At 62.2% G+C, this 57,671-nt stretch carries 53 protein-coding genes; 13 read left to right on the top strand and 40 right to left on the bottom strand.

What is annotated here, in order from left to right:
• Window positions 1-33: 33 nt before the first annotated feature.
• Window positions 34-1,077, bottom strand: a complete 1,044-nt coding sequence (locus tag JYJ84_RS01560; RefSeq protein ID WP_175219253.1) for an alpha/beta fold hydrolase — start codon at window positions 1,075-1,077, stop codon at window positions 34-36.
• 398 nt (window positions 1,078-1,475) lie between these two features.
• Between JYJ84_RS01560 and JYJ84_RS01565 the strand changes: the two genes are divergently transcribed.
• The gene (locus JYJ84_RS01565) at window positions 1,476-1,871 is read left to right on the top strand and encodes a hypothetical protein (protein ID WP_226238285.1); all 396 of its coding nucleotides are present in this window, start codon (window positions 1,476-1,478) and stop codon (window positions 1,869-1,871) included.
• A gap of 210 nt (window positions 1,872-2,081) precedes the next feature.
• Here JYJ84_RS01565 and JYJ84_RS01570 read toward each other — a convergent pair whose 3' ends face one another.
• The 7 genes from JYJ84_RS01570 to JYJ84_RS01600 form a co-directional block, all read right to left on the bottom strand.
• Entirely contained in the window at window positions 2,082-2,336 is a 255-nt protein-coding gene (locus tag JYJ84_RS01570) for an RNA-binding protein (RefSeq protein WP_122948831.1), read from the bottom strand.
• A gap of 29 nt (window positions 2,337-2,365) precedes the next feature.
• A complete protein-coding gene (locus tag JYJ84_RS01575; protein WP_175219251.1) occupies window positions 2,366-3,544 on the bottom strand; it encodes an acetate/propionate family kinase in 1,179 nt (392 codons plus the stop codon).
• A gap of 4 nt (window positions 3,545-3,548) precedes the next feature.
• On the bottom strand, window positions 3,549-4,487 hold the full coding sequence (locus JYJ84_RS01580; RefSeq protein ID WP_174962061.1) for a phosphate acetyltransferase: 939 nt from the start codon (window positions 4,485-4,487) through the stop codon (window positions 3,549-3,551).
• Between the two features lie 19 nt (window positions 4,488-4,506).
• Entirely contained in the window at window positions 4,507-6,849 is a 2,343-nt protein-coding gene (locus JYJ84_RS01585) for a DUF3141 domain-containing protein (protein ID WP_175219249.1), read from the bottom strand.
• 60 nt (window positions 6,850-6,909) lie between these two features.
• Window positions 6,910-7,719, bottom strand: a complete 810-nt coding sequence (gene fabI, locus JYJ84_RS01590) for an enoyl-ACP reductase FabI (protein WP_374102081.1) — start codon at window positions 7,717-7,719, stop codon at window positions 6,910-6,912.
• Between the two features lie 331 nt (window positions 7,720-8,050).
• The gene (locus JYJ84_RS01595) at window positions 8,051-9,328 is read right to left on the bottom strand and encodes an epoxide hydrolase family protein (protein ID WP_175219246.1); all 1,278 of its coding nucleotides are present in this window, start codon (window positions 9,326-9,328) and stop codon (window positions 8,051-8,053) included.
• A gap of 204 nt (window positions 9,329-9,532) precedes the next feature.
• On the bottom strand, window positions 9,533-10,237 hold the full coding sequence (locus JYJ84_RS01600; RefSeq protein ID WP_175219244.1) for an SDR family oxidoreductase: 705 nt from the start codon (window positions 10,235-10,237) through the stop codon (window positions 9,533-9,535).
• 134 nt (window positions 10,238-10,371) lie between these two features.
• On the opposite strand from JYJ84_RS01600, the gene gcvA reads away from it, so the two are divergent.
• On the top strand, window positions 10,372-11,292 hold the full coding sequence (gene gcvA, locus JYJ84_RS01605) for a transcriptional regulator GcvA (protein WP_175219242.1): 921 nt from the start codon (window positions 10,372-10,374) through the stop codon (window positions 11,290-11,292).
• Here gcvA and JYJ84_RS01610 read toward each other — a convergent pair.
• From JYJ84_RS01610 to JYJ84_RS01635, 6 genes are all read right to left on the bottom strand, one after another.
• Window positions 11,265-11,852: a pyridoxamine 5'-phosphate oxidase family protein gene (locus JYJ84_RS01610; protein ID WP_175219239.1), complete on the bottom strand. Its 588-nt coding sequence runs from the start codon at window positions 11,850-11,852 to the stop codon at window positions 11,265-11,267. The genes gcvA and JYJ84_RS01610 overlap by 28 nt on opposite strands.
• A 95-nt stretch (window positions 11,853-11,947) precedes the next feature.
• Window positions 11,948-12,139: a hypothetical protein gene (locus tag JYJ84_RS01615; protein ID WP_175219237.1), complete on the bottom strand. Its 192-nt coding sequence runs from the start codon at window positions 12,137-12,139 to the stop codon at window positions 11,948-11,950.
• 12 nt (window positions 12,140-12,151) lie between these two features.
• On the bottom strand, window positions 12,152-13,351 hold the full coding sequence (locus JYJ84_RS01620) for a PLP-dependent aminotransferase family protein (protein ID WP_174962051.1): 1,200 nt from the start codon (window positions 13,349-13,351) through the stop codon (window positions 12,152-12,154).
• Between the two features lie 312 nt (window positions 13,352-13,663).
• Window positions 13,664-14,632: a hypothetical protein gene (locus JYJ84_RS01625; protein ID WP_174962049.1), complete on the bottom strand. Its 969-nt coding sequence runs from the start codon at window positions 14,630-14,632 to the stop codon at window positions 13,664-13,666.
• Window positions 14,633-14,739: 107 nt separating this feature from the next.
• The gene (locus JYJ84_RS01630; protein ID WP_122948821.1) at window positions 14,740-16,383 is read right to left on the bottom strand and encodes a DUF2334 domain-containing protein; all 1,644 of its coding nucleotides are present in this window, start codon (window positions 16,381-16,383) and stop codon (window positions 14,740-14,742) included.
• 12 nt (window positions 16,384-16,395) lie between these two features.
• On the bottom strand, window positions 16,396-16,704 hold the full coding sequence (locus JYJ84_RS01635; protein WP_226218328.1) for a hypothetical protein: 309 nt from the start codon (window positions 16,702-16,704) through the stop codon (window positions 16,396-16,398).
• A gap of 968 nt (window positions 16,705-17,672) precedes the next feature.
• Here JYJ84_RS01635 and JYJ84_RS01640 point away from each other — a divergent pair.
• A complete protein-coding gene (locus JYJ84_RS01640) occupies window positions 17,673-19,631 on the top strand; it encodes a glycosyl transferase family protein (RefSeq protein WP_226238289.1) in 1,959 nt (652 codons plus the stop codon).
• On the top strand, window positions 19,628-21,322 hold the full coding sequence (locus JYJ84_RS01645) for a bacteriophage N4 adsorption protein A (protein ID WP_122948818.1): 1,695 nt from the start codon (window positions 19,628-19,630) through the stop codon (window positions 21,320-21,322). The genes JYJ84_RS01640 and JYJ84_RS01645 overlap by 4 nt, the downstream gene beginning before the upstream one ends.
• A 40-nt stretch (window positions 21,323-21,362) precedes the next feature.
• Here the strand turns inward: JYJ84_RS01645 and JYJ84_RS01650 are convergent, their stop codons facing one another.
• Entirely contained in the window at window positions 21,363-22,265 is a 903-nt protein-coding gene (locus tag JYJ84_RS01650) for a hypothetical protein (RefSeq protein WP_226238293.1), read from the bottom strand.
• 662 nt (window positions 22,266-22,927) lie between these two features.
• Entirely contained in the window at window positions 22,928-23,308 is a 381-nt protein-coding gene (locus JYJ84_RS01655) for a hypothetical protein (protein ID WP_122948816.1), read from the bottom strand.
• 167 nt (window positions 23,309-23,475) lie between these two features.
• Between JYJ84_RS01655 and tssF the strand changes: the two genes are divergently transcribed.
• Window positions 23,476-25,365: a type VI secretion system baseplate subunit TssF gene (gene tssF / locus JYJ84_RS01660; RefSeq protein WP_236027148.1), complete on the top strand. Its 1,890-nt coding sequence runs from the start codon at window positions 23,476-23,478 to the stop codon at window positions 25,363-25,365.
• 68 nt (window positions 25,366-25,433) lie between these two features.
• On the opposite strand, the gene JYJ84_RS01665 is transcribed toward tssF, so the two are convergent.
• The 4 genes from JYJ84_RS01665 to JYJ84_RS37575 all read right to left on the bottom strand — a co-directional run bounded on the left by JYJ84_RS01665 (window position 25,434) and on the right by JYJ84_RS37575 (window position 27,959).
• Window positions 25,434-25,709 carry a PAAR domain-containing protein gene (locus tag JYJ84_RS01665; RefSeq protein ID WP_122948814.1) on the bottom strand — a complete coding sequence of 92 codons (276 nt, stop codon included), beginning with the start codon at window positions 25,707-25,709 and terminating at the stop codon, window positions 25,434-25,436.
• 57 nt (window positions 25,710-25,766) lie between these two features.
• Window positions 25,767-26,504: a putative type VI secretion system effector gene (locus tag JYJ84_RS01670; RefSeq protein WP_175219233.1), complete on the bottom strand. Its 738-nt coding sequence runs from the start codon at window positions 26,502-26,504 to the stop codon at window positions 25,767-25,769.
• Between the two features lie 108 nt (window positions 26,505-26,612).
• Entirely contained in the window at window positions 26,613-27,356 is a 744-nt protein-coding gene (locus JYJ84_RS01675; RefSeq protein WP_122948812.1) for a putative type VI secretion system effector, read from the bottom strand.
• Between the two features lie 108 nt (window positions 27,357-27,464).
• Entirely contained in the window at window positions 27,465-27,959 is a 495-nt protein-coding gene (locus JYJ84_RS37575; protein WP_275890699.1) for a putative type VI secretion system effector, read from the bottom strand.
• A gap of 675 nt (window positions 27,960-28,634) precedes the next feature.
• Between JYJ84_RS37575 and JYJ84_RS37585 the strand changes: the two genes are divergently transcribed.
• The gene (locus JYJ84_RS37585) at window positions 28,635-28,760 is read left to right on the top strand and encodes a type VI secretion system baseplate subunit TssF (protein ID WP_236027151.1); all 126 of its coding nucleotides are present in this window, start codon (window positions 28,635-28,637) and stop codon (window positions 28,758-28,760) included.
• 52 nt (window positions 28,761-28,812) lie between these two features.
• Here JYJ84_RS37585 and JYJ84_RS01690 read toward each other — a convergent pair whose 3' ends face one another.
• The 7 genes from JYJ84_RS01690 to JYJ84_RS01720 all read right to left on the bottom strand — a co-directional run bounded on the left by JYJ84_RS01690 (window position 28,813) and on the right by JYJ84_RS01720 (window position 40,210).
• Entirely contained in the window at window positions 28,813-29,064 is a 252-nt protein-coding gene (locus tag JYJ84_RS01690; protein ID WP_043178489.1) for a PAAR domain-containing protein, read from the bottom strand.
• A 34-nt stretch (window positions 29,065-29,098) separates the two neighbouring features.
• Window positions 29,099-29,833, bottom strand: a complete 735-nt coding sequence (locus JYJ84_RS01695; RefSeq protein WP_122948811.1) for a putative type VI secretion system effector — start codon at window positions 29,831-29,833, stop codon at window positions 29,099-29,101.
• 248 nt (window positions 29,834-30,081) lie between these two features.
• Window positions 30,082-30,819, bottom strand: a complete 738-nt coding sequence (locus tag JYJ84_RS01700) for a putative type VI secretion system effector (RefSeq protein ID WP_175219231.1) — start codon at window positions 30,817-30,819, stop codon at window positions 30,082-30,084.
• Complete coding sequence (locus tag JYJ84_RS01705) at window positions 30,819-33,689, bottom strand: T6SS effector BTH_I2691 family protein (RefSeq protein WP_175219229.1); 2,871 nt, start codon at window positions 33,687-33,689, stop codon at window positions 30,819-30,821. The genes JYJ84_RS01700 and JYJ84_RS01705 overlap by 1 nt, the downstream gene beginning before the upstream one ends.
• Before the next feature lie 40 nt (window positions 33,690-33,729).
• Window positions 33,730-34,695 (bottom strand): DUF4123 domain-containing protein, encoded by a 966-nt coding sequence (locus tag JYJ84_RS01710; RefSeq protein WP_175219227.1) that lies wholly within the window; start codon window positions 34,693-34,695, stop codon window positions 33,730-33,732.
• A gap of 4 nt (window positions 34,696-34,699) precedes the next feature.
• The gene (locus tag JYJ84_RS01715; RefSeq protein WP_175219225.1) at window positions 34,700-37,231 is read right to left on the bottom strand and encodes a type VI secretion system Vgr family protein; all 2,532 of its coding nucleotides are present in this window, start codon (window positions 37,229-37,231) and stop codon (window positions 34,700-34,702) included.
• 678 nt (window positions 37,232-37,909) lie between these two features.
• A complete protein-coding gene (locus JYJ84_RS01720; RefSeq protein ID WP_122948805.1) occupies window positions 37,910-40,210 on the bottom strand; it encodes an NADP-dependent malic enzyme in 2,301 nt (766 codons plus the stop codon).
• A 135-nt stretch (window positions 40,211-40,345) separates the two neighbouring features.
• Here JYJ84_RS01720 and JYJ84_RS01725 point away from each other — a divergent pair, with 135 nt between their 5' ends.
• Entirely contained in the window at window positions 40,346-41,317 is a 972-nt protein-coding gene (locus JYJ84_RS01725) for a LysR substrate-binding domain-containing protein (protein WP_174962029.1), read from the top strand.
• A gap of 87 nt (window positions 41,318-41,404) precedes the next feature.
• Here the strand turns inward: JYJ84_RS01725 and JYJ84_RS01730 are convergent, their stop codons facing one another.
• From JYJ84_RS01730 to JYJ84_RS01745, 4 genes are all read right to left on the bottom strand, one after another.
• Window positions 41,405-42,085: a hypothetical protein gene (locus tag JYJ84_RS01730; RefSeq protein ID WP_122948803.1), complete on the bottom strand. Its 681-nt coding sequence runs from the start codon at window positions 42,083-42,085 to the stop codon at window positions 41,405-41,407.
• A gap of 106 nt (window positions 42,086-42,191) precedes the next feature.
• Window positions 42,192-44,084, bottom strand: a complete 1,893-nt coding sequence (locus JYJ84_RS01735) for an SAM-dependent methyltransferase (protein ID WP_175219223.1) — start codon at window positions 44,082-44,084, stop codon at window positions 42,192-42,194.
• Window positions 44,085-44,243: 159 nt separating this feature from the next.
• Window positions 44,244-44,711, bottom strand: coding sequence for a hypothetical protein (locus JYJ84_RS01740; protein ID WP_175219221.1), 468 nt, complete (start codon window positions 44,709-44,711; stop codon window positions 44,244-44,246).
• Between the two features lie 67 nt (window positions 44,712-44,778).
• Window positions 44,779-45,273, bottom strand: coding sequence for a GNAT family N-acetyltransferase (locus JYJ84_RS01745; protein WP_175219219.1), 495 nt, complete (start codon window positions 45,271-45,273; stop codon window positions 44,779-44,781).
• A 278-nt stretch (window positions 45,274-45,551) separates the two neighbouring features.
• Here JYJ84_RS01745 and JYJ84_RS01750 point away from each other — a divergent pair, with 278 nt between their 5' ends.
• A complete protein-coding gene (locus JYJ84_RS01750) occupies window positions 45,552-45,893 on the top strand; it encodes a hypothetical protein (RefSeq protein ID WP_164462798.1) in 342 nt (113 codons plus the stop codon).
• 179 nt (window positions 45,894-46,072) lie between these two features.
• Here JYJ84_RS01750 and JYJ84_RS01755 read toward each other — a convergent pair whose 3' ends face one another.
• From JYJ84_RS01755 to JYJ84_RS01780, 6 genes are all read right to left on the bottom strand, one after another.
• The gene (locus JYJ84_RS01755; RefSeq protein WP_164462797.1) at window positions 46,073-46,627 is read right to left on the bottom strand and encodes a hypothetical protein; all 555 of its coding nucleotides are present in this window, start codon (window positions 46,625-46,627) and stop codon (window positions 46,073-46,075) included.
• Between the two features lie 170 nt (window positions 46,628-46,797).
• Window positions 46,798-47,004: a hypothetical protein gene (locus JYJ84_RS01760; protein WP_122948798.1), complete on the bottom strand. Its 207-nt coding sequence runs from the start codon at window positions 47,002-47,004 to the stop codon at window positions 46,798-46,800.
• 60 nt (window positions 47,005-47,064) lie between these two features.
• Window positions 47,065-47,454, bottom strand: coding sequence for a VOC family protein (locus JYJ84_RS01765; protein WP_122948797.1), 390 nt, complete (start codon window positions 47,452-47,454; stop codon window positions 47,065-47,067).
• Between the two features lie 292 nt (window positions 47,455-47,746).
• The gene (locus JYJ84_RS01770; protein WP_205182729.1) at window positions 47,747-48,133 is read right to left on the bottom strand and encodes a hypothetical protein; all 387 of its coding nucleotides are present in this window, start codon (window positions 48,131-48,133) and stop codon (window positions 47,747-47,749) included.
• Window positions 48,134-48,559: 426 nt separating this feature from the next.
• Window positions 48,560-49,474: an alpha/beta hydrolase gene (locus JYJ84_RS01775; RefSeq protein ID WP_175219215.1), complete on the bottom strand. Its 915-nt coding sequence runs from the start codon at window positions 49,472-49,474 to the stop codon at window positions 48,560-48,562.
• 87 nt (window positions 49,475-49,561) lie between these two features.
• Window positions 49,562-50,428, bottom strand: coding sequence for a helix-turn-helix domain-containing protein (locus JYJ84_RS01780; protein ID WP_175219213.1), 867 nt, complete (start codon window positions 50,426-50,428; stop codon window positions 49,562-49,564).
• A gap of 268 nt (window positions 50,429-50,696) precedes the next feature.
• Here JYJ84_RS01780 and JYJ84_RS01785 point away from each other — a divergent pair, with 268 nt between their 5' ends.
• The 4 genes from JYJ84_RS01785 (at window position 50,697) to JYJ84_RS01800 (ending at window position 53,060) form a co-directional block, all read left to right on the top strand.
• Entirely contained in the window at window positions 50,697-51,155 is a 459-nt protein-coding gene (locus tag JYJ84_RS01785) for a GNAT family N-acetyltransferase (protein ID WP_175219211.1), read from the top strand.
• A 141-nt stretch (window positions 51,156-51,296) separates the two neighbouring features.
• On the top strand, window positions 51,297-51,662 hold the full coding sequence (locus JYJ84_RS01790; protein WP_175219209.1) for a VOC family protein: 366 nt from the start codon (window positions 51,297-51,299) through the stop codon (window positions 51,660-51,662).
• A gap of 253 nt (window positions 51,663-51,915) precedes the next feature.
• Window positions 51,916-52,341 (top strand): hypothetical protein, encoded by a 426-nt coding sequence (locus JYJ84_RS01795; protein WP_175219207.1) that lies wholly within the window; start codon window positions 51,916-51,918, stop codon window positions 52,339-52,341.
• Window positions 52,342-52,517: 176 nt separating this feature from the next.
• Window positions 52,518-53,060, top strand: a complete 543-nt coding sequence (locus JYJ84_RS01800; protein WP_175219205.1) for a serine/threonine protein kinase — start codon at window positions 52,518-52,520, stop codon at window positions 53,058-53,060.
• Between the two features lie 24 nt (window positions 53,061-53,084).
• Here the strand turns inward: JYJ84_RS01800 and JYJ84_RS01805 are convergent, their stop codons facing one another.
• Complete coding sequence (locus JYJ84_RS01805) at window positions 53,085-53,495, bottom strand: GNAT family N-acetyltransferase (protein ID WP_122948789.1); 411 nt, start codon at window positions 53,493-53,495, stop codon at window positions 53,085-53,087.
• Between the two features lie 178 nt (window positions 53,496-53,673).
• A complete protein-coding gene (locus JYJ84_RS01810) occupies window positions 53,674-54,801 on the bottom strand; it encodes an aminotransferase class V-fold PLP-dependent enzyme (protein WP_175219203.1) in 1,128 nt (375 codons plus the stop codon).
• A 356-nt stretch (window positions 54,802-55,157) separates the two neighbouring features.
• Between JYJ84_RS01810 and JYJ84_RS01815 the strand changes: the two genes are divergently transcribed.
• Window positions 55,158-56,339 carry a serine hydrolase gene (locus JYJ84_RS01815; RefSeq protein ID WP_122948787.1) on the top strand — a complete coding sequence of 394 codons (1,182 nt, stop codon included), beginning with the start codon at window positions 55,158-55,160 and terminating at the stop codon, window positions 56,337-56,339.
• A gap of 93 nt (window positions 56,340-56,432) precedes the next feature.
• Here JYJ84_RS01815 and JYJ84_RS01820 read toward each other — a convergent pair whose 3' ends face one another.
• Complete coding sequence (locus tag JYJ84_RS01820; protein ID WP_175219201.1) at window positions 56,433-57,605, bottom strand: FAD-binding oxidoreductase; 1,173 nt, start codon at window positions 57,603-57,605, stop codon at window positions 56,433-56,435.
• Between the last annotated feature and the right edge of the window lie 66 nt (window positions 57,606-57,671).

Here is a 57,671-nt window from a genome sequence, read left to right on the forward strand (position 1 = left end):
CGCCGCGATGCACGCCGCCCACGCGAGCCCGCCTCACAGATGCTCCACTTGCAGGATCGCATCGGCGAACGCCTGCGGCGCTTCCTGCGGCAGATTGTGGCCAATCCCGCCGGTAATCGTCCGGTGCTGGTACTTGCCCGTGAACTTCTTCGCGTACGCGGCCGGTTCCGGATGCGGCGCACCGTTCGCATCGCCTTCCATCGTAATCGTCGGCACGGTGATCGCGGGCCCGGCCGCAAGACGCCGTTCGATATCGTCGTATTGCGCCTCGCCCTTCGCGAGCCCGAGGCGCCAGCGATAGTTGTGGATCACGACGGCCACGTGATCGGGGTTCTGGAACGATGCCGCCGAGCGTGCGTAGGTTTCGTCGGAGAACTGCCACTTCGGCGACGCGAGTTGCCAGATCAGCTTGTTGAACGCGTCGCGATTCGCGGTGTAGCCGAGTTCGCCGCGCTCGGTCGTGAAGTAGAACTGATACCACCACTGGAATTCGGCCTGCGGCGGCAGCGGCTTGCGGTTCGCCTCCTGGCTGCCGATCAGGTAGCCGCTCACCGATACCAGCGCCTTCACGCGCTGCGGCCACAGCGCCGCGATGATGTCGGCCGTGCGCGCGCCCCAGTCGTAGCCGCCGAACACCGCGCGGTCGATCTTCAGCGCGTCCATCAGCGCGACGATGTCGACGGCCGTCACGGCCTGCTGGCCGTTGCGCACCGTGTCGGCCGAGCGGAACGTCGTCGACCCGTAGCCGCGCAGGTACGGCACGATCACGCGATAGCCGGCCGCGACGAGCAGCGGCGCGACTTCCGCATAGCTGTAGATGTCGTATGGCCAGCCGTGCAGCAGGAACACGACGGGGCCGTTCTTCGGCCCGAGGTCCGCATACCCGACGTTGAGCACGCCCGCGTCGATCTGGTGAATCGTGCCCAGCGACGCGACGCCGGCCGAGCGCTTCGTCGCCGGCGCATCGGGCGCCGACTGCGCATGCGCGAGGGCGCTGAAGCCGAGGTCGGCGAGGCTCAGGCTTGCCAGCGTCGTACCGAGGATCAGGCGGCGGCGGGTGTTCACGGTTTCAGGCATGACTCGTTCTCCATTGTCGATCGCTACGGAAGGGGCCCGCGGCACGTGCGGGCACTCGGGAATCGGCGTTCTCGGTGGCGGTGCAGGCACTGCGCCGCCGTGTGAATCGCTTCACCGGATTTATATCCGATCCATCCAGAGGCTTTGTATCCCAACGTATCTGTGTGCGAACACGACACACGGCGATTCAAAAAAGGGGCGAAGAACGACGCTTTCGGGCTACCGCAAGGCGCCATCGGCCCCGTGGCGTCGGCGTCGGCACCGAAACAACCCGGCAATCGCGGGCCTATGTTCGCGTCATGGAAATGTGTGGTCGCCCCCGTCCGTGCCACCGATTGCCCGATTACGGCGATACTCCGGTTATCGGGGCGACAACCCATTCGACTTCAGGTGACAAATTGACTGACGCCAATGAATCAGGCGCACTCCAGCCAATGGAAGTCGCTCGGCAGCCGCCACTCTGGCTCGCGACAATCCGGACCCTACTCGGGCTTGCGGCGCTGGCGCTCGCAGGATTGTCCGGCTACTCGGCGGGGTACTGCGGGCAGCTCGGTGATGCACTGCTCTGGACCGTGTACCTCGCGGGTTCAGCGGTTCTGATCGCTTTCATCGACTATCCACACGATATATTGATCGGACTCGTTGCCTGTATCGCAGTCGCCGCGATCGCCCGGCGTCTTCAATGGTTCAGGGTGACGTGGATAGAATTCCTGGTCGCGCTGACCGTTGTCTTCTTTGCCGCATCGATCGTGATGCGGTTGATGGGTTCACATGGTGCATGCAGCGTTCTGTGAGATGCATGCCATCGCTGCTCGACTGCTGACGTGACGACTACCACTTGATTCGCAAGCGTCAGCATGTTCAAGAACGCGGACCACACAACCCATAGCTCGCGCTCACCGTTCAAACCGCGCTTGTGCGCGACACAGCGACCGACCGCGATATGGCCGGAGCATCTTGCTGCGCGTCCCGACACCGCACCGGCTCCGGCCATGCAAAGCCGTTCACTCCTTCCGATCCGGCAGGATATGCGCACGAATCGAGCGCCCCCGCCACGATATGTGGTCGATCCGCTCGCGCAGCGTGTAGATCGCGACCGACGACAACGTATTGAACCTGAGCAACGCGATGGGGTCGCCAATCCCGGCCGGCACGCGCTCGATCGAATCGAACAGCGGGAATCCATGCCGTTTCAGGAACGCGCCGACTTCGTCGTCGCGTGCGTGTTCTTCGACGTTGACCAGCAGTAGTTCGGCCATGACGGCTCCTTTCCTTGTACGTCCGTCCGTCACCGGATCAACCGGCGCGTATGCTGCGCGATCATCAGCTCTTCGTTGGTCGGGATCACCCACGCCGGTACGCGACTCGACGCCGTCGCGATCAGCGGCCCGTCCGCGCGGTTCGCTGCGACGTCGATCTCGACGCCGAGCCAGGCCGCGCGGCGCAGCACCCCTTCGCGAATCGCCGCCGCGTGCTCGCCGATCCCAGCCGTGAAAACGATGGCGTCGATGCCCTCCATCGCGGCGGCAAGCGAACCGAGTTCGCGCGCGATGCGGTAGACGTACAGCTCGATCGCGAAGCGCGCGTGCGGATCGTCGCTCGCGAGCAAGGTCCGCATGTCGCTCGACAGGCCGGACACCCCGAGCAACCCGGAGCGCCGATACAGCAGATCCTCGACGGCGCGCACGTCCATCCCGAGTTCGTCCATCAGGAACAGCACGACACCCGGATCGAGGTTGCCGCAACGCGTGCCCATCGGCAATCCGTCGACCGCCGTGAACCCCATCGTGCTCGCGACGCTCTTGCCCGCCACGAGCGCACACATGCTCGCGCCGTTGCCGAGGTGGGCGACGACCGTGCGCCCGCGCGCCGCCTGCGGCGCAACGTCGGGCAGCACGCTCGCGATGTATTCGTACGAGAGCCCGTGGAAGCCGTAGCGGCGCACGCCCCGGCTGGTGATCGACTCGGGCAGCGCAAACGCCTGGGACACCGTGGGCTGCGTGCAATGGAACGCCGTGTCGAAGCAGGCCACCTGCTCGATACCGGGCTGCACCGCTTCGAGGATGCGAATCGGCGTCAGGTTGTGCGGTTGATGCAGCGGCGCGAGCGGCGTGAGTTTTTCCAGCTCGGCGACGATCTCGGGCGTGACGCGCACCGGGCCGCTGAAGCGTTGCCCGCCGTGCACGACGCGATGGCCCACCGCGGCGAGACGGTGCCCTTCCTGGTGATCCTCCAGGAACGCGGCGATCTGCTCGAGCCCTTCGTGATGGCCGAACGTATCGCCGCCGGCCCATTGCCGCTCGTGACGCTCCGCGTGACGGTCGACGGCGCTGAAGTGCGCGGTGGCCGTATACAGGCCGTCGACCTGACCGTGCACGATCAGCCCGAGCGTGTCGCCCTGCACGTCGAATGCGGAAAACTTGATGCTCGACGAGCCGGCATTCAACACCAGAATCACGTCTGCCATGGCGTCACCCCGCGCGCCTGGCCGCTTCACGCTGCACGTTCGCGACAAGCATCGCGACCGCACAGGAAGCCAGCCGGGTGATCAACGAATCGGCACGACTCGTCAGGATGATCGGCACGCGCGCGCCGAGCACGATCCCCGCCGCGTCCGCGCCGGCCAGGAACGACAGGCTCTTGGCGAGCATGTTGCCGGCTTCGAGATCCGGCACCATCAGCACGTTCGCGTGCCCGGCCACCGGCGAATCGATCTGCTTGATGCGCGCGGCCTCGGGATCGATCGCGTTGTCGAGCGCAAGCGGGCCGTCGACGAGCGCGCCGGTAATCTGCCGCCGGTCCACCATCTTGCACAGCGCGGCGGCTTCGAGCGTCGACGGCACTTTCGGGTTGACCGTCTCCATCGCCGAGAGGATCGCCACGTAGACCTGCGGAAATTCCAGCGCATGCGCCAGATCGATCGCGTTCTGCAGGATGTCGACCTTTTCCTCGAGCGTCGGCGCGATATTGATCGCCGCGTCGGTCACGATCAGCGGATCGGCGTGCGCGGGCACGTCCATCACGAAGCAATGGCTGATGCGCCGGCCCGTGCGCAATCCGGCATCGTGCCGCACCACTTCGGCCATGAGCTCGTCGGTGTGCAGGCTGCCCTTCATCAGCGCGGACGCCCGGCCGTCGCGGACGAGTCGCACCGCTGCCGCGGCCGACGCCTCGCTGTACGGTGCATCGACGATCTCGTGAGCGCGGATCGACAGCCCGAACTCAGCGGCAGTCGCTTCGATACGTGCACGCGGGCCGACCAGGATCGGGTCGATCAGCCCCTTGCGCGCCGCCTCCAGCGCCCCTTCGAGCGAGCTTCGATCGCACGGATGCGCAACAGCGGTCGGCATCGGTGCCAGCGTCTGGCAGTGTTCGATGAGGCGCTGATATTTTTCGTGTCTGTTTTCCATCTCGGTTCCTTGCTGTCCGTCACTGCACACGATCGAGTGCCGCCGCCGGCCCCTTGGCCGGCCGCACGGCAGGCGGCGCACCCAGCACCGCGCGGATGCGTTGCAGGGCCGCCCACTGCTGCTCGCTCACCGACGCGCTTTGCACGCGCGCATCGCCCAGCAGCTTGTCCAGCAACGTCAGCAGCCGCTGGCGATCCTCCGGCCTGGCAAGCAGTGCCGGCAGCGTGGCGACGGCCTGTTGCGGCGCGTAAGTCGCGATGATCTCCTGCTCGCCATAGATGCGCCGCCACTGATCGGGCGGCAGGTCGGGCAGATACTCGGCGTAGGTTTCCGCGAGTTCGCGCTCGGTTGCAAGCTGCGCCAGCGGAAACGGTTCGCCGCTGCGCTCGAGCAGAAACGCGGCGCGCGCCACCGCTTCGGTGTAGCCGCCCCGGTCGATCGATGCGAGCGCCTCCTTCACGAACGGCAGGTCGCGGGGATCCGTCGCGACCGGCGAAGCCGCATGACGGTCGCGATACTGCTCCGCGAAATGCAGCATGAAGGGCTCGGTGTACAGCGTGAAAAACAGCGACTCGGTGCCCGCATCGCGCATCGCGCGGAAATAGTCGAGCGACGCGCTGACGATATCGGCGCCACGACGTTCGAGCTTGCGCCACGGCGCGATATCGTCGGCCGGCTGGCGGTGGGCCCGGACCGTGTCGGCGGCCGGCTTCAGCCAGCCGAGCCACGGATTCAGATCCGAAAACGCCCAGCGCTGAAAGCGCAGCGGATGAAAATCGCGCAACAGGCGTGCCGTGGTCTCGTTCGAGGCCTGCTGCACGAACGGCTGCATGAACAGTTCATAGGCGCGCTGCGTGAATTCGGACAGCTCGGCGACAGCCTCGAACGCTTGTTCGTCCTTGCGCCCGAAGCGGTTGAAGTGTTGCGCGATCTCCTCGAGACGGTGCTCGGCGAAGGTGACCTCGTAAGCGACCTGCCCGTCGGCGCCTTTCACCTCCTCGATCGACATCGCATAGAGGCCGGGCGCCAGCGTTTCGACGGCATCCAGCACGCTGACGATCTGCGCGTGCTCCTTCTTCGCGACCTTGCCCGACACGAAGATGCCGAGATGCCCCACATCCTCTTCCATCAACCCGATGATGACCTGCCCGCGCGACTTGATCTCCTCCGTGCTGCCGTAGATGTCCGCGACCCAGTTGAACGCCTGCTGCGGCGGCGTGATGTTGTCGCCCATCGACGCGAACAGGATGATCGGCGAGCGGATCTCGCGCAGGTCGAACGCCTTGCCCGCCCCGTCCCGCACCTCGCCGGACCAGAGCTTGTTGCCGATGAACAGGTTGTGCGTGATCCACTCGATCTCTTCGCGGTTCATCAGGTAGTAGCCGCCCCACCAGCGCTCGAACTCGAGGAAGCGCGGCGGCTCGGTGTCGATGTTGTCGTACACGTGGTAGTACTTGTCCCACAACGTGTTCGCGGGGTTCAGGTTCTCGAAGTTCTGCACGAGATAGGCGCCGTCGAACTTGCCGTTGCCCAGGTCCGACGAGAACGACGCGAGCCAGGTACCGCCGAGCAGGCCGCCGGCATAGCGCATCGGATTGTCGCCGGGCCCGTCGCTCCACGCACCGCTCCAGTACGACATCGGGGCACCGTTGATGACGATCGGGCCCGTATCGTCCGCCGACGAACTCGCGAGCATCATCGCGGCCCACCCGCCCTGGCAGTTGCCGACGATGGCCGGCTTGAGGCTGTCCGGATGCAGCGCCCGTACTTTCCGCACGAACGCCTGTTCCGCCGCACACACGTCGAGCAGCGTCTGGCCGGGCTCGGGCTCCTGGAAGAACACGACGAAGTACACGGGGTGCCCCGCGCGCAACGCCACGCCGACTTGCGAATCGTCCTTGAAGCCGCCGATACCGGGGCCGTGCCCCGCGCGCGGATCGATGATCAGGTAAGGCCGCTTGCCGGCGTCGACGATCACGCCGTCCGGCGGCTGGATGTGAACCAGCGCGTAATTGACAGGCCGTTCGAACTGCCGGCCGTCGAGCACGACTTCGTAGTCGAAATGAAGCACCGGCTTGAGCCCCTGGGCCGTACGCTCGACGTATTGCGTGCCGCGCTCGCGCAACGTGTCCCAGAACAGCAGCGAGCGCTGTACGGCATCGACCGCGTAATGCCACGCGCCCAGCGGCGAGAAAAGCGTGGTCAGGGGGGCGGCGCCCGGGTCGCGGCTGTCGCTGCCGTCGAGTGCTTCGCCTACTCGTTTCCCGACCTGTTCCAGCGCGTGCTGCGTGCGCTTTTGCAGGACGAGGGCAATCTCCGTGGCGATCTCATGACTGCGCGCCAGTTGCGTAACAGCATCCATAACACTGTTCTCCAGAGGGCAAGGTCCATCTCGACGCATTCCGGGAGCGGCCGCCTCGCGTCAGCCGAGCACGTGCATCCCTGCGTCGATGTAGTGAACGCCGCCGGTCATCGCCCGTGCGGCATCGCTGGCAAGAAAGGTGCACAGCCCGCCGACGTCGTCGATGTCGAGTGGCCGGCGCAACGGCGCGCGCCGTGCGGTGTCGTCAAGCAGGTGATCGAAATTCGGCAGCCCGGAGGCCGCCCGCGTGGGCAATGCGCCGGGCGAAACCGCATGCACGCGGATGCCGGCCGGCCCCAGTTCGACGGCAAGATAGCGAACGGTGGCCTCCAGCGCCGCCTTGACCGGCCCCATCACGCCGTACTCCGCAATGGCCTGGTCGGCGCCGATATAGGTCATCGCCATCAGGCTTCCGCCGGATGTCATCAACGGCTCGGCAAGCTTCGCCATCCTGATGAACGAGTGGCAGGAGGTATCCATCGCGAGTGCGAACCCGTCCGGCGAACTGTCGACCACCCGCCCGTGCAGATCGGCCTTCGGTGCGTAGGCAACGGCATGCAACAGAAAATCGAGGCCGCCCCACTTCTCGCCGATCGTGTCGAACAGCGCGTGCATCTGGTCGGCCCGGCTCACGTCGAGAGGCATCGCGATCGCCGGCTTCAGCTGTTCCAGCAGCGGCTCGACATACGGCAACGCCCGGTCGGATTGCCAGGTCACGGCCAGCTCGGCACCAGCCGCGTGAAAAGCGCGCGCACATCCCCAGGCGATGCTCTGCTCGTTCGCCATGCCGACGACGATTCCCCTTCGGCCTTCAAGCGGTCGCATGCCGTTGCACGGCACGCGTGACTCGCGCACGTCGCTATTCGTCATCGTGAAACCCCGGGTCGTATTTTTTCACGGAGCGAAACTGTGAAAGGGCCGATTGGCCTTTCCGCCGCGAATCATTGTATTAAGGGTTTCAAACCATCAGACAATTCATGCGATATATTTTTGATATTTATCAAAATCGCTTTTGAATCAAATAATTACGATGGAATGTTTCGGTCGGGCAGCGTGAATTTCATCGATATGTCATTCAATCGTGCGCGGAAGCGCGTATTGCTTCTGCAGACAGAAACAAAGTAACCGCTGTTTTCGCGATAAAGCAGAAGCGAACGCAAGCCGCATGACTGCGCCGCCCGCGTTCGCCAATCGTCCTCGCTTACCCGCGCCGCAACGGCCGGAACCCGGCACGCACTTCACGAGCAAACAGCTCCGGCTCCTCCCATGCCGCGAAATGCCCGCCCTTGTCGACTTCGTTGAAGTAGATCAGGTTGTGATAACTGCGCTCGGCCCAGCTGCGCGGCGCCTGGTAGATCTCACCTGGAAACACCGTGATCGCGGCCGGCAGCGAGATATCCACCGCATTGAAGTTGTTCGAGTGATCCTCCCAGTAGATCTGCGCGGCGGACGTCGCGGTGTTCGTCAGCCAGTACAGCGAGATGTCGTCGAGAATCTCGTCGCGCGGAATCGAGCGTTCGGGCACGCCGCCGCTGTACGTCCACTGCGAGATCTTGTCGTACATCCACGCAGCCTGCCCCGACGGCGAATCGGCGAGTGCATAGCCGACCGTCTGCGGGCGCGTGACCATCATCGCCGAGTAGCCGCAGTTGTCGCGATAGAACGTCGCGAGCTTCTCGTACGCGGCCTTCTCCTTCGGCGACAGCGACGCCGGTGCGGGCGCATCGGTCGCGAGCAGCGTCGCGATATCCGGCGGCACCGTCGCCGGCATGTTCACGTGTATCCCGGCCAGGCCCTGCACGCGCTGCATCGCCATCCGGTGCGAGATCACCGAGCCGCAGTCGCCGCCCTGCGACACGAAGCGCGTATAGCCGAGCCGCGCCATCAGCTCGCCCCACGCGCGCGCGATGTGGTCGGAACCCCAGCCGGTCTGCGTCGGCCGGCCCGAGAAGCCGAAGCCCGGCAACGACGGCACGACGACGTGAAACGCATCGTCCGCGCTCGCGCCGTGCGCGGTCGGATCGGTCAGCGGGCCGATCGCCTTCAGCAACTCGAAGATCGAACCCGGCCAGCCGTGCGTCATGATCATCGGCATCGCGTTCTCGTGCCGCGAACGCACGTGGATGAAATGAATGTCGAGCCCGTCGATTTCCGTGGTGAACATCGGGAAACCGTTCAGGCGCGCCTCGCCCTTGCGCCAGTCGTAGTCGGTGCCCCAGTAACGCAGCAACGCCTGCATGCGGGCGAGCCGCACGCCTTGCGATTCGTCGGCAACGGTCTCGCGGCCCGGCCAGCGCGTCGCGGCAATGCGGCGGCGCAGGTCGGCCACGGCTTCATCGGGAATGTGCGCGGTGAACGGGCGTATGCCGCTGTTACCGGTCGCCGCATGCAGCGCGGTGGGCAGCATCGCCGAGACCCCGGCGGCCACGGAGGTGGCCAGCAGGTGGCGACGCATCGGGGAAAACGGTGTGGAAGACATCGTTCGGCATCTCCTTTCGTGAAGTGGAAAGTGAACATGCCGCGCGCGGGAAACGCGCCCTCGCTTTCAATCCGGCGCGCCCTCGTCACGCGGCGTCGCCCATTTGAAAGGTCTGATGTATCCCGGATTTGTCTGATTTGTACGCGTTTGTAGCGGCTGCACGGCGAGCGGGCCGGCCGGTGCGGCCGCTCGCCGGTACGACGCTCAGAGCGCCTTGACGATCGCGCCGTCGACGCGAATGTTCTGCCCGGTGATGTAACCGGCACCGTCGGACAGCAGGAACGCGACCGTCTTCGCGATCTCGCCGGTCTTGCCGAAGCGGCCGGCCGGAATGCGCGCGACGATTTCCGGCGTTTCCGGCCAGCTGTCGATGAAGCCGGGCAGCACCGCGTTCATCCGGATGTTCTCGGCCGCATAGCGCTCCGCGTAAAGACGCGTCCACGCGCTCAACGCCGCGCGCAGTGCCGACGAAACGGGCATCGGCTGCTCGGGCGCGTCCGCCGCGAAGCTCGAGATGTTGACCACCGCGCCGCCGCCCTGCTTCTGGAAGATCGGCGTCACGCGGCGCATCACGCGCACCACGTTCAGCAGGATCAGGTCGAGACCCACGTGCCAGTTGTCGTCGGTGATCGCCAGCAGCTCGCCCTTCGGCGGGTGCCCGGTGTTGTTCACGACCGCATCGATGCGGCCGTAGCGCGCGACCGTTTCCTGCACGAGCCGGTCGATGTCGGCTTCTTCCGTCACCGAGCCCTGGATGCCGAACCCGCCCAGCTCCTCGCCGAGCGCCACCGCGCTGCCCGACGGCGACATCAGCGCGACGCGATAGCCCGTCGCCGCCAGTTCGCGCGCGATCGCCGCGCCCATGCCTTTGCCCGCCGCCGTGATCAACGCCACTTTTTCTACAGTCACGATTTGCTCCTCGTTCGAATCTTGCCGCCGCGCAGCCGCCGTTCGGCGCGCCATGGTGGTAATGTAGGCGCATCGATGCCGACTGTCGAACCAGTATTTCTGCCTCCAGCCGATAGTTTTTCTACAGCCTGACGATGCCGCCTCGCCCCTCCCGCCTGCCGCCGCTGAATGCGCTTCGCGCGTTCGAAGTGTCCGCGCGGCACCTCAATTTCCGCGCCGCCGCCGACGAGATCGGCGTCACGCAGGGCGCCGTCGCGCAGCAGGTGCGCCACCTCGAGGACGTGCTCGGCCTGAAGCTGTTCGAACGCCTGCCGCGCGGCCTCGCGCTGACGCACGACGGCGCCGCGTATTTCTCCGACGTGCAGCGCGCGCTGCACGCGATCGCCGACGCGACCGACAAGCTCGTGAAGCGGCGCGCCGCGCTGACGATCAGCACGACACCGTCGTTCGCGTCGAAATGGCTGATCCCGCGGCTCGCGCGATTCACTGACGCGCATCCCGACTACGACGTGCGCGTGATCGCCGACCCGCAGCTCGCGACGTTCCGCCACGACGGCGTCGATCTCGCGATCCGCTACGGCAAGCCGCCGTTCGGCAAGCATCTCGCCACGCATGCGCTGTTCCCGCTCGACGTGTGCGCGGTATGCAGCCCCGCGCTGCTGGCCGCGCCCGCGTCGTCGGGCGCGCTCGCGGGCCAGGTGCTGCTGCACGACGCGCACGACCTGTGGCCCGCATTCCTCGCCGCGATGCCGGATCCCGTCGACGTCGATCCGCACAAGGGGCTGCGCTTCAACCAGACGTCGCTCGCGATCGATGCGGCCGTCGCCGGCCAGGGGATCGCGCTCGCGACCGCCCCGCTCGTCGAGCGCGACATTGCCGCGGGCAGGCTGTGCAAGCCGTTCGATTTCGCGTTTCCGCTGTCGGTGGGGTTTTATCTCGTGTATCCGGCCGAGCGGCGCGACGACGATGCGATCGTCGTGATGCGCGAGTGGATGGTCGCGCAGGCGGTGTCCGACGAACAGCAGGGTCAGGGCGCGATCCAGCGGCCGTCGTAGCCGCCTTCACGCAAGTCGAACACTGCGCGGCGATGGCCGGTGCGCGCGAGTTCGAGCCAGTCGATACGCGTTACGGTCACGTGAAGCAGGCAGAAGTTGTCGTAGCCGTCATCCGTAGATGCGGCGCTGTCGACATGCGCGGCTTCAGGCGACTCGACCGGCGTACCCGGCGGCAATGGCGCGCGATACAGCAGCAGCGTATGCGGGCGGCTCGCTTGCCAGATCGCGCGCCGTTGCGCGTCGTCGTCGCAGATCGATGCAACACCGTCCACGCGAATCTGCACGAGCGCATCGAGATCGTTGGCGACGAGCGCGATGCGCGGATCGCGGCTTAGCTCCGCGACCTTCTCCGAACGCGCATCGGTATGAAACGACAGCACGCGATCGACGCGGCTCACCTGCCGCAAGACGATCGTACGTACTTTCGGCGCGCCGTCGATGCCGAGCGTCGCGGCCTGCAGCATCGTGAACGGCGAGCGCTGCGCGCTCACGCCGGATTCGAGGCAGGACCACAGGCGCTCGTAGGTGTGCGCGAGCGATTCGGACGTTGAGTCAGGCATGACGAAGCGGCGATCGTGCAGGTGGCGATCGCGCAAGCTTACCCGTTTGCGGCGGCAGCGGCACGCGCATCGCGCGCCGGCCGTCGCCGTGCGGCTCAGTTGTAGCCGAGCACGACCGGTGCCGCGTCGCCGATGTCGGCTGCCGGCTCCGCGCCGAAGCGGCCGAGCACGTCGGCCACATACTGCGGCCCTGCGCTGATCTGCGACGAACGGTGCGCGACCAGCCGGTGATCGCCCGCGCCCGATACTGCGCCCATCGATACGGTGTCGTTGACGGTGATATTCACGTGGATGTCTCCTCAAGCGGCCAGCGCCGCACCATACGCGCGCACGAGGCGCGCAACGCCTTCCCGGATCGCGTCGACGTCCGGCGCGGCGAACGACAGGCGCAGCGAGGCCGCGTCGACGTTGTCCGCGAAGAATGCCTTGCCCGGCACGAACACGATCTTGTTTGCGATCGCCTGTTGCAGCAGCACGTCCGACGACACCGCGCCGATCCGCGCCCACACGAACATCCCGCCTTCGGGTCGATGGAATTCGATCGCATCGCCAAGACCGTCGCGCAGCGCGTCGCACATCGCATCGCATTTGCGCTGGTACGCGGCCGTGATGCGCGGCAGATGGCGTTCGAGCGCGCCGTCGGCCAGATATTCGGCGGCGGCTGCCTGCGTCCACGGCGTGCTGCACAGATCGACCGTCTGCTTCGCGATCACGCAGCGCCGCGCGATTTCGGCGGGCGCAATGGTCCAGCCCACGCGCAGCCCAGGCGCGACGATCTTCGACAGGCTCGCGAAATGCACGAGCCAGTCGCGCGCGCCGTCCACTTCATCGGCGAGTGCCAGCATCGACGGCACGGCCTCGCCCGCGAAACGCAGGTCGCCGTACGGATCGTCCTCGACGATCAGGAAACGGTATTGCACGGCGAGACGCAACAGCTTCAGCCGGCGTTCTCGCGTGAGCGTCGCACCCGTCGGGTTCGCGAAGGTCGGCACCGTGTAGAGCAGCTTCGGCTGCGCGATCGCGCCGGACGCGAGCTGCTCGCCGAGACGATCGACGTCGAGACCGTCGCCATCGACCGGAATCGTCACGATGCGCGCCTGCTGCAGACGCATCGCCTGCAGCGTCGCCGGATAAGCCGGCTGCTCGGTCAACACGACGTCGCCGGGCGACACCATCACGCGCAGCAGCAGGTCGAGGCCCTGCTGCGAACCGGTCGTGACGAGCAGTTCGGCCGCCGTGCACGCCACCCCGCGGCGCCCCATCAGCGCGATCAGTTGCTGTTTCAGTTCGGCAAGGCCGTCGGTCGGGCCGTATTGCAGGCAGCGCACCGGCTGCGCGTACGCGCGCTCGGCGGCCGCGTTCAGGCCGTCGACGTCGAACAGGTCGCTGGCCGGATAGCCGCCCGCGAATGAAATCATGCCGGGTTCGGACAGGTACTTGAACAGTTCGCGGATCGGCGAACCAGCGGGATTCTGGAATGAGGGAGTGAACGCGTACATGTCGTCGTGAGCTGGATGGCGCGGGCGGCCGGGATAGCCGCCCGATGCCGGCCACCGCGGCGCGTCTGGCGCCACGGCGGTGAAATCGAGCCACGATTGTCGATAGTCATTAAGGCCGCGGCAAACGATATCTATGCACTAGGTCTTGCGGTTTGGTCATCAAATGGCGCGTGGGCGGAGGAAGCGAAACACCGGGTATGCCCACGTTTCGACACCGGATTCCGGGCACGTGTTGCCGGCGGAAAACCAATCTGTCCGATTGTTTCGCCACGCGTTCGCCCCGCCCGCCCGGCTTGCCGGGATCGCGCCGAATCAATGCGCCGGCCCCGCAGGCGCGACCGGCGGCGGCCCGGGCTTCCACGTCGAGAGCGCGCGCGTGAGGTCGTCCGACACGTAGTGCGGACCGTCGAACAGATAGACCGAATAGCCGCGATACGCGAGCAGTTGCTTGCTCAGCTCGTCGGCGCTGGCTGAACGGAACCCGCCGCGCTCGGCGGGCCGGAACGCCTCGGCGATGACCCGCACGCGCCGTTTGCCCAGTTTTGAAACGAGTTCGTCGAGGTAGCTGCGCGCGACAAACGGCTCGCGGGCATAGACGCCGCAGCCATCCTGGAAGAACACGCCGACGTCCGAAGGCAGCCACGCTGCGAGCCAGTCCGCGAGCGCCTTTCCGCCGATATTGGTCTGGTCGTACACGCTCACCCAGAGCGGGCGCGGCAGCCGTTGCAGGACCGCGGCGAGCTTGGGGGCATCCTGCCAGGTCGGATCGATTTCCACCGGGAAGTAGTAACCGGTGACATGCAGCGGGACGGATGCGTGCGCCACTTCCAGGGACTGGTCGGCGAGCGTCGACAGATGGGTGCGCGCACGTTTTTCGTCCTGGTAGCCGGCCAGGCCCAGGATGACGTTTCTGGCCCATGGCTCACGACCGATACGTTCCCAGTCGGGAAGGTGCGCAGCAGGCTGGATGCGGGTGTTGGGGAGGTACGCGGTATCGTCGACGACGGTCCATTGAATCAGCAGATCGCTTATGCCGAGCATCTGCCAGTTGCCGACCGGATTCGTCGTCGAGTTGTCCACTTGCCAGACGATGCCGTCCGCGTGCACGTCGTACGCGGTCCAGCTGCACGCGGCCACGACGAGCGATGCGCCGATGGCGGCCAGCGTCGCCGCCCGGGACGAACGCGGCGCGGTGGCGAGCAGGCCCGGTCGTGCTGCGAGCCGAAACCGGCCCATGCGCTGTCGAATCCTGCGCAAGGCCGGGATCGCGTACGTGGTCATCGCTGGCTCCCCGGGAAGCATGCCTGCGCGTCATCGTAGCCGATCAAACGCAAACGTGCGACCCGCGTTGCCAATGCGGGTCGCACGGGGCTGAAGCTACGCCTGCGTCACTTGGCCGTCGTGCCGTCCACCCACGTGTAGCCGAGATTCGTGATGCCGGTGACGAGACTCTGGAAGTCCTGGTATGCCGGCAATCCGAGATCGGGTTCGAGCCAGTACGGATGGAAGAAGAACGACGCGAACCCGTCCCGCACCGCCAGACCATACTGGGCATTGGTCACGATTTGCTGCCACGTGTACGTGATGCACGAGAACGGGTCGATATTGCAGATGTTGTACTGCACACTGCCCAGGTTCTCCGGAATGATTCGTTGCCCGTAGTAATCGGTGTTGATGATGTACGGGAAGAACTGCCCGGCGGAAAAGTCCTGGTTGGCCGCACCCGTTCCCAGTTGCGGATTGGTCGCGGTGTAATACACGGCCCGCTGGAACGTGGTCGGGAACGTGAGGGCGGTTGCCGACGATGCGGCCGGCGACATCTGGTACTGCGGCGCGGCCCAGCCGACGACCTTGTAGCCGTTGGTCGTGAACTCGAGCAGTCCATCGGCCATTCTGCCTTCCGCCCATTGCACGGAGTCCTCATCGACCGGGCGGTTCTGCACGGCGAACCAGAACTCGTAATCGCTGCCGCTCACGGCGTTCTGCAGGTTCGGCGTCGAATCGTACTGGTGCGTATAGCCGTGCATCACGATCGAGCCGCCGTGCGCGACCGCATAGTTCAGCGCACTCTTGAGGCCGGTTGCCTGTGCCAGATGAATCGTCTCCGGCACGCCGCCGTTGTAATAGCCGTTCGGGTCCGTATACAACGGGATGGTTGCCATCGTGAACGGGATCTTCTTCGAGTACAGGAAATTCGTCAGCTTCTGCATCGAGCTCGTCGTCGTGTACGCGTCGAGATCCTCCAGGCGGACGAGCGCACGATGATTCACCGGTGCATTGGTCTTCAGGATGTCGTGCAGGATGTCGCAAATCACCAGGTAGCGATCCGTCGGGCCGATGTAGGAAAACGGCATGTCCGCGAAGTACCAGAGATTGCCGGAGCGCATGACGTACGGCGCAGTTGCACCGCTCTGGCTGTTCTTGATGGTGACGAGCGCCTGCGCCTTGGTGGCATCGACGATCTGGGTCAGGCCGACATCCGGATCCGCACTGATGACGCCGGTCGACGCGTTATACGCGTAGTACTTGACCATCGACAGGTTCTTGTACGAGACCGTGTCGTAGAAGCCGGGATTCGGATTGCTCGCCGAAGGCGTCGCGTTCATCCCCGCAAGGCCCTGGAAGCTGAACCCGTAGGTCTGGTTGAACGTGTAGGCCGTGTTCCATGCCAGTTCCCACAGGTTGTACTTGAACCAGACCACCGTCTTCTGGGCGGTCATCACGTCGCTCAGGAACGCCGTCGGAATCGGGTTGTTGTAGTAGTCGCCGATATAGAACGTCGCGTCGTGGCTTCCGATCATGCCGGACGTGTAGTTCTGGATCGGAACCAGATCGACCGTCGTATTGAAATGGCCAAGCAGGTTCCTCAGCATGATGCTGTACATCAGGCCCAGCTTCGAATAAGGATCGTTCGCCGGATTGTCGTACAGTACGAGCGTATGGGCGGTGGTGGCCTGCGCATGCGCGGTGCCCGGCAATGTCATTTGCGCGAGTCCCGCAAGCAGGGCGATGACGAGCAAGATCTTTTTCATGGCCGTTTCTCCCTAGTCACGTTCCACATTGCCATTGGATTTCTTGACGGACTTCCTGTCGAACTTCGGGCGGCCCGTTTCCTTGTACGCCTTGTCCCAATCCTCGTCGGACATGCCTGCTTTCACTTGGATCTGAGACGAGCCGTTCGGCAGCGGAGGCGGTTTGACCTTACTCTGGACAGAAGAATTGCCGTTCTGCTGCGCACTCGCATCCTGAACGCCGACGGCGAATGCAAGCGTGGCGATTATTGCGACGAGCGATCCGGCGGTGCTCAACCCGTTCCGAAAAGATTGCTTGCGATGCGAAGGCATGATTTTCATCCTTTGATATGCAAAATAAGTCCATCTCGTTAACGAAACGAGCACGGCGAAGCGCCATCCGGATTCGGGGCGTTATGTCGTGAATTTCTGCTGCGCGATTGAAACCAGACGAATAAATCCGGCAGGAGATGTTTTGACTGTCAAGCTAGAACCGTACCATCGGTCCCAAAAGGGCATAGCGACAAGGCGCCGAAATTGACGCATCTACGCAGCTCGAAAATGCGTCGATAAAACGTTTCACGCGTGCAACGCGGCGGTGTCACGAATTTAATCGGACAAACACGCAAAACTTGTTCGTACGATTCAGGGAAAACCAGCCAATCGCCGTTCATTGCAGCGATGCAACGCGGCGATCGTCACGGGTGACATGCACACGCCATGACGACTGACGCACCGCATTTCCGGTTCAACGCCAATCCATCCTGCCGGCCACCGCTGGAATCGCGTGGCGATTTCCCGAGGGCCACGGTCGCGGCGCGTCGGAGGGTCTGAAAACGATGTGTCATCCGGTCGGTCGATCGCGCGTTTCAGCACTGAAACATTTGGCACGGATTCGGTGGGCCGATCCTGCACGACGCCCCGCGCGACGCCCGCAAGGTCAAGGGTCGCGCAGCGATGGCGCACGACTTGCTACATGAGCAGTGGGTTGCGAAGCCGGTGCGCGGGGAGCACTGCGCGTGCGCCGGGTGGAGAGCCGCTGCAAGCGCTGACGCGTGCAGGGACGGCGGCAGGCAAGCAGGGAACAGGCTGTCGAAAAGTCATCCACTGAACACGTTGCATCGTGCGCGATGCAACGGGGCCGCATCGAGGAAGGTCGCGCCCTGCGCAGCGCCTTTTTGAGCGGTAGACATGCGCGTGGCGCAAACCACGGAGTGGACGTGACGGGGGCGACGAGGACGGAGAACGTTTCGTCTTGCGTCGGTACGAGGGGAAATAATCCAATACAAGATAACAGTGCGGAAAAAATGATGGATCACATGATTTGGAGTGCATATTTATATGCACTTAACCTTGTCACCATTGTGACCGCAATCGTCATCCTGGTGAGCACACTGGATGACCTCACCCTGGACGCCTGTTACTGGTCCTTTGAAATCGGGCGGATCCTGCGCCGCGAAAAATCGCAAACGATCGATATCGGCATGCTGCGCACGCTGGAAGAGCGGCATCTGGCGCTGATGGTGCCGGCCTGGAAAGAATATGACGTAATCGCCAAGATGATCGAAAACACGTTGGCGACCCTCGAATACGAGCGCTACGTGATATTCGTCGGCACCTATCACAACGATGCCGAAACCACGGCCGAGGTCGAACGGATGGTCCGCCGGTATCCGGGCAGGGTCACGCGCGCGACGGTCATGAACGACGGGCCCACCTGCAAGGCGGACTGCCTGAACTGGATCGTCGAAGCCATCCTGCGCTACGAAGCGGTTCATCACATCCAGTTCGCGGGCGTCGTCATGCACGACTGCGAGGATGTCATTCATCCGGTCGAACTCAAGTACCTCAACCACGCGGTTGCGGAGAGCGACCTGGTCCAGCTTCCCGTGCTGTCCTTGCCGCGCAAGTGGAACGAGTTCGTCGCCGGCTGCTACCTCGACGACTTCAGCGAAACGCACCAGAAGGACGTGCCGGTGCGGGCCCGCCTGACCGGCATCGTCCCGGGCGCGGGCGTTGCGTCGTGCTACAGCAGGCGCTCGATCGAAGCGGCGATGAAGGAACGCAACGGTTGCCCGTTCAACACCAGTTCGCTGACCGAGGACTACGACTTCAGCTTTCGGCTGAGGGACCTCGGCATGAAGGAAACCTTCGCCCGCTTTCCGCTTTCGGATATCGCGCGCGACACCGGGCGCGAGCGTGCCGGCAGCAGCGTCGTCAATCGAAACCTGCTGGCCACGCGCGAGTACTTTCCCAAGACATTTCGCACCGCCTACCGTCAGCGCGCCCGCTGGATTCTCGGCATCGCCTTTCAAGGCTGGGAGCAACTCGGCTGGAAAGGCAACCTGCTCACCCGCTACATGTTCTTCCACGATCGCAAAGGCATCGTGACGTCACTGTTTTCGGTGATCGCCTATGGCGTGCTGCTCAACTTCCTGTTGCTGGCCGCCCTTCAGAAAGCCGGCCATGCCATCCCTGCCGGCGCCACCGCCCTCGCGGCGGGCTCCTGGGTCGCGCCGCTGCTGTGGGTGAACACCGCCATGCTGTTTGCGCGTGCGGGGCAACGCTATCACTTCGTCAGCAAGCTGAACGGCCCGGTCCAGGGGCTGCTCTCGATTCCGCGGATGTTCGTCAACAACCTGATCAATTTCTACGCGGTCTGCCGCGCGTGGCGCATCTATCTCGGCCATCTCGTGAGCGGCAAGCCCATCGCGTGGGACAAGACCAGTCATACCTACCTGTCGAACCAGGAACTCGGCAAAGCGCGCCTCAAGATCGGCGAGATCCTCGTCGGTTGGGGGGTGGTCACGCTGGAGCAATTGCAGGCGAGCCTGGAGAAACAGCTGATCTGCGGCAAGCGGCTCGGTGAGTTGTTGATCGAAGGTAGCGCGCTCTCGACCGAATCGCTGGCGGATGCAATCGCCGAACAAGCCGAACTGCCTCGGGTGTGCCTGGGCAACGTCGCGGTGGGCCACTTCGCGGATTCGCTGGCATTCGAGCTGCAGTACGCGTATCGGGCCGTCCCGTTTTCAACGGCGGACGACGGCACGTTGAACATCGCGGTCGGGCGGCCGCTCACGCCGGACGAACAGGATGTCGTGCGGCGCGGCGCCCGGACGAAGGTCGCCTATTTCATTGCCTGCGACCTGGAGATTTCCGCCGAACTCGCCCGGCACTCGCGCTTCGTCGAACTCGCACGCGTACGCGACGGCGATCCGGCAGCGCAGCAGGGCGCTCCCGCGAAAAAACCGTCGGGAGAACAGGCATGAAGCATTCGAGACTCCCGATCGCGGCCAGCCTCAAGCGCTGCGCACGGTTGAGCGCACTGGCGATCGCCGTGTCGCTGGCCTGGCAGGCGCCGGCATCCGCCGCCCAGCACCTGACGCCCAAAGCCTACCGGCTCGCCGACAGCGCCTACAAGGCGATCAATGCCGGCGACCTGCCCCTCGCCGAAGTGTATGCGTCGCGCGCCATCAAGATTCAGCCCGGCAGCGAACAGCTCGGGCTGCTGCTCGTCGATGTCTACAGACGGGAAGGCAAAGTCGACGAAGCGGACGCGATGACCGAATCGCTGATCGTTCGTTTTCCGAAGAGTGCGGCGGTACGCGCGCAGCATGGCTACCTGGCGCAGCGTCAGATGCGCTACGACGTTGCATGCAGCGATTTCGCCACCGCCGTCGCGACCGGGAAATGGAGCAAGGAACAGCAGCGCAACCTGCGCCTCGCCTGGGCGGACAGCGCGCTCTCCGCGAAGCGTCCGCATGAAGCCGGCATTGCACTGACGCCGCTGGCCGATGAAAAATCGGCCGTGGTCCAGTTGCGTATCGCTCAGATGAGCCTGCAGGCCGGCGACCGTGACACCGCGATCCGCATGGCGGACCTGGCGGCCAGCGATGCGACGACGGACGGCGAGCGCAACATGGCTGCGTCGATCGCGGCACAGGCGCGGCAAGACGATCAGGCCGCTCAGGCGCCGGTGGACAATACCGCGCAACAGAAATTGCAGGAAGCCTATGACCTGCTGCGCGACCACAAGGATCGCGAGGCGCTCGACGCGTTCCAGGAGGGATTTTCCGGCGGTGCCGGCAACGCGATGAACTACGCGGACGCGGGCTACGCCGCCAAGCGGATCGGGCTGAACCAGGAGTCCATCGATCTGTTCGAGCACAGCCTCGACGCCGACGAAAACGAACACACGTTCGATGCGCAGCACAAGTTCGGCTATCGGCGGGAAGTCGAGCAGCTTCAGCGCTCCTGGGGGTTCGTGCTGAGCGCGCCGTACCAGTCGGCCGCGTTCGGCCCGCAAGGCACCATCAGCGTGTTGCAGCCGGGTATCGAGGTGTATTGGCAGCCGCCGAAGATCGGCTATCAGAACGGCCGCATCTTCCAGTTCTTCGTGCGCGGATACGGCACGGCCTACGACGGGACGGGCAACGTGACCGGCATGCCGACCGTGCAGGGTTCGGTGGGCGCACGCTACAAGCCGCTGCCCGACCAGAACGTCGTGCTGACCGCCGAGCGGCTGTTCCACATCGGCAGCCTGTCGATGACCGACTGGCTGATGCGCCTCGGTTATTCGTCGGAAGCGGGGACCGACCTGAGGGTGACGGAACCGAGCTGGCGCAGCTGGCAGGCGTATGTCGAGGGCGCGTACTTCATCAGTGCGGGTCGGTACATCATTTATTCGGAGTTGCGTTACGGGCACACCTGGCGCTTGCCGATGATCAGCGATCGGCTGACCATCTACCCCCACGCCGCGGTGGCTGGCGATCACGACAATCGACAACCGGACAAGACGGCGATCGGCGCCGGGCCCGGCATCCAGTTGCGGTACTGGTTTCGCGAAGGCCGCTATAGCGCGCCGGCAAGCTATCTGGATGTCACGGTGCAATATCGGTTCGGTTTGACGTCAGCGGCACGCGCACGTGGTCTCGTGGTACGCGCGACATTGTGGTTCTAGCCATCGACGCTGACGCTTGATCTTGAACGGCGCTTGTCGCTTAGTTGGGCGACTTGAGCGGAAGGATCGTTTGACGCAACAGCTGGAAGTACGAGCTCGTCGAATACGGGAGCATTTGCTCGACGTAGTTCCACCAGAAGAATCCGCCGATGAAACGCGGATCGGTCATGCTGTTGACCATCGGGTAGTACGTCTTGATCAGGTTCTGCTGCACCGATGCCGGCGCGGAGATTTCCGAGGTACCGATTTCGCCGAAGCCGACCTTCGCGTTCGGGAAGATGCTTTCCAGCGCCGCGAAATCGTTCTTCCACGTCGGACTCAGCCCCGGGCAATCCTGGTACGGGTAGTAGCTGAACAGTGCATAGTCGGCCTGCTGGCGGACCGTCGAGGACAGGAAGGTGGTCGGCCACGTCTTCCAGTAATCCTGCGGCTTCTCCCAGCAGTTGTTGCCCTTGCTGTCGTCGTTGTAGTACAGCGTGATGGCCGTCTTGCCGCCGTTCGATTTGACGATCTGGTTGGCCGCGGCAACCATCTGGCCGATCTGCTGCTCTTGCGAGTTGACCACGCTGTTGGTGCCGCTCGGGTCGTTACGCAGCCATTCGCCGTTGATTTCGTTCGCGATCTCCCAGACGTCGACGGTGTTCTTCAACTGCGACACCAGTTCCTGCGTTCGTGCCTGATACGTGGCGAGATCTGTCGGGAAATAGTAAGAATCGTAGACTTCGCCCATCACGTACGCGACTGCGTGCAGGCGCAGCAGCGGTGCGTAGTAGTCGGCAGCCGACGTACCCGGATCGAACACGACGCGCACGGTGGGCTTGTACGGCAGGTTCTGCAGCGACGCGACGATGGCGTCCAGCTTGGTCAGGTCGTCGAGGGTCACGCCGTAGACGGGATTCTTCAGAGGTTCGACCTGGGCTTCGGCGGGCCGGGATAAGGGCATGAGCCCGGCATAAGCAACGCATGCGGCGATGGCCGTGCGCGAGAGATTTTTCGTCAGTTTTTTCAAAACGCTTTCCGTCCTAAAGTAAGAAGAAGCGCGATTTTAGACGAAAATAAAAGGCAATTATCGGATGATATCGAAAGTAGCGAGCCCCAAAAAGATCGTTAGGATCGGTATCGAAAGTGAGAACGCCGGGGCTTCGCGGCCGGGCAGTTGTTACGAGATACTGATCAATTGCACTGCAGCATCGGCGCGGAAAGCTGGCGCGGGGTGCCGGCAGGCGGGCGGGCGACGCGTGCGTCTCAGGGTAAAGCCGATGTCCGGGTGGCCGGGTGCAAACGATTGCCAACGCCCGAAGCGGGTGGCAACCCACCTCGACCGACACGTGCGACACCGCGACAGGCGCCGCCCGCGACACGGGAACTCACCAGGCGACCGGTAGCGGAAGCCGCCACGACGAAGGAGCGTGGCGCACGGATCAGCGCCCGTGCCATCCCGAATCCGGAAACCGCGCCCCGATCAGAACCGCTCCTGGCCATGCGCCTGCCAAGCGCCGCGAATTCGCGCCCGGGAAGCACACACGCCTCACCACGCTTCGCAGGTGCCATGCACGTGCCCAGCGCGGCTCCGGCACACCGATACCCGTTGAGACCGGAACCGGATCAGCCTTTGGATCGTTGCCAACGATGCATGAGCCAGAACACGCATCCCGCCACCGCACCCAGACATACGAACGCCAGGAACCCCAAAGCGGCCGACAAACCGGCTTTGAAAAGATCGTCATCCCAGATCGACGTGTAAATCAAAAAGGTGGCAATCCAAGTCAACAATCCAGTAATCCCGCCACACAGACACGATGCGATCACGGAAACGCGCCAGTATTTCACTACCAGCAGATATTGTGGAATTGCAAACACTGCCGTGCCGAAATAGGCGATTGGAATGGAATATTTCAGCGACCCGTGATCGCCGGTGAAATACGACCACAGCAGACCGGGCACGAGGGCCGAGAGCGCAAAGGCAAGAAAAGGGATCTGACGCATCGGTGCAGGCAGCCGTTCGCTGCGGAAAGTCTATTGGAATCAGGCTTGGTCGGCGGACGGCTCGGGAACTTCACGCAATCACGGCATCGCGGCCCTGCCAGTCGGTCGAGAACACTTCAACGAGCGTCGTCGATTAAGCGGTTATCATAGCGACAGCCGACCTTAGTATGCCTGACACCATTCAGCGCAACCGCCAAACGGCGAACAGACAGTTTTGTCGTCGTGCCGGCTCCTCACTTTACGCGATGGATTACCTGCTTCCGCATTACGAACGAGAACTTGCACTACTACGCCGATCGGTTGCCGCCTTCGCATCGCGCTATCCCAAGATTGCCATTCGGCTCGGGATCAGCGGCGACCGTTCCGAAGATCCCCATCTCGAGCGAATGCTGCAGTCGTTCGCGCTCCTCGCGGCGGATATAGACAGTCGGCTCGATGACAGCTATCCGGAGTTTGCCGACGCCCTCCTCGGCATGCTTTACCCCCGGTATCTACGCGCGTTTCCGGCATGCGCGGTCGCCCAGTTCGATGTCTCGGACATGTTCGACAAAATCACCGAGCCGTCCATCGCTCCCCGCGCAACAGAGCTGGTCAGCAAGACCGAAGACTACCGTTTCCGAACCGTCTATGACGTAACGCTGGCACCCGTCCGTATTTCGGATGCACGCTACACGTCGGCGTCGGCCGCCCCGTCCAATGTGGCGCTGCCTCCGAACACGGCTGGCCTGCTCTCCATCACCTTCGAAGTTGCCCGGCCGGACTTCCGCATCGACGCCATGCCCCACCCGTTGCGCATCCACATCAGTGGCGCCAGCGAAGTCGTCAGCGCCACAATGGATGCGATGACGATATACACGGCCGCAGCCTTCGTCGAGGACACCGAACATCGCTGGGAGGCACTGAACGCGCCGCCCCTTGCCGCAGCCGGCTACGGTGATTCCGAGAGGTTGATTGACGAAGATGACGGCCCGGCAGCCTTGAGGTTGCTGAGCGAATACTTTGCGTATCCGAAGAAATTCGAATTTGTCGACGTCGATCTCGCGTCGCTCGCGCGCGCGGCAGGCTCCGGGCCACGTCTGACACTCCACCTCGCCATTTCCAGTATTCACCCGGATTCGCCGGCCGCCCAGAGGTTAAAGAACCTGTCGGCCGACCATCTCAGGCTCTTTTGCACGCCAATCGTCAACCTGTTCCAACTCACATCACTGTCGCTCAAGCGAGACCCGATCAGCGGCACGTATCCCGTCCGATCCCAGAATACCGATGTCGCCGACGTCGAAATCTGCTCGGTCGACGCAGTCCGCGCCACGACAAACGCATCCCGGGCGAACGTCATTCATCCGTTCACATCGCTCATGCATGGCAGTTCTACGAAGCCGGCCGGTCCCTACTGGGTGCCCAAGCAACGCAACGCAGCTGCTCCATCGGACAAGAAGGAGACCGCACTCGATTTGGTCGGACTGGACGGACGACCCGCTGCCGAGACCGGGATTGAGCAAATAGTGGTAGATGTCACCTGCTCGAATGGCGATCTCCCTCGCACGATGCGATTCGGTGCCGACGATGGCGATCTGGTCAATGAGCAGGGTGCGCTAGTGTCACGCATCGTGATGTTGAGCACTCCGACGGAGGTCGAACGTTTGCCGCGCGATGGAAATGCGGTATGGCGGTTTATCGCGCTGCTCGCCCCACACTCGATCGAACTGACTCGAGCGGGGCTCGTGGATCTGAAACGCGTATTCCGCGAATTCTCGAATCATGCTGCGAGACACGCGAACCTGCTGGATGGACTGACGAACCTGAGCCATCGCGTCAAGCAGCTCTGGTTGTCGGGAGAACCGATGCCGAGCTTCGTGCGGGGCCTGGAAGTGACGCTGACAGTCGATGAACAGGCATTCGCCGCTGCCAGCCTCAGCACGTTCATTGTCGTCATGGACCACTTTTTCGCCATGCACGCGCCCGCGACAAGCTTCGTTCAACTCGTCGTGACGTCTGCCAACAATGGTAGAGAAATTCGACGGTGCACTCCGAGGCCCGGCACGATCCCGCTGGCCTGACGGGATGGGGCACGACCCATCATTACGGGGGGAATTGATGCCCCAACGACATGAGGCCTATCTCTGCTTCATACCGTCGAACAACCTGATCCATTGCCTGCTTTAACGTGGTTCGTTCCACACGGGCACAGCACCAGATCGCCATCCAACACACAGGACCGACCGTCCTCTTGCATGTCGGTACCGCTAGCTTGGATCGGGTACTCGCCCGGGCATCGGGTGCAGGTTGCCATTTCATGATCCAAGGCGATACGTCTGTCACCGTCGTGCATGCTCGACGCAGTCGCGATGACGCGCCCGCCGGTCGTGGTCGAATCGCCATCGCATACCAATGCTTTACTCATCGTGCTCTCCCGCTGGCTGCCCCGTGAAAAACATGTTCGCCGCTTATCGACGGCAGCTCAGGAATCGCTGTAACGAAAAATAAGCTTGCCCATCTGCCATGGATCTTCCGGTTGCCTCAGCTTCTTTGAAGTTTTCGGCAAGTTAACGTTGGGGGGATCTTTCCAGCCAAAAGTCTCAAATATCTTGTTGGCCATGGGCAACTGCTTCTTGAATTTATGTCCAATCCTAAAAGCAATGAAAATCGCCAAGACCTCTACCGCCAACCAGATACCAAACAGCGCCTTACCTACAAAGAGCCACTCCTCTTGATCCTGTGGCAGCGGCTGCATTAAAAAAAACGTCGGAACTAACGCACATGTACTCCAAAATAGAACCGACCATTTTAGGAGAAATTTGACAAGCGCTCGGCTACCACGCTCGCAATGAGGATGGACCGACAGAATGCCATCGCTACACCGCCTGATCGCGTATCCCATCCATCCCGATCCCACCCGCTCCGCGACGACCTCAACCTCATCACCATTTTCGAAGACAGACAGCCAGATCCATGCGCGGACTTCCTCACCGTTCAGCCTGAAGGTCACTAGATCCCCCATCGTTTCGGTGAACTGCGTGGATGTACTGACGTTCAGGGCAATGTCGTTCAGGCCAGCCAGCGCTGCGACGACCGCAGTGCGCTCCATGGCTTGCTTGTCCGCTTCCGTGAAAATCGCCTCATAGGACTCACGACGCTTCGTCAGTCCCGTGATGATTCCTCGCAGGAGCACCGGGGCAGTAGCCGGCTTACTATCCATCTCAGGATTCCATGACAGTCAACGCGCACGGTGATTCACATCCAGATTTGCAAACCACCCTTACACACTACTCACGTTTCCGCGCCCTCTTTTCTTACTCACCGAAGCTCAGGACTCGCTGTAACGAAAGATGAGCTTGCCCATCTGCCACGTATCTTCCGGCTGCCTCAGCCTCTTTGAAGTTTTCGGCAAGTTAACATTGCGAGGATCTTTCCAGCCAAATGTCTCAAATATCTTGTTGGCCATAGGCACTTGCCTTTTGAATCTCCGCCAAATTCCAAATGCCACGAACAAAGCAATCGCCTCCAGCGCCAGTCCGCCCGTCAGGTAGACCTCAAACATCAATTCCCATTTATCAAACGAACTGTCACGCATTACCACTGCTGTGACAAGCAACATCATCACCAACGCACAACCACCCCAAAATAGCGTCGAGAATTTCAGAAAAAATTTAAACAGCGCCCTACTTCCACGCTCGCAATGAGGGTGAACGGACAGAATGCCATCACTACACCGCCTGATTGCGTATCCGATCCATCCAGCCCCCGCTCGCTCCGCGACGACCTCGACCTCGTCACCATTTTCGAAAACAGATAGCCAGATCCATGCGCGGACTTCCTCACCGTTCAGCCTGAAGGTCACTAGATCCCCCGTCGTTTCCGTGAACTCGGTGGATGTACTGAGGTTGAGAGCAATATTATTCAAGCCAGCCAGCGCTGCGACGACCGCAGTGCGCTCCATGGCTTGCTTGTCCGCTTCCGTGAAGATCGCCTCATAGGACTCACGACGCTTCGTCAGCCCCGTGATGACTCCTCGCAGGAGCACCGGGGAAGTAACGTGCTTACTATCCATTTCAGTATTCCATGACAGTCAACGCGCACTGTGATTCATATCCAGATCTGTAAACCAACCTCACACACCACTCATGTTTCCGCGCTCTCTCTTCTTACTCACCAAATCTCAAGACTCGCTGTAACGAAAGATAAGCTTGCCCATCTGCCACGTATCTTCCGGTTGACGCAACTTCTTTGAAGTCTTCGGCAAGTTAACATTGCGAGGATCTTTCCAACCGAATGCCTCAAATATCTTGTTGGCCATGGGCAATTGTCTCTTGAATCTACGACTCATCCCATAGGCGATAGAAATCGCCATAGCCTCAATCAAAACCCACACAACCAGGAAGGATCTAAAAAAGAAACCCCATCGATCATGCAAGTCGTTATACAGCATCATCAACACTACAAGCAGCGTCACTACCAGCGCACACCCACTCCAGAACAAAACCGAAAACTTCACGAAAAATTTAAATAGCGCTCTACTCCCACGCTCGCAATGAGGGTGAACAGACAAAATACCATCACTACACCGCCTGATTGCGTATCCGATCCATCCAGCCCCCGCCCGCTCCGCGACAACTTCGACCTCGTCACCATTTTCGAAAACAGATAGCCAGATCCATGCGCGGACCCCTCACCGTTCAGCCTGAAGGTCACTAGATCCCCCGTCGTTTCCGTGAACTCGGTGGATGTACTGAGGTTGAGAGCAATATCATTCAAGCCAGCCAGCGCTGCGACGACCGCGGTGCGCTCCATGGCTTGCTTGTCCGCTTCCGTGAAGATCGCCTCATAGGACTCACGACGCTTCGTCAGTCCCGTGATGACTCCTCGCAGGAGCACCGGGGCGGTAGCCGGCTTATTTTCCATCTCTAATTTCCCGTTGCAGCAAGCGCCGCCTCAAAAGCCGCCTACTGCTTTTCCGGCGTGTGTCCTTTGTCCGGTGCAGTTCCGAACGGCGAACTTGATAGCCAGTTCTCAAGGTCATCGGGCGTGAAGTAGTTGTAGATCGATGTCACTACCGTCAAGCCCACGGCCACTTCCCAGTCGGTTGCGAGCAGGATCGAACTGACCCGGGCGGGGCTCGTCGATCTGAAACGCCTGTTCCGCGAATTCTCCAATCGCGCTGCGAGACACGCGAACCTGCTGGATGGACTGATGAACCTGAGCCATCGCGTCAAGCAGCTCTGGTTGTCGGGAGAACCGATGCCGAGCTTCGTGCGGGGCCTGGAAGGCACGCTGACAGTCGGATGAACAGGCATTCGCTGCCGCCGGCCTCAGCACGTTCATCGTCGTCATGGATCACTTTTTCGCCATGCACGCGCCCGCGACAGGCTTCGTTCAACTCGTCGTGACGTCTGCCAACAATGGCAAAGAGATTCGACGCTGCACACCGAGGCCAGGCACGATCCTGCTCGCCTGACTTTCCTGCGGCCCAAATCCCGGCGTCATGACACGCACGAAAGAAGTGCTGGTCAGGTAAGGCTCGAGATCAGATGGCAGCCGCAGGTCGCCCGATGACCGTGCCGGGCGATCGGAACACCGTTGTCCGTCATTGATTCATCGCCCTCTACAATCAGATTCGGCTTGACGTCGGGATGCTGAGGACACGACACCTCGTCGCCCTTACGGGCAACAAAACGGCCGTCGAAGCGCATCGTCGATGAACCAGTGATCACCTTGCCGCCGTGGTCGGTGTCATCGCCGACACGGATGAGATTCATCATGAAAAAGCCCATCCTTCGAGTGAGCGAACTACGGTTAGTAACGGAAATACAAGACACCTAATGCGCCTGGCTCGCCAGGCTGCTTGCTCTTTTTCGTGATCGCAGGCAGGTCGATACTTTTCACGTTCTTCCAGCCAAAGCCAGAAAAAATCCCCTCAGCAAGACGAACAAATCCCATCATTTTCCAAGCGATTCGGAATGCAATTACACCTGTGACAGCTAAAACCCCAACGCCTCCCCAGAGGAACATATCAAATATTCCCGCCCAGTTATGAAGGTCCTTGAAGTACGCCATGACTATTCCGAGAATGTTCATGACCAATAGCAGCGACCCAGTGAGTCCAATCCACCACCGCGCCGTTGCCTTGTAATGCGCATATCTCCCTCTGCTGCAATGTGGGTGTAACGCAAGAATTTGGTCACCGAGGCGCCTGATGCCGAATGCAATCCATATATCGCCAGACTGTTCTGCCACGACCTCAACCTCATCACCTTCCTTAAATACAGACACCCATACCCAAGCCCGAACTTTTTTTTCACCTAAGTCGAATTCAAGAAGATCGGCCTCCTCGGCCGTATCATCCGCAGACGCGGCTAGCCCGATGGCTACCCCACCCAGACCCGCCAGCCCAGCCACAACAGCCGTTGCGCCCATTGCCGTCCGATCCGCTTCTGTAAACAAAAACTCCTGAGACTGCCTCGTGCTACGAAGATTCCAGATACGCCCGCTCAACAGTTGCGTGGGGGAGGATTGTGCCGTGTCTGCCATCGTCAATCCATTCAGTCAGCCGAAAGACCCATTACCTTCAATGACCGTTCAAATTCATCGCTCTGCTTTCCCGCATCCCAAGCCGGATTCGCAGATTGGATGGCATTCCCAGGTCGCTCGATGATCGTGCTGAGCAATCGAAACAATGTTGTCAGCCATCGACTCACCGCCCTTTACAACCAGATTCGGTTAAACATCAGGATGCTGAGAAAACGATACCTCATCACACTTGCGAGAAAAAACTCCGATTAGTAACGGAAATACAAGACGCCGAGTGCACCTGGCTCGCCAGGCTGCTTGCTCTTTTTCGTGATCGCAGGCAAGTCAATATTTTTCACATCCTTCCAGCCGAAACCAGAAAAAATCCCTTCAGCAAGACGAACAAATCCCATAAATTTCCTGGATATGTTGAATGCGATCACGCCAAAAATAGCCGCAACCATAGCACCCCCACCCGCATACATATAAAAAATTCCCAGCCAATTATCAATGGGATCAAAAAACAAAATGATCGCCCCCAATACAATCATGACCAACATCAATGCTGAATATATATAAAACCACCATCGCGCCGTCGCTTTATAGTGAGCATATCGACCACGACTGCAATGCGGATGGAGCGCTACGATTCGGTCGCTGATACGTCTGATGCCAAATGCGCGCCATATCTCGCCAAATGGCTCCGCGACAATCTCGACTTCATCGCCCTCTTTGAACACGGATACCCATACCCACGCACGAATGCTCTTCCCATCCAGTTCAAATTCAAGTAGATCGGCCTCCTCGGCCGTATCATCAGCAGACGCGGCTAGCCCGATGGCCACCCCACCCAGACCCGCCAGTCCGGCCACAACAGCCGTTGCGCCCATCGCCGTCCGATCTGCATCGGTAAACAAAAACTCCTGAAACTGCCGCGTGCTACGAAGATTCTTGATATGCCCTCTCAACAGTCGGGTAGGAGAGGATTTTTCCGTGTTTTCCATCATTAATTCGTTCCGTCAGCCGAAAGACCCATTACCTTCAATGCCGTCTCAAATTCGTTGCTCTGCTTTCCCGCATCCCAAGCCGGATTCGCAGGTTTTCGCCCGAACGCACACTTTTCAAGCCATGTCTGCAACTCATCGTCCGAAAAATACCAAATCATGAATTGGATTGCGACCACTGCCACGGCAACCTCCCAGCCAGTCAGGATCAAAACACTTCTACCAAGCCACAACAATGCGCCTCGTGCGCCGATCGTTACACCCAATTCTTCGGCGGTTACGCCGACTGCAGTGGTGCCTGCCGTCTTTGCCGCACCCTGTCGAGCAAACCACCCGCCAGCATCCGCGACCTCAGGGGTCGTGAAAGAAGCCAATCTGGCGGTCGCACCGGCAATGCCCGCCGCACCTCCTCTAGCCAGAATCACAATGCGGCTCCCATCTCCGGCCAGGCGCGCAAGCAGTGAAGCCGACGATGTCAGAGCGGTCAGAAGGTACGCCGCTCCCGTGCCCAAACCGAGCGCCGACTTGACGAAATAAAGTGTGGCGATACGGTAATTATTAGTTGCAACTTTACCAAATCCCTTGTGAAGATCTACGACCCCCTGAATCATCGCCGAAACGCCTCCCAAGAAACTCGTAATCGCCTTCAGATTGCGCAGCGTCTGTGCTGCGTCACTCCCGAACGCCTTGAGCGCCTTCTCCGAAACCGTAAATACCGCCCCGACCACCGACACCCCGGACGCGACCAGCAGCGCATAGTCATCGCTGCTCTTATCCGCTTTGGCAAGCAAGCATCCGAAATTCAGCATCTCGATTACCACCAGCGTACTAGCCAGCCGGGCATTCAATTGCGTCGACGCCCCTTTTTGCGACTTGCTGACCTCCTCCCACATGTCCGTCAAGTTCTTGACACGCTTATCCGATCCTACGGCCTGCAGCGAACGCAAATACGCCTGAGGCGGGGGTAGTCCCTGCTGCCGCAACGCGCGATAGCCCATCTGCAAAGCCAGGCGCATCGCGGGCTCGGCTACCACCGCAGCCTTGATGAGCTTGACTGTGTCCGCCTGCGCAATCCCGCCTCGTAGCATCAACGTGCCGCGAATCAGATACATACCGACGCTATCGGCCAACTCCGCACTCTTACTCCATTTGAACAGGCCATTGCCTATTGTCACGGCGAGCTGATCGACACGCAGACCTTTCACGATATATTCCGAACCCGACGCCGCCGTTGCTCCGCGCTTCAGCACATCCGTCATCTTGTCGCAGAACTTCAGGAAGGCCTTCAGATTCTTGATCAGATACGAAGACACGAAGTCGGCCCAATGACTGACTTGATCGCCGACACTCGCCGGCTGTGTCTTGTATTCGGTTGCCTTCGCCAGCAGCGCCTTGATTTCCTCCTTCTGATCCTGCTGGTTGTACGCATAGGCCCGCCACACCAGACTCGACGGTTGCGTGGGATCCATGTTGTTGACCAGATCCTCGACCAACTTGGCGCCCTTCTCCTCCGACGGCAAACCCCACAACGCACCATCGATGACTGCGGCGAAGGCGTGTCCATCGTCGAAATTGTTTTCGTGATAATCATGCAGCGTCGCCATGAACGTCGACGCTTTCAGCCACGCGCCGACATCCGGCGTCCGATTGGCCTGTAACTGATGCGAGGCCTTCTGCACCGACTCGTACCACGGTCGAAACACGTTCAGTTTTTGCGGATCGAGTTTGCCGTAATACTTCGGCCAAGCGGCATCGCCTATCCGCTTTGCCTCAGCCGGCGTGATCACTCCGGCAGCAGCAATTTTCTTGTCGGACATCGCCTGCTGTTCCGGAGATACGACCAGAGCATCGGGAACCCCATCCGCTGCATACGGATTATTCTTCATCGCCTCCCAACCAGCCGTCCACGCCGACCGCAAACGGCTTTTCGACTCGACCGCACCGTTGCGTACCGCTCCTTCAGCAGAGGTAATCGACTCGAGCGCATCGATCTGTTTCACCCGCTCACGCGTGTACGTCAGCAACCAGCTCCCAGCGTCGTTACGGAAGCCGTTCAATTCATGAACGTTCCCGATACCGTCCCACAACGCTAATAGCATCGGTGGATGATGCTTGCCCTGAGCGAGCTGGCCGACATCGCTCATCACCCTGATCAACGCGTCACTGGCCGACCCGGGAGACGCCTGACGAATATGCAACGGGTAACAGGTCGTCACCTGACGCATGACTTCCGGCTTGTATTTGCCGGTTTCGTCGCTCAGCGTCTGCGCAGGCGGCTGCAACAGTTTGGGATCGAGGCCAGGCATGTATTCGATGACGTCATCGATACTTTGTCGGGTTGCAACGACAGCATGCCCGTGTGCGTCCTGGCCCGCCGAGATCCATTTTGACGGCTCGATCCATTGCATGCGTTGCTGACGAAGCGCCGCATCCTTCTTGTACAGTTCGAACGTATCGCGATGCCACGCATGCTGCGAAAATGCGACATACACACGGTCAGTGCACTTATCGGGCCTCTCGATAGCAATGATGTCCATCGGTACTGCGATAGATTTCTTTGCACATGCCGGATGAGTTGTCGGCTCGGCCGGCAGCGGAAGCGACTGCTTCCACAAGCGCCCGTCCTCCGTAACGTTGTACGCCTCCCAGTAGTTACTACCTCGCGCACCCTTTACGTAGAACAGATACACCCAACCTGCACGCAACGTGCGCAGCGCGTATCGATGTTCAGTAAGTTTGACGTCAGTCACCCCATGCCCGCTAACGCCGGCTGGCAACTTTGCCGCCACGGAATTCGGTACGACTGTGTACCGAACCGGCAGGATCGGCAGCCCCGTCTTTTCGCAGTTGGCGCACTGGTTTGCTGTATCCATTCGCTCTCTCGATATGGGAACTAGATTTATTCTGCTGAGACTAGAAAGACAAAACTGCCTTCGACTCGTCGTACCACGCTCCCCGGCGAATCGCTTCGATTTCGTCCTCGCTCAATTCGCCGACAGCGGATGTATAGAACTCATCCGGCGCGCGCTGGCGCAATGCCAGTGCAACGCTCGGATGACGATCGAAATAGGGATGCCACGCCAGCGCATGCCCGATAAAAGCGACCTTGTCCTCTCGATCGGCCAATCCGTGCTGCTCCGCACGGTTCGCGCTCGCAATCGCGGTCTCGACTTCGCTGGATCGAGGCTGCCGCTGCGTAGCCAACATATGCAATGCAAGCGCTCGATTTATCACGCCATGACGATGGATATCACGCCACTGCCCTTCAGTCAGATCCAGTTCCGTACACAATGTCGTTGCCGACGAGTAAACGCATAACTTTGCCGTGGCATCCAACGCGTGCCAGGCTTTGACCGGGCCGAGCAAGGTCCGCTTCTGCGCGTCAGACAGAATCGGCCACATCAGACTCAGTGCACGAGCGTCGTAGAAGCGCAATGCGCATCGGCGCCCCTGATCGTCGATTTGCAGTATGTGATTCGACCAGTATCCGGCGATATGTTCCGGCGCCATGTCGCTCGCCAACCAGCCGCCAATCCGTTGACCGAGCCCCTTTGCGACGGCATCCGGCTGTCGATCTTCGAAGGCCAGCCGAACGCTTTCAACCAGCAACGCCACACCTTCAGAGGTCGACAGATCCAGCTCGATCAAATACGGACGATGATCATCAGGGAAGGCTTCGTGTCCAATTGCGACGACGGCGCCAGGCCGATCATGGAACGAAGGTGCACCCTCCCCGCTTTGAGGCAGCGCACGCTGACTCGGGTCGACTACAAGGCAACAGCGCGACAACCGTTGCTGGTCAAAATAAGCGCGCAAGGCACGGACAGTCGAATCGACCGACTCACGGTTCAAGTCATCAACAGGTTCGAACGTTTCCATCCAGTCACTCCAGCACAACGCTCGACGCACTATCGGCCGATGCCGCAGCGGTCTTCCACGAACAGCCCTTCGGCACGCTGGCAATCGGCGAGGGGAGACGCATCGACGATGCACCCGGCTTGTCCCACGATGCGCATTTTTCGAGAATCTGGCCGCTCGTTCCGTTCTCGATCAGATCAGGCGTGATCTTGATATACGAGCCGCCAGCGCCGATCCAGATTTCTTTTTCGGCCGAGATAACGACCTTCCCGTTCGAGCTCGTGATCGTCACGTCGTTGAGCGCCGAAAGCTTCATCTCGTCACTCTGCGCCTGAATCTCAACCTTGCCCTTCGCCGCAAACAGCTTGATCCCCGCGTTCTGGGCAAACAGGCTGATCTTCTCCATCACACTCGCGATCAGCGATTTGCCGGCCGCCACGTGCACGCTCTTGCCACTGACGATATTGACCTGCTGGTTCGCCGTGACCTGCGCCGACTCCTGCGTCGACAGCCCCACGCCTGCGGGACTCGCCATCAACATGATCGGCGTCGAGAACCCGTTCGCGTTGCCCGTGCCGCCCCCGTCCGTCCGACCACCGCTGCCGGCGCCGCCGCTCACGCTATAGTGCGTCGCGTCGGTAAATTTCTTGAGCGCGTCCTGCCCCTCCTGCAGGCTCTCCGCCTGGTTCGCCGAACTCGCCTGCGACGTCAGATCGACAACGGTTTCCGCACTGGCCAACTGCTCGGATGCGGCGGTCACGTTCAACGGCTGGTTCGGCGCTGTCGCGTGCGTTGATACGAACAGGCCCTGCCCCGCCCGAATGGCGCCATAGGCGTCCGATTTGAGGTCGAAACCGCTACCGAGGAACGCGCCACGCGTATTGTCGGTGTGCTGGATCAGGTACCCGAGGTGCAAATGAGACTGGTAGCTGCTCGAGTAAAGGTGAACCCGATTCTGCTGCGTCGAGTCGTCCATCACGAGCTGGTTGTAGCCGGTGCCGCCGTACTCGCGCGAGCGTTGACCGGACAGCAAGCCGTTTGTGTGCCACACCGGCTGCGTCGCGCCCCCGTACATCCTCGCAATGATGACGGGCCGGTCGCAGTCACCTTCCATGAAACCCACGACGACTTCGTCGCCCTTGCGTAGTGGCTGAATCCCGCCACGGCTCGAGCCCGCATCAAGAAACGTCGGACGTACCCAGCACGACGCGCGTTCATCCTGGCCGTTGCGGCGATTCCAGTGGAACCACACCTTCACCCGGTTCAGCGAATCGGTATAAACCTCCTCGCCGCTCGGCCCGGCCACGATCGCATTCTGCAACTGCATCACGGGCTTCTTGTGCTCGAACGGGCTGCGGAACGGAACGTTGCGCGGTTGCGCTTCGACCATCACCTGAAAGAACCCTTCGCTGCCATCTGCATGGCGAACCGTCGCGCCAGCCTTCGCTTGAGCAACCTCCTCAGCCAGCCCGTCGGGGAATTGTTCTGCTTCGTCCAGACCGGGCAGGTTATTGCAAATCAACCAGTCGACGCCGAGCAGAACGAATTCGCGATCCGGTTGACTGCCCGCATCGTGCACCGGATGACCGCGCAGCTCGAAGCGTCTCCCCGGCATCGCACAACGCAAGCCGCCGATGCCGTGAAAGCGCTTCATCCGCGACTTGCGCTCTTCGAGCCGAATCTGCGCAAGACGCTCACCTTGCTCACGATCCGACCACATGTACGCACCGGGATAGTCGTAGATCTCCCCGTCGGTCGGCAGCTTGCCGTCCACGTCGGTCACGCCCTGCACCTGCCGAGGAAGATCGGGGCGCTTGTAGTCGAACGAGCGCGACGTCAGCTGCGCACTATCGATCTGGAGCTGCTCCTTCCATTGCGCGAACCCGTCCAGTTCGCCGCTGATTTCCGTCGGGCCGAACTCGACAACCGGCTGCTTCAGCGGCGGGACAAAATAAACATCGTCCGTCAGCACCATCGTATGCGCCCGACCATTGTCCGCCTGCTCGAAGTACGGGAACGCCCCCACCTCTTCCAGGCTACGATGAACAAAGTTCAGGTCGTACTCCCATTGCACGCGGTTCGAATACGATGGAAGCGGTTTATGCAGATCGAAACGATACGCGCCGCGCGCTTGCGGATGCTGGTCGAATACGTCGGTCAGAATCTGCTCGCCGTTCTGCTCCTGCCAGTCACGCATGTCGCGGCGCAGGCGCAAGAAATAGAGCCAGGACGAGAAGGCCAGCTTGTAAAAGGTCAACGGCCCATCCGCCCCCAGCCGGCTGAATCGGTGAACATAGCCGTGGATCGGCATGTACGAGCCGTTTGCCTGCTGGATCCAAAGTGTGACCGGCTTGGCGAGCAGCGCGCTGAGTTCGATCTGACTGCCACGTGGTGAAACGGCATCAATCACGAATTCGTAATCGCGGCCGAGCCTGGCCGCTCCTTTCACATAGAGCGGCAATAACCAGTCGACGCCGAGCGGCGTATCCAGTTTGACAAGACGATTGTATTGCGCGTCGCCAAGACGCAATGTCTTATAAAGCGCGGTATGGCCCATGCAGGTTGCCCTTGGTTGGTATTCGGGTGGGGTTTCTGCCGAGCGGTGATTATAAATATCTTTCGTAACAAGACGATAGTGGCCGTTACACCTCGTCTATTTCAATTAATCGGAAAATGTGACCGGCGCACATGGAATTAAAGAAACTTCACAAAGTTTCAGGAAAAAAATTCCGATAACTCTCGTGAGTCGCTTTTAAACCACCCAGCTCTTTTCTGAACCCGGCCAACAGTGGCGACTCTGCGGCTGTACTCCCACATAGCGCGCACTTCGCACGGGAAATTCGGTAAATTTCGCCCTCTTTGCCGCCGTGCCAGTCGGCTTCGCACTCGTATCAATCGCGAGATTCGTATCCGGGCTCTATTGACTCGCGGCCAGGAATTATGCCGCCCGCGCTATCTCGCCCTCGTTGCCACTTACCCCAACGCCCTTTCGATTGGAGAAGTGCAAGCAATGCGAAAATCAGGCGCCGTTTCACGAAAATGTAATAAACGACACTCGTCAAGATCACCATAAGGATATGAACAACGCCTATCCCGCCTTTGATCGCCTTGACGAACCCGAACGCCATTTCGGCCCACGCCGCGCTACGCAACGTGTTCAAATCAATAGCTAAAAGGGGCGAGCCGCCCGAACGACACCACGCCCGGTCAACCCGCCCCCCCTTCCTGCGCCTACTCAGGCACCCGCGTTGCGATTCGCCTCAATCACCGTCAGCGCCGCCATATTCACGATCCGCCGCACCGTCGCGCTCGAAGTCAGGATGTTCACCGGCGCATTGACGCCCAACAGGAACGGCCCCACCGCCACATTGCTGCCCGCCTCGGTCTTGAGCAGGTTGTACGCGATATTCCCCGCATCGACGTTCGGGCAAACCAGCAGGTTCGCAGCGCCCTTGAGCGGCGACATCGGCAGCAGCCTCGACCGCAAGCCCTCGTCGAGCGCGCAGTCGCCATGCATCTCGCCGTCCGCCTCGATATCCGGCGCCTGCTCCCGGACGATCTCCAGCGCCCGACGCATCTTCACGCCCGACGCCGCACTGCCCGACCCGAAGTTCGACCGCGACAGCAACGCCGCCTTCGGCGTCAGGTTCAGCCACTCCATCTGGCGTGCCGCGGCAATCGTGAATTCCGCGATCTGCTCCGCATCGGGATTGTCGTTGACGTGCGTATCCACCAGCGCGACCGTCCGCTGGTCGAGCAACAGGATGTTCATCGCCGCATAGGTCGACGCACCGGGCTTCTTGCCGATCACTTCGTCGACGAACCGCAGGTGGTTGTGATACTCGCCCACCGTCCCGCAGACCATCCCGTCCGCATCGCCGAGCCGCACCATCATCGCGCCGATCAGCGTCAGGCGACGCCGCATCTCGACCCGCGCCATCTCCTTCGAGATGCCATCCCGGCACCGCAGCTCCCAATACGTCGTCCAGTACTGCGGGAATCGCTCGTCATACTCGGGGTTCGTCACCTCGACATCCTGGCCGAGCCGGATCCGCAAGCCGAAGCGCTCGATGCGTGCCAGCAGCACCTCCGGGCGCCCGACCAGGATCGGACGCGCCAGCTTCTCGTCGACGATCACCTGCACCGCGCGCAGCACGCGCTCGTCCTCGCCTTCGGTAAAGACGATCCGCGCCTTGCCGCCGTCGCGCACCAGCTGGCGTGCCGTCGCGAACAGCGGCTTCATGAAAGCGCCGGAGTGGTAGACGAATTGCTGCAGTTGCTCGACGTACGCGTCGAGATCGGTCAGCGGGCGCTTCGCCACGCCGGCGTCCATCGCCGCCTTGGCCACGGCCGGCGCGATACGGACGATCAGGCGCGGGTCGAACGGCTTCGGAATCAGGTATTGCGCGCCGAACGCCACGTCATAAGCACCATAGGCGGCCGCGACGACGTCGTTCTGCTCTTCCTCGGCCAGCCCCGCGATCGCGTGAACCGCGGCGATCTCCATTTCGCGGGTGATCGTCGTCGCGCCCACGTCCAGCGCACCGCGGAAGATGTACGGGAAGCAGAGGACGTTGTTGACCTGGTTCGGGTAATCCGAGCGGCCCGTCGCGATCACGACGTCGTCGCGCGTCGCATGCGCCAGTTCCGGGAAAATTTCCGGCGTGGGGTTGGCCAGCGCGAGAATCAGCGGGCGCGGCGCCATCTCTTTCAGCATGTCGGCGGTCAGGATGCCGCCGACCGACAGGCCCAGGAACACGTCCGCGCCGCCGATCACTTCGGCCAGCTTGCGCGCGTCGGTTTCCTGCGCAAAGCGCGACTTCGCCGGGTCCATCAGCGCGGTGCGGCCGCGATAGACGACGCCTTCGATGTCGGTCACCCAGACGTTTTCAACCGGCAGCCCGAGATCGACCAGCAGGTCCAGGCAGGCCAGCGCAGCAGCCCCGGCGCCCGAAGTCACGACCTTCACTTCCGAAATCGACTTCCCGACGACCTTCAGCCCGTTGATGAACGCGGCGGAGACGGTGATGGCGGTGCCGTGCTGATCGTCGTGGAAAACGGGGATCTTCATGCGATCGCGCAGCTTCTGCTCGACCGTGAAGCACTCGGGCGCCTTGATGTCCTCGAGGTTGATGCCGCCGAAGGTCGGCTCGAGACCGGCGATGATGTCGACCAGCTTGTCCGGATCGGTTTCGTTGATCTCGATGTCGAACACGTCGATCCCCGCGAACTTCTTGAACAGCACGGCCTTGCCTTCCATGACCGGCTTGGACGCGAGCGGGCCGATGTTGCCCAGACCCAGCACGGCCGTGCCGTTCGTGATCACGCCCACCAGGTTGCCGCGGCTCGTGAAACGGTGCGCCTGCAGCGGATCGGCGGCGATGGCTTCGCACACGCCCGCCACGCCCGGCGTGTAGGCCAGCGCGAGATCGCGCTGGGTCACGAGCGGCTTGCTGGCGACGACCGAGATCTTTCCCGGGGTCGGAAATTCGTGATAGTCGAACGCGGCCTGCTGCTGTGTCTCTGTCTGTTTCATGTTCTCGATCCGGGCACGGGCGCCAGGCCAGTCCCGGCGCGATCCATGAGGGTGATTCTATGGATCCGCCATAAGGAGATGATTCTGTTTTAATATCGGCCCATCACTTTTTCATGATGAATACATGACCAGTCAATGACTTTTGATGCGAATGACGTGGTCAGGCGGCTGGGCGCGCGCCTGAAGATGCGGCACCTGGTGCTGTTGTTGCAGATCCAGCAGCACGGATCGCTGACGCGCGTCGCGGAGCACATGGCCAGCAGCCAGCCGGCCGTGACGAACGCGTTGTCCGAGCTGGAGAGCATGTTCGGCACGCCGCTCTTCGAGCGCTCGTCGCGCGGCATGCGGCCCACCGCGCTCGGCGCGGTCGTGCTCGAGCGGGCGAAGGCGATGATCCAGGATCTCGACCACCTCGCCCGCGAAATGGAGGCCGTTGCCGCCGGGCATGCGGCCCACCTGCATATCGGCGTGATCCCGTTCATTTCCGGACAGATGCTGTCGGCGGCGCTCAAGCGGCTGCAAGCGCGCATGGAGCGGCGCGTGACCGTGACGATTCACGAAGGCACCAGCGATCAGCTCCTGCTGCAGCTCAGGGACCACAGCGTCGACATCATGATCGGGCGGGCGTCGTCGGCGATCGATCTGGGCCAGGTCTCCTTCGAGGTGCTGTACCAGCAGCAGCCGCGCATGATCGCGAGCCGGCGTCTTGCCGCGAAACTGGCCCGCACCGCGCTCGACTGGCACAAGCTGCACGCGCTCGACTGGATTCTCGGCGCCCCGCATACGCCGATGCGGGAACAGGTGACCGACCTGTTCCTGTCGGCCGGCATCCCGCCGCCCGTCCCGATCGTCGAAAGTTACTCGTCGAAGCTGATCGGCGAGATGATCGCGTCGAGCGACGAGGCCGTCTCGATCGTGCCTGCCGATATCGCGGAAGAACTGGTGCGGTTCGCCGGCGTGGCGATCGTGCCGTACTCGCTGGTGTGGACGCTCCCGCCCATCGCGCTGTTTACCCGCGCCGCCGATTCGCGCGCGCCGGCGCGCGATCTGCTCGTGGACGCACTGCGCGAGGTGTGCCGGGAGACGTACGGCGAAGCGCAGCGATAAGGGTTCGCGCGCCGGCCTTGAGCGGCGCGCCGGGTCCGCCGAAAGCCGTCATGCGCTTCGACGGATACCGTGCCGCCCCGTAGCAGGCTACTGGCTGGCGGTGAGGCGACGCAGAATTTCCGCACGCTCGGCGGTCAGCACATGATCCGAGCCCTCGCCGCGGTCATAGCGCTTGGTCGTCCGGTAGGAAAACCGCTTCCTGTACTGGCTGGTGGCGGGATCGAACACCCACGCATCGACGACGAACAGGTGCGCCTCGAAATGACTCTCGCCGTCGCCCCACACGTAATCGGCTCGAACGAACACCGGATAGGGCGACACGTCCGGCACCTTCCACATCGCGCGGTCGGCCAGCTCCGTCTGGGTGACTTTCGGCATCAGGTTCTCGATCTTGCCGTTCGCGCCATAGCGCAATATCGCCACGCGCTCCAGCATCCCGCTGCCACCGCCGAAGAACATCCCCGAGAAGAACACCCACGAGCCGCCCGACGCAATCGGCAACCGTTCGGATCGCGGCTTCAGACCGAACTGGTACTGGTTCTCCGTCGAGCCATCGGGAAGCGGCGCGGGCGGCATTTCGAAGCACGGCGCGCGATCGGGGAGCACACAGAGTTTCACGCCGGACAGCGGGAACCCCTCGTTGTCCAGCCGGCCCTCCGCCTGGCTAAAACGCGGGAATGCGAGTTCGCTGGATGCGGCTTGAGCCCCTGCGATGCCAACGACGGAAATGCTCAAGATCACGCTGAGCGGCTTGAAATACCTGCGCATGCACCGGCCCCTTCTCTCATGTTTTGTTCGCCGCGAATTGTCGATGATCCGGCCGCTTCTGTCGAATGAACGGTTGCGGCCGGCGACGCGCGCCGGCTAACCCACATCAGACGGTGGCCAGCACCAGACGCCCCGGCGACGCGCCGATATGCAGCCCGTCGGAACGATTCGCGAGATAACGCTGGTTCAACTCGTCCGGCGTCCACGTGCTGCTGTGGCTGAAACCCAGCGCGGCCAGCCTCCCGGTCAGCTCGGCGGGTTCGAAGAAGCTCTTCCATGGTTCGCCACGCTCGGCGAATCGCACCATCATCTGCTCCATCGCGATCCGCACGATCGGCGACAGGCTCGACAGCGGGACCACATATTCGAGCAGAACCGCACTGCCTTTGGCGCAGCCGGCAATGAAGCGCAGCGTCTCGACGACCGCGGCCTCGTCGAGATACATCGTCACGCCCAGCCAGCTGAACAGCGCCGGCGCATCGGCATCGAAGCCGGCGCGCGCCAGCCCCTCCGCGAGACCGACACGCTCGAAATCGACCGGCACGAAGTGCAGCGACGGCGGCACCGCGATGCCGGCCTCGCGCAAGCGGGCCTGCTTCCACGCCTGCGTCGCCGGCAGGTCGACCTCGAACACGCGCCCCGGCGCATCGGGTCGCCGGTATGCGCTGGTATCGAGCCCCGCGCCGAGCACCACGTACTGGCAGGTGCCGCGTTCGATCGCATCGGCCCAGACATCGTCGGCCAGCCGGCTGCGAACGACCACCGTGCTGCGCATGCCCACCGTCATCGGCTGGCGGTACTTGTCGAGGTTGTCGCGCAAGGCTTGCGCCTCGTCCGTGCCGAGGACGGTCAGCGCGACCGGATCGTCGAGCACCAGCGGCCGGTCGAGCAACTGGTGCGCGGCCCGCTGCGTGGCCACCATCAATGCGCTCGGCTTGGGGCCGGCGTTCACCGGCGTCGTGTCGTGGCCGACGATATGCGCCCGGTTCAGATAGGCCAGCAACGCATCGTCGAGGCCGATGCCCAGTTGCAGATCCGGTTCACGCATCATCGCATCGCGCACGCGTGCTTCCAGCGCCGCATCGTCGCCGCAGAAGCTGTCGAGAAACAACTGCTGCCAGCGCTTGACGATGGCCTGCACCGATGCGGCGCCGGCGTCGACGCCCGCGTCCATGTGCGCTCTCAGCTCGACCACCAGCGCCGGCCACGCCCGATGCTTCATCGCGGCGAACTGGCGCCGCCGCACCTCGTCGGCCTGGGCCGGATCGAGATACTTCGCCAGCAGCGCGCAGCGCGCGTGCGCGAACGCTTCGTCGATCCATGTCAGCATCTCCGCCGTGATGCCGACGATTTGCGGAGCGCGCGGCTCGTCGAGCTGCATCTGCATCAGCTTGGTCGCGAGCGTCGGGTCGTTGCGGGTCATCCGAACCACGAGCCTGATCCAGCGCCACGCCAGTGCATGAGCGGCGTCGCAGTCGGCCGGCAGCGCCTGCTGCCGGGCAATGCGGACTTCGTCGATCAGTTCGATCCAGGCGGGATCCGTGGGCGCGATCGTATCCGGCCCGGTTGCCAGCAGCGCATCGAGTTCGTCGTCATCAAGGTGTTTTTGGATCATGTTCATCAACTCCAGAGCGTTCAGCCAGTCGGTCGCCGTGGTCTCGTCGCCGGCGGCGATCATGTCCACGATGTATTGCAGGTGACGACTGAGGCGCTGCGCGCGCGATGCCTGCACGTCGAGTGCCGCGATCTGGCGCCGCAGAAGCTGGAGCGGTGAGCCCGCGAGTTGCCCATCGAGGCTGGCCTTGATGTCCGGCAGCGAATACCCGAACCGTTTCAGCGCCTCGATCCGATGCAGCCGGACGAGGTCGTCCCGCCCATACAGGCGCGCGCCGCCGTCCGTGCGCTGCGACGGTGACAGCAGCCCGATTGCATCGTAGTGATGCAGGGCCCGGACGCTCAGTCCTGCCTGCTTCGCCAGATCGCCGATTTTCAGTCGCATTTTTTCCCAGTCGTCGGTGTCGACCATAAAAGCTGACGTAGCGTCAGGTGCAAGTGAAATCGAAGGGGTTGTGTGGGCGGCTGGAGGACGTCGAGGTAATTTCCTGGTCTTCACGCGAAAATCCGCCGTGGACGTTTGCGGCGAAGGTCGTCGCCCGTTTCATTCCATGCCCCGCTTGCGGAGGACAACCTCCAGCATCTCGGCCGGCGAAAGCTCCCGCCCGTCGTATTCCGCACCGAAGTAGGTTTCAGGCCAGAAGATGAGGTCCGAAATGCGGTCATCGCAGGTGTTGATCGACAAGCATCGAATCCAGTAATCGATCAGCGTCTCGTCTCCGCGACACGCGCAGACGGCATCAAGCAGTTCCAGAAGCTCCGGCTCCGACAGATCGGTCGGCACGGCATGCCAGTCGATTGCCAACTGCCTCGCAAATTCGTCGGCACACGTCGAACCAAACGCGCCGAGGACATCGATTTGATCGACATCGTCTCCCAGCAACCGGGAAATCTGCTGCAACTCCGTCGCGTATTCGCGTCCGTTCTCGTGCAGCTGGAACACGGCCCTGGTCAGCGGCAACAGCAGTTGAAGCTTGTGATGGTCGACGGGGTCGCGCAGTTCGGCTCGCATACTGGTCGTGGTCGTGCAGCGGTTGATTGAGCGGTCCGGGTGAATGTGCCAGGGTCCCGATTGAAAGTTAATCGGCCGGCTTCTCGTACAGCGACCAGACGATCCCGTCTGATTTCAGCCCGACGCGAATGAAGCCGAGCGACGCGTAGTAAGCGCAGAGCGTCACGTTTTCAACGGCGCAATCGAGTCGAACGAAACGCCGGTTCAGGCTGCTCACCTTGTGAGCGCACCAGTCGAGCATGAAGCTGCCGAGCCCTTGCCCGTTGAAACCTTGCCGCACGCACAGCCCGTGCACGTAACCGGCAATCGGTTCCTGCGGCCCCCAGTGCTTGTCCTCGTCGAACGCGAGCGAGAACGTTCCGGCCAACGTGCCGTCCAGTTCAACGACATACACGTCCTTCCGGGAGACGTTGTCGCGTACCCACGCCTCGGAAAATCCGTCGCCTTCCTTGCCCCACACATGATCGCCGTGCGCAAGCTTCTTCGCGTGCGCATCGTTCCGGATCTGCGTCAGCACCGGTACGTCGTCTGCCGTCGCCCTGCGGATGCTTTTCAAGGTCATTGCTCGTCTCTCCGTTGCAGCGAGTCGGTGAAGGAAGAACTGCTATTCGCAGTTCACGGCTGCGTTGCCGGACAAGTCCGGCGTGCGGGTGCAAACCTGCGCGAAGCGTTCGATGTGCCGCTACACAAAGCATCGCCTGCAATTTCATCTCGACAGTCCTGGCCAGCTTGTCCGGATCGTCGGCGATCCCTGAATCATGTCGACTTGGCCCAAACATGTCGGGCGCGGGAAAGATATGCTTCAATCGCCTGTCTTTCGCAATGATTCAAGGAGGTCCATTGAAGGGACGCTACGAAGCGGCATTCATTCTCCCGCTACCGAATGAAAAGTGGCTGACTGACGATGGCTGGGAGTTCAGAACCGATACCCGCCTGCCCGAAGCCACACGAAGCTTCCTTACGACGACGCTCGGGATGCAGCAACTCGCACGGTACGCCGGCGAACAAAACTACGTGAGTCCGGACGTCGAAGCATCCGTGCTCGAGGACGACAGCGGCGCGATCGAGCTGGTCCACATCAAGCTGTACAACATGCGCGCCGAACAACTTTTGAAGATGTTTGACGCCAGTTCGCTTGCCGCAACCACGGAGCTGTTCTTACCGCGATCACGGAAGAAATAGAACCGCCATCCAGCCGCTCCGCCAACTGCCGGCCGGACGTCATTCAATGCGCTCGACGGGCCCGCTCCCTTCCGGTCAGGAATGACAGGCTTACGAAGCCCTCCCCTGGCATCAACGCGAACACGGTCCCGAATAAACGCGTACCGTCGCGGTCGCCGCGGTGGGGAAAATCACGTTGATCAGTGTGTCTTGCAAAAGAACTTCGCGTCGTCCGCGTCAATCTTGACCGGATATTCGCGCTCGATCAGCGCCCTTTCCGCCACGCTCGGGTTTCCGAGCCACTTTGTCTCGCAGCGGTACAACAACCGCCCGGCCGTGCGGTGCGTCTGCTCATCGACAAGCAAAGCGACATTCGTCACGTTGCACTGGTGGGCCTGGCAAAGGTGATAAAGCCACTCGCGCGACTCGCCGATTTTCCACAGCGTCCCTTCCGTCGCGGGACCGCTCAGCAAGCGCTTCCGAATCGTTTTCGAATCCTGGCCGGCCAGATTCAGGAAATTGTCGAATGCGGCCGATACCGTCCGGCCGATCGCCGTGCCGGATTGATCTCCGTCCGGGCCGACGAGATTGAAGATCTCCGTTTTATATCCGGAGCTCGCCGGCGTGATGTTCTTCGGCACCGACTCTTCGGCGTGAGCCTGGCAGTGGTACGCCAACGGGAAAAATAAAACCGCCCCCAAAAGTACGGCCCGTGCCCTCAAGGGGAACACACCCGCACCGCTGTCGGCGCGCATCCCTTTACCGCGATTTCTCGTCATTCCTCTACGCTGCCTTTCCACTACTTGTTGACACGCCAGGCACCGAAATCCGGCGCCTGCTCTCGACCGCTCGCTCTCCGACGCGTACAGCACGCCCACGCCGACAACACTTTGCACACCCTCCGTCAGCGTGATGTTCCCGAATGCTAACCAAGGGACAAGTAAATCCCGGCGCCAGCAACAACGATGCACAAGAGCGCAATGATGAGGCATGCCGCTCGCCATGCGCCGCGCAGGCGAGTCGCCCCGAAATACCATCCAGCCACGCCGACACAAAGCGTCACGGGCCAGTATTCAATGCCGGTTCCAAGCACGACGAGATAAAAAGGCCAATCAATGGTGATTTCACTCATCCCGGAATGCTCGGTTGCGTGCGTGGCGTATGCGTTCGCTCATGGTTTGAACGACAGCGATCAGTCGCCCGAAGCGCTCCCCTGCGCCTGATGACACACCACCTCGATATTGTGTCCATCCGGCCCGATGACAAACGCCGCGTAGTAATTCGCGTGATAGTGCGGCCGCAGCCCCGGTGCGCCATTGTCCTTCCCGCCTGACTCCAGCGCCGCGCGATAGAACGCGTCGACTTGCTGCCGGTGGTCGGCCACGAACGCGATGTGAAGATGCGCCGGTTTCTCCGTCGTCTGGAACAGGCACAACGAGGGCTTGCCCGGCGGAGAAAGCTCGATGCCGTACGAAGGCTCGCCCTCCCCCTGCACCACTACGCCAAGCGGTTCAAGCGCGCTCAGGAAAAACGCCTTGCTGGCTGCATAGTCGCTCACGCCGAATTTGACATGGTCAAACATGACTCCCCCTCGGATAGATGGGTCTGCCGGCACCCGGATGGAATGTGGAAATCACCGCGATGTTGCCACACGTGGCCGTCACCCGCACACCCGCTCGCGACCGAACAAAAAAAGCCCGACACAGTCGGGCCAACGAGCGAGATACAAGGAGACATCCCGCTCACCCCTCATCGAGCGGTCACACCGTGCTACACAACGTCATCGCGATGCCGGCGACACCCAACGGTCGCGCACGACCTTGCAACCGGTCGTCGATCGCCACGCGTGCCTGAAAGGATTCGGAAATGAATTGCTATTGGGAAACCGGCGCACCGGATGATCCGTCTGCCGGCATGGTCGGCAAGGGAATGGCCGCGCTGTTCGACCCGCTGCCCGTTGCGCCGGCAGAATTCGTGGTGCCCGATTGTCCGCGACGGCCGCGGTGCGCGCCATGCGTGACCGGCGGTGCGCTCGCGGCGACCGGCCGTATCGGCGGATGCGTGATGTACTGGAAGTTCTCGTTGATCGCGCTATTGCCCGTATCGTACGACCGGTGCACGAATACGCTGCTGGTCACGGGCTCGCTGGCTTGCGCGAACGCCGGCGGCATGGCGGACATCATCGCGGCGGCGGCCGCCGCGCTCAACGCGGCGATCCGCACGAGCGAACCGGCATCGCGGACTGTCGGGCGTACTGTCACGCTGCGTTTCCTCCAATGTGCATCCGGTCGGCGATCGTTCGGCTGCCGGTGGCGCCCGCCCGAAAAATTGGCCCGCACCGGACAGTGCGGGCCAAGCCGAGAACACAACAACACCTTGGGGGGGTATCAAGGCGAGACCAGTCTAGCCCGAGTCGCCGGATAGAAAATTTCAGGCCAGATTACAGCTATTACTCCATATAACGAAGCATCGGCCGCCGCTGTGTGCGGCCAAGTGGTGACGTATCGTCGGTGAGCCCGTGCAACGACTCGGCGCCGCGAATCGTTCGCCGGCGTCGCTTCCGGCGGGTGGCGTGGCGCCGTCGCGCATCAACCTTCCACTTGCCTTGCAAACGCAGTCGCCGTCAAAACCGGCGGCGGCGACCTTCATACAAGTCGTGGACACCGCCGACGCGGCAACGAGCCAGATCAACGCACGCCGGACAGATGCAGCGTGAACCACTCCACCGCCGCCTGGCTGGTTGCGTCGAAATGCTCGATATACGGCGTGAAATGTCCGCCCTTGATCTGGAGCAAGCGCTTCGGCTCCAGTGCGTTTCCCCACGCCTTGAGACACAGGTCGGTGGGCGTCAGCAGATCCTGGTCGGCCACGATCATCAGCAACGGGGTGGGCGAAATGCGATCGACATACTGGCCCGGTTCGTTCTCGCGCGACATCTCGGCGCTGCGCAGCGTCACTTCGTTTTTCCAGTTCGGCGCACACCGCGCCGCCGACTCGGTGAAGAACCGGTACGCGTCCGCGCCGGCCATCGCACAGGCTGTCGCCGGATCGGCACTGACTGCCGGCAACATCGCCGGCGGGCCGCCCGCAAATCGCTGCCTGCGATCTTCATCGAAGCGAGCCAGCAGTGCCGGCACCAGATCGGAACGCGTGCGGCGCAACGCCGACTGATACCCGCTGATCGTCGGCACCTGCGCAACCACGCATTTGACGCGCCGATCGATGGCCGCGACTTCGAGCACGTGGCCGCCGCTGTAACTGGTGCCCCAGATGCCGATGCGTGCGGCGTCGACCTCGGGGCGCGTCAGCAGATAGCTGATTGCATCGCGATAGCCGCGCTTCTGTTGCACGGGGTCGATCTCCTGACGCGGGTACCCGTCGCTTGCGCCAAAATTCCGGTGATCGTAGAGCAGCACGCCAAAACCGCTGGCGGCAAACACCTCGGCGTAGCGGTCCAGATATTGTTCCTTCACGCCGGAGAATCCGTGCGCCATCACGATCGCCGGATACGTCGGCGTATCGGCAAGGCGCTGCGTCGGCTCGTAGTACCAGCCTCGCAGCGTGGCGGCTTCGGACAGGAATTCGATATCGTGTCGCGTCATGTCGGCTTACCTCGTTCGGTCAGTGTTATCGATGATCGACACGATAAGCTTGTACGCCACGCCCCGCGTTTGCTGGACAGACGATTGCTACGCGGAATCGGACAGTTTCGCGTACGCGCTGGGCGTCATGCCGACAAACCGGCGAAACACGGTCGAGAACGCGCTCGTGGTTTCGTAGCCGAGTTCGGCCGCGACGGCGATCACGGCGCATCCCGACGCCAGCAACGGGCGCGCGGCCGAAATCCGCGCCTGCTGGCGCCACTGGCTGAACGACAGCCCGGTTTCGGCAGTGAACAGCCGGGCCAGTGTCCGGCTCGACGCACCGACTTCATCGGCCCACTCCGTCAGCGTGCGTTGATCGGCCGGATTCGCCAGAATCGCGTCGCACACACGGGCAAGGCGCCGGTCCTGGCCGGACGGCAGCCGCAAGGGCTGCTCGGGCGACCACTCGATTTCGGCCAGCATGAGCTGGATGACGAGATCGTCGCGTCCGTCAGGATTGACCTCGACCGGGAACGACGACGCGCGCACGATCAACTCACGCAGCAGCGGCGACACGTTGACCAGGCTCGGCTGATCCGGGTATGCCGATCGGTACGCGTGCGGGTCGACGTAGACGGTGCGCATTTCGAGTGGCCCGTGTGCGCGCATCGCGTGCGGCAGGTCGGGCGGAATCCAGAGTGCGCGATGAGGCGGGATCATCCAGAGCGACTGGCTGGCAATGACTTCGGCAATGCCCGTCGTGGTGTAGACGAGTTGCGCGCGCGGGTGCCGATGCTCGGCGACGACGAAGCCGTCGGGAAAGGCTTTCGGCATGACGGCGGCGATACCTGGCGCATCCTGGTAATCGCGCGGGTCGGTGCTCTTCGTGACGGGTGCGATACCGGCCCGGTTCGGTGCCGCCACCGCGTTTTGCTTGATCGCTTTACCGTGGCCGCGCCCTTCGACCTTCATCGCTCGTCCTTTCCTGTGTGCGAAATCGCCAAGTCGTGCGATCCCGGCGAATCGGACAGATGATACGGGAATGTCGGATCCCGGGAATCCCGGAAAGAAGCAGTGAATCGGTAACGAGATTTCACTGCCGATTCGCGGTACCGCAAACGCAATACTTCGCGCTGAACTTCCGATCTCGCCCGTTTCAGCGCATTCTGCGCGATGTTGGAAGTTCGATTCCGTGCTGCTATCGTTGTGCACTCTTTGAAGATATCGGAGCGGCCGATACATGCCCTTGATCTTGCGTCGAGCGATTGCGGATGATGCCGCCGAGGTGGCTGACGTCTATCTACGGTCGCGCAACACGCTGGCATCCTATGCACCGCTCGCGCACGCCGAAGCCGCTGTCCACGATTGGGTGGCCAACGTACTGGTGCCGTCGGGCAACGTTACCGTTGCCGTGAACGATAACCGCATCGTCGGCATGGCTGCGCACGTCGTGACCGATGGCGTGGCATGGCTTGATCAGTTGTATGTCTGCCCCGAATTCAAGCGACGAGGGATCGGGTCTTCCCTCCTGGCATCGGTGAAGTCGCAGACGGTTGGCCTGCTCCAGCTCTATACGTTCCAGATGAATCGCGATGCCGCTGCGTTTTACGAGCGGCATGGGTTCGTTGCGATTGCATACAGTGACGGAAGCAGGAACGAGGAAGGCTGCCCCGATGTCTTGTATTGCCTGACGCGGTAGCGGCTGCCCGCCTGGCACGCAGCACCTGTCCGCCATCGGCGATGATTGAACGATTTGATCTCCGGAACCGTACCGTGTCGTGACGTGCGGTCACGGTACCTATAATTGCCTCCCGGCAAACAACTACGGAAACGGGTACACATGAACATTCGAGGGAAAGACCGTCAGATCGACAACATCGAATTCAATGTCAGCGACATTGCACGAAGCAAGGCCTTCTATGGCAGCGTGTTCGGCTGGACCTTCACCGATTACGGCCCAACCTACACCGAGTTCCAAGACGGCCGGATCACGGGTGGGTTGACAACCGGTGAGCCCGTCCGGCCGGGCGGCCCGCTCGTCATCCTCTACGCTGACGATCTGGTCGAAACCCAACGAAGGATCGAGGCGGCGGGCGCCACGATCAGCCGCCAGACTTTCTCGTTTCCCGGCGGCCGGCGTTTCCACTTTATTGATCACGACGGCTATGAACTGGCCGTATGGTCAGCGGACGAATCGGGCAAGTAACGAGACAAGAACCCGTAAGCGGTGAGATCCGCCGCCCCAACGACACTCGCGACCGGGCGCCTTGAAGCTCAAGACGTCCGACATGATTCGGAAGCGGTTGCTCACGAGCATGGCAGTCAGCAGACTCGATCTCGCAAGACATCGACGCGCGTCTTCGACACCGCCAGAACGCTCATGAAGCGTCTTTCGGCATAGCGATTTAGAATCGCTTCTAGCTGCGATCTTCAGCAGCGTGCGAAACACCAGGAGCCCGATGCATACCGTCAAGATCGCCAGAAACCGCCCGGATTTCAGGTGCTTTATCGACCTGCTGTACGGGTACCCACGGAATGTGGATACGGATGGCGATGCCTATCCGGTCAACAGCAGGCTCTGGACGCGCCTGTACCTCCGCGACCGGAAAAGCGACGCCCCGCGCGTCGCGATCGACCCGACCGACACCGATCCAGCCATGTTCACGGTCACATCGGACGCGCCAGAACTGGAAGAATTGACCGCGCTCTATCTGTATCTCACCAGCGGCGACTCGATCAGCGCGTCGGAGAACCTGTTGGCGGCGTCGGACATCGAACGGCTCACGGAAAAACATGCTGAAGCACTTCAGCGGGCCGATCGATCCGTCTGGCACCAGTCTTCGGATGAAGACCCTTACCCGAACCAGCGCCTGACAGACGGTTGAACGTTGCCGACGCCGTGACGAAACGTGCCGGCCCTGTCATCGCCCGATCGTCCTCCCCGTCGAGGAAGCCTTTATCGGCACCCATCCGGGTCGTTCGACAGGCATGTTCGAATCATCGACAATCGAACGACTGAGCCGGTCATACCCGACCATCCGATCTGATACCCCGATTCGCCATGAGTGACAATATCGTCTGGGTCGTCGATATCGACGCAAGCCTTGAAGAAACACCGATCCTCGCGCAGCGCGGCATCGCATGGCTTGCCGGGCAAGGCATCGTGCAATCGGTGCCCGAAAGCGGCAATGGGCTCTACGGCGATATCTATCGTCCCGGCCCGAATGCCGCTGCGTGGTCCGAGTTCATCCGCCTCGGCAACGACTGGTGCGGCGTCGGCCTCGAGACCGAACACACGGTCTTTCATTCAGGCCCGGGGCCGAACGACGTCCGTTGTCCACACTGCGGCGCGTCTCACTCACTCGATGAGGTGCCCTGGGGCGACGCAGTCAGCGCGTGGTACTCGAACGAAGCCGATGACACGCTCGCCTGCCCCGCATGCGGCGGCTCGGCACGCATCGTCGCCTGGACGTTCCTCGAGCTCGACTGGGCATTCGGCAATCTCGGATTCGGGTTCACGAACTGGCTGATCGAGCCACGCCTCGCCGTCGAACTCGGCAAGATTCTCGGGCATCGCGTCAAGATCGTGCACCAGCACATCTGACGACTTGCATCGGCGTCCCGCGCGCTACGCGATGCGCAGGAACATCCCCGCCTTCTCGGGCAGCAGCGACGGCTGGAAGCCGTAACGCTCGTAGAACTTCGGCGTCCCGTGATCGGCCATCAGGCTGACATAGGCGGTCGGCGGCGCATGCTCGTGAAGGTAGCCCATGAGTGCGCGCATGATCAGGTCGCCCACGCCTTTCTTCTGGTGAGCGGGCAATACCGCGATGTCCACGATCTCGAAGAAACAGCCGCCGTCACCGATTACCCGGCCAATGCCGACCGGATCGCTGTCGCAGTAAGCGACGACGCTGAAAAGACCGTTCTTCAACCCGATCGTCGCGGCCTGCTCCGACTTTCTGCTCAACCCCGCGGCAACGCGAATGTCGATATAGGCGGCTACCGACGGGACTTCCTGTCGAACGAGGTATGCCATGCGGATCCTTCAGGTCGACCATACAGGCAGACGGGCCGACCTCGCGACGCTTGAGTCCGTCGAACCGGGAACCCGCACGCGCGCATCGGACCAGACCCAGACCATCAAGCCGGCCAGGCGGTAGACCGCAGGTGTACCCACCTACCGTCCACAGCCTCGCCAAGCCCGGACAACCGGCTTAGAGAATCCGATCCAGCGCGTCGGCAAACCGGGCGACCGCACCGTCGACATCATGCAGCTTGTCGAGGCCGAACAGCCCGAGACGGAAGGTCTTGAAATCCTCCGGCTCGTCGCATTGCAGCGGCACGCCGGCCGCGATCTGCAAGCCGACGTCGGCGAACTTCTTCCCGGATCGAATCCCGTCGTCGTCCGTATAGCTGACCACGACGCCCGGTGCCTCGAAGCCTTCGGCCGCCACGCTCCGGAAACCCTTGTCGGCCAGCAGCGCGCGAATGCGCGTGCCGAGCTCGAGCTGCTCCGCTTTCACCTTGTCGAAACCGTATGCCTCGGTTTCCTTCATCACGTCGCGCAGCGTCGTGAGGCTGTCCGTGGGCATCGTCGCGTGGTACGCGAACCCGCCGCCCTCATACGCTTCCATGATCTGCAGCCACTTGCGCAGATCGCACGCGAAGCTGGTGCTGGTCGTGCCATCGATACGTTCGCGGGCAAGCTCGCTGAGCATGACCATCGCGCAGCACGGCGATGCGCTCCAGCCCTTCTGCGGCGCGCTGATCAGGATATCGACGCCGCTGGCCTGCATGTCGACCCACACCGTGCCGGACGCGATGCAATCCAGCACGAACATGCCGCCGACCGCATGCACGGCATCCGACACCGCGCGCAGATACCCATCGGGCAGCATCATCCCGGACGCGGTTTCGACGTGCGGCGCAAAGACCAGATCCGGCTTGTGCTCCTTGATCGCGGCGACCACCTCGTCGATCGGGGCCGGCGCATACGCGGCCTGCCGTCCGGCTTCGACCGGGCGCGCCTTCAGCACCGTCGTTTCGGACGGAATGCTGCCCATGTCGAAAATCTGCGACCAGCGGAAACTGAACCAGCCGTTGCGGATGACCAGGCACTTCTTGTTCGTTGCAAACTGCCGCGCGACGGCTTCCATGCCGAACGTTCCGCTACCCGGAACGATCACGACCGACTTCGCGTTGTAGACTTTTTTCAGCGTGCCGGAGATGTCGCGCATGACGCCCTGAAAGCGTTGCGACATATGGTTGACCGAGCGATCGGTGTACACCACCGAATATTCGAGGAGCCCCTCGCGGTCAACATCGGGAAGTAAACCAGGCATGCTCGCCTCCGGTGAAAGATGAACGATGGAATCTGGGCGAGCAGTGTCCGTCATGCGATACCGCCCTGCACCCATGCAATTGCGTTATTTTCTCGACGAAAGCAGATTCTAACGAACGCGGCCCGACGCTTGGGGCATATTTTGTCGGCGGCCCGGCACATCCCTGACGCGGCACGGCCTCGAACCGGAGCAGTGCGCCGCGATGGGGCCGCCATGGCCCCCGGCCGAAAGACCCGCCCGGTGGCCGTCGATGTCGACCGTTACCGTGCACGTAGCCCTGTTTCATGTATGGATTAATGGCGCGACCGGCGCATGCCGCCTAACATGTCGGCTCACCCTCCACGACAGAGTCTTCGATGATCCCCAACCGAGCGTCATCACAGCAACCGTCGGCCGATCCCGCACTCACCGAGCGCGTCGATGCGGTACTGTCCCGTCAACTCGACACGCAACGCCTCGTCGGCGCGGTCGTCCTGATCGCACGCGACGGCGAGCTCGTCTATCGCCGCGCGGCCGGGTTCGCCGACCGCGAAGCGCGCACGCCGATGCAAGAGGACACGCTGTTCAGGCTCGCGTCGGTGACGAAGCCGATCGTCGCGGCAGCCGCCATGGCGCTCGTTGCACAGCACAAGCTGTCGCTCGACGACGACGTCACGCGCTGGCTGCCCGAGTTCCGCCCGGCGCTGCGTGACGGCAGCGTGCCGGTGATCAAGGTGCGTCACCTGCTCACGCATACCGCCGGCCTCGGCTATCGCTACGCGGAAGCCGACGCGACTGGCCCGTATGCACGCGCGGGCGTCTCCGACGGGCTCGATGGCGCATCGATCACGCTCGCCGAAAACATGCGCAGGATCGCGAGCGTGCCGTTGCAGTACGCCCCCGGCACCGGCTGGAACTATTCGCTCTCCATCGACGTGGTCGGCGCGGTGATCGAGGCCGTCAGCGGGCTGCCGCTCGCCGATGCAGTCGATGCACTGGTGCTTCGCCCGCTCGGTACCCGCGACACGGGATTCGTCGCTCGCGACGCCGCACGGCTCGCGACACCCTACGTCAACGACACGCCGCAGCCGCACCGGCTCGCCGAGAACGAAGCCGTACCCATCTACGAAGGGTCCGTCGGCGTGACGTACTCGCCGTCGCGCGCACTCAACGCGGATGCATTCGCATCGGGCGGCGGCGGGATGGTCGGCACCGCCGACGACGTGCTGAACGTGCTGGATACACTGCGGGCGGGTGGCGGCGCGATTCTGCCGGCCGAGCTGGTCGACGAGATGGGCCGCATCCACACCGGCAGTCTCGCGTTGCCCGACCTGCCCGGCGCGGGGTACGGAATCGGGTTTTCCGTGTTGCGCGACCCGCGTGCGGCGCTGTCGCCGGAATCGCCGGGCACCTGGCGCTGGGGCGGTGTCTACGGTCATTCGTGGTTCGTCGACCGCGCCCGCGGGCTCACCGTCGTATCGCTGTCGAACACGCTTTACGAAGGGATGAACGGCCAGTACACGCTCGATCTGCGCGACGCGGTCTACGGCGTCGGCTGACACGCGCAACAAAAAAGGCCCGACACAGTCGGGCCAATGAGTTGAGACACAAGGAGAATCCCCCGCCCACCACACCGGGCGGGTTACGCCGCGCTACACGACGTTCTTTTCGACGATCGGCCGGTTTTCCAGCACCCGCGCCCAGCCGAGCGTCGACAGGTCGAGCGTGTCATAACGCCCGCCCAGAATGAGTTCACTGACCCCGCGCCCCGTCGCCGGCCCTTGCTGCAGCCCGTGGCCGCTGTAGCCGTTCGCGAACACGACGTTATCGAGTTCCGGGTGATACCCGATGATCGCGTTGTGGTCGAACACGTTGTACTCGTAGTATCCGGACCAGCAGTTCTCCACGCGCAGCGCCTCGAACTCCGGCACGCGATTCGCGAGCGTCGGCCAGATCACCTCGTCGAACAGGTCGTGGTCGACTTCGTCGAGCGGCAGGTCGTCCGGGTCGCGGTTCGGGCTCGGCGACGTCCCGCAGATGTACGTGCGCCCTTCCGGCCGGAAATACACGCCGGTCGGATCGATCAGCAGCGGGCAATCGGTGAGCTTCGCCGGCGACGACACGTTGAAGATGCTGCGGCGCCGCGCATACACGGGAATGTCGATGCCCATCATCGACGACAGCATGCGTGTCCACGCCCCTGCCGCGTTGACGAGCGTGTCGCACGCATAGCGTTCGCCATCGGCCGTGACCACATGCGTGACCTTGCGGCCGTCGCGCACCACCGACTTCACGTCGGACGGCACATAGCGCACGCCCAGCGCCTGCGCCTTCTTGCGCAGCGCCTGCACGAGCCCGTAGCCGTCGAACCAGCCTTCGCCGCTCACGCCATACGCGCCCGACACGAGATCGTCGACGTTCAGCCACGGAAACTTCGCGCGCAGCGCATCGCGATCCATCAGCCGGATGTCCGCGCCGAGGCTCGTCTGCAGCGCGTGGTTCTCGCGCAGCGTCGCATCGCCGGCCGGCGTCGCGAGGAACAGGTAGCCGCCTTCGTGCAGATCGATCGACGGCTGGTGGCCATCCACTTCGAGCCGTTCGCCGATCGTGCGCAGGAAGTCGATACCGAACAGCGACATCTCGATCGACAGCGGCGTCGAGAATTGCTGGCGAATCGACGCGGCCGACAACGCCGACGACGATCGCGCATAGGTGGGGTCGCGCTCGATCACGGTCACGGATACCGTGGGATCGGTGGCGCGCAGGAAATAGGCGATCGAGCTGCCGATCACACCACCGCCGACAATGACGACTTGAGAACTCACGACTGACTCCAGTTGCACATGTTGGGCGCGGCCAGCCGGCCCCGCCCATGGGTTGTTCGTGCCGCG

Origin of the sequence: Burkholderia sp. LMG 13014, from assembly GCF_905232215.1 — a bacterium.
GTDB lineage: Bacteria > Pseudomonadota > Gammaproteobacteria > Burkholderiales > Burkholderiaceae > Burkholderia.

Excerpts from the sequence above, each read along its gene's own strand:
- JYJ84_RS01560 (WP_175219253.1), bottom strand. The coding sequence starts at position 1,077 with ATGCCTGAAACCGTGAACACCCGCCGCCGCCTGATCCTCGGTACGACG.
- JYJ84_RS01570 (WP_122948831.1), bottom strand. The coding sequence starts at position 2,336 with ATGGCCGAACTACTGCTGGTCAACGTCGAAGAACACGCACGCGACGAC.
- JYJ84_RS01575 (WP_175219251.1), bottom strand. The coding sequence starts at position 3,544 with ATGGCAGACGTGATTCTGGTGTTGAATGCCGGCTCGTCGAGCATCAAG.
- JYJ84_RS01580 (WP_174962061.1), bottom strand. The coding sequence starts at position 4,487 with ATGGAAAACAGACACGAAAAATATCAGCGCCTCATCGAACACTGCCAG.
- JYJ84_RS01585 (WP_175219249.1), bottom strand. The coding sequence starts at position 6,849 with ATGGATGCTGTTACGCAACTGGCGCGCAGTCATGAGATCGCCACGGAG.
- fabI (WP_374102081.1), bottom strand. The coding sequence starts at position 7,719 with ATGACGAATAGCGACGTGCGCGAGTCACGCGTGCCGTGCAACGGCATG.
- JYJ84_RS01595 (WP_175219246.1), bottom strand. The coding sequence starts at position 9,328 with ATGTCTTCCACACCGTTTTCCCCGATGCGTCGCCACCTGCTGGCCACC.
- gcvA (WP_175219242.1), top strand. The coding sequence starts at position 10,372 with ATGCCGCCTCGCCCCTCCCGCCTGCCGCCGCTGAATGCGCTTCGCGCG.
- JYJ84_RS01610 (WP_175219239.1), bottom strand. The coding sequence starts at position 11,852 with ATGCCTGACTCAACGTCCGAATCGCTCGCGCACACCTACGAGCGCCTG.
- JYJ84_RS01620 (WP_174962051.1), bottom strand. The coding sequence starts at position 13,351 with ATGTACGCGTTCACTCCCTCATTCCAGAATCCCGCTGGTTCGCCGATC.
- JYJ84_RS01625 (WP_174962049.1), bottom strand. The coding sequence starts at position 14,632 with ATGACCACGTACGCGATCCCGGCCTTGCGCAGGATTCGACAGCGCATG.
- JYJ84_RS01630 (WP_122948821.1), bottom strand. The coding sequence starts at position 16,383 with ATGAAAAAGATCTTGCTCGTCATCGCCCTGCTTGCGGGACTCGCGCAA.
- JYJ84_RS01635 (WP_226218328.1), bottom strand. The coding sequence starts at position 16,704 with ATGAAAATCATGCCTTCGCATCGCAAGCAATCTTTTCGGAACGGGTTG.
- JYJ84_RS01640 (WP_226238289.1), top strand. The coding sequence starts at position 17,673 with ATGGATCACATGATTTGGAGTGCATATTTATATGCACTTAACCTTGTC.
- JYJ84_RS01645 (WP_122948818.1), top strand. The coding sequence starts at position 19,628 with ATGAAGCATTCGAGACTCCCGATCGCGGCCAGCCTCAAGCGCTGCGCA.
- JYJ84_RS01650 (WP_226238293.1), bottom strand. The coding sequence starts at position 22,265 with ATGCCCTTATCCCGGCCCGCCGAAGCCCAGGTCGAACCTCTGAAGAAT.
- JYJ84_RS01655 (WP_122948816.1), bottom strand. The coding sequence starts at position 23,308 with ATGCGTCAGATCCCTTTTCTTGCCTTTGCGCTCTCGGCCCTCGTGCCC.
- tssF (WP_236027148.1), top strand. The coding sequence starts at position 23,476 with ATGCCTGACACCATTCAGCGCAACCGCCAAACGGCGAACAGACAGTTT.
- JYJ84_RS01665 (WP_122948814.1), bottom strand. The coding sequence starts at position 25,709 with ATGAGTAAAGCATTGGTATGCGATGGCGATTCGACCACGACCGGCGGG.
- JYJ84_RS01670 (WP_175219233.1), bottom strand. The coding sequence starts at position 26,504 with ATGGATAGTAAGCCGGCTACTGCCCCGGTGCTCCTGCGAGGAATCATC.
- JYJ84_RS01675 (WP_122948812.1), bottom strand. The coding sequence starts at position 27,356 with ATGGATAGTAAGCACGTTACTTCCCCGGTGCTCCTGCGAGGAGTCATC.
- JYJ84_RS37585 (WP_236027151.1), top strand. The coding sequence starts at position 28,635 with ATGGATCACTTTTTCGCCATGCACGCGCCCGCGACAGGCTTCGTTCAA.
- JYJ84_RS01690 (WP_043178489.1), bottom strand. The coding sequence starts at position 29,064 with ATGATGAATCTCATCCGTGTCGGCGATGACACCGACCACGGCGGCAAG.
- JYJ84_RS01695 (WP_122948811.1), bottom strand. The coding sequence starts at position 29,833 with ATGGCAGACACGGCACAATCCTCCCCCACGCAACTGTTGAGCGGGCGT.
- JYJ84_RS01700 (WP_175219231.1), bottom strand. The coding sequence starts at position 30,819 with ATGATGGAAAACACGGAAAAATCCTCTCCTACCCGACTGTTGAGAGGG.
- JYJ84_RS01705 (WP_175219229.1), bottom strand. The coding sequence starts at position 33,689 with ATGGATACAGCAAACCAGTGCGCCAACTGCGAAAAGACGGGGCTGCCG.
- JYJ84_RS01710 (WP_175219227.1), bottom strand. The coding sequence starts at position 34,695 with ATGGAAACGTTCGAACCTGTTGATGACTTGAACCGTGAGTCGGTCGAT.
- JYJ84_RS01715 (WP_175219225.1), bottom strand. The coding sequence starts at position 37,231 with ATGGGCCATACCGCGCTTTATAAGACATTGCGTCTTGGCGACGCGCAA.
- JYJ84_RS01720 (WP_122948805.1), bottom strand. The coding sequence starts at position 40,210 with ATGAAACAGACAGAGACACAGCAGCAGGCCGCGTTCGACTATCACGAA.
- JYJ84_RS01725 (WP_174962029.1), top strand. The coding sequence starts at position 40,346 with ATGACTTTTGATGCGAATGACGTGGTCAGGCGGCTGGGCGCGCGCCTG.
- JYJ84_RS01730 (WP_122948803.1), bottom strand. The coding sequence starts at position 42,085 with ATGCGCAGGTATTTCAAGCCGCTCAGCGTGATCTTGAGCATTTCCGTC.
- JYJ84_RS01735 (WP_175219223.1), bottom strand. The coding sequence starts at position 44,084 with ATGCGACTGAAAATCGGCGATCTGGCGAAGCAGGCAGGACTGAGCGTC.
- JYJ84_RS01740 (WP_175219221.1), bottom strand. The coding sequence starts at position 44,711 with ATGCGAGCCGAACTGCGCGACCCCGTCGACCATCACAAGCTTCAACTG.
- JYJ84_RS01745 (WP_175219219.1), bottom strand. The coding sequence starts at position 45,273 with ATGACCTTGAAAAGCATCCGCAGGGCGACGGCAGACGACGTACCGGTG.
- JYJ84_RS01755 (WP_164462797.1), bottom strand. The coding sequence starts at position 46,627 with ATGCGCGCCGACAGCGGTGCGGGTGTGTTCCCCTTGAGGGCACGGGCC.
- JYJ84_RS01760 (WP_122948798.1), bottom strand. The coding sequence starts at position 47,004 with ATGAGTGAAATCACCATTGATTGGCCTTTTTATCTCGTCGTGCTTGGA.
- JYJ84_RS01765 (WP_122948797.1), bottom strand. The coding sequence starts at position 47,454 with ATGTTTGACCATGTCAAATTCGGCGTGAGCGACTATGCAGCCAGCAAG.
- JYJ84_RS01775 (WP_175219215.1), bottom strand. The coding sequence starts at position 49,474 with ATGACGCGACACGATATCGAATTCCTGTCCGAAGCCGCCACGCTGCGA.
- JYJ84_RS01780 (WP_175219213.1), bottom strand. The coding sequence starts at position 50,428 with ATGAAGGTCGAAGGGCGCGGCCACGGTAAAGCGATCAAGCAAAACGCG.
- JYJ84_RS01785 (WP_175219211.1), top strand. The coding sequence starts at position 50,697 with ATGCCCTTGATCTTGCGTCGAGCGATTGCGGATGATGCCGCCGAGGTG.
- JYJ84_RS01790 (WP_175219209.1), top strand. The coding sequence starts at position 51,297 with ATGAACATTCGAGGGAAAGACCGTCAGATCGACAACATCGAATTCAAT.
- JYJ84_RS01795 (WP_175219207.1), top strand. The coding sequence starts at position 51,916 with ATGCATACCGTCAAGATCGCCAGAAACCGCCCGGATTTCAGGTGCTTT.
- JYJ84_RS01800 (WP_175219205.1), top strand. The coding sequence starts at position 52,518 with ATGAGTGACAATATCGTCTGGGTCGTCGATATCGACGCAAGCCTTGAA.
- JYJ84_RS01805 (WP_122948789.1), bottom strand. The coding sequence starts at position 53,495 with ATGGCATACCTCGTTCGACAGGAAGTCCCGTCGGTAGCCGCCTATATC.
- JYJ84_RS01810 (WP_175219203.1), bottom strand. The coding sequence starts at position 54,801 with ATGCCTGGTTTACTTCCCGATGTTGACCGCGAGGGGCTCCTCGAATAT.
- JYJ84_RS01815 (WP_122948787.1), top strand. The coding sequence starts at position 55,158 with ATGATCCCCAACCGAGCGTCATCACAGCAACCGTCGGCCGATCCCGCA.